This window comes from Hydrogenophaga sp. Root209 (assembly GCF_001428625.1).
Lineage (GTDB): Bacteria > Pseudomonadota > Gammaproteobacteria > Burkholderiales > Burkholderiaceae_C > Hydrogenophaga.
In genome coordinates, this window is record NZ_LMIE01000022.1 from 109833 (window position 1) to 165537 (window position 55705).

At 67.7% G+C, this 55705-nt stretch carries 54 protein-coding genes (2 of these 54 only partly in view); 18 read left to right on the forward strand and 36 right to left on the reverse strand.

Annotation, left to right across the window (positions count from 1 at the left end; genetic code table 11):
* The 16 genes from ASE11_RS12035 to ASE11_RS12105 form a co-directional block, all read right to left on the reverse strand.
* Window positions 1-228 carry the 5' portion of a phage baseplate assembly protein V gene (locus tag ASE11_RS12035; RefSeq protein ID WP_056271318.1) on the reverse strand. It extends 459 nt beyond the left edge of the window, so 228 of the gene's 687 nt are visible here — the first part of the coding sequence; the start codon lies at window positions 226-228; its stop codon lies beyond the left edge, outside the window.
* Entirely contained in the window at window positions 225-1316 is a 1092-nt protein-coding gene (locus tag ASE11_RS12040; RefSeq protein ID WP_056271321.1) for a phage late control D family protein, read from the reverse strand. Before ASE11_RS12040 ends, ASE11_RS12035 begins: the two co-directional genes overlap by 4 nt.
* Window positions 1317-1338: 22 nt before the next feature.
* Window positions 1339-1509 carry a hypothetical protein gene (locus ASE11_RS25855; protein ID WP_156406334.1) on the reverse strand — a complete coding sequence of 57 codons (171 nt, stop codon included), beginning with the start codon at window positions 1507-1509 and terminating at the stop codon, window positions 1339-1341.
* A gap of 19 nt (window positions 1510-1528) precedes the next feature.
* Window positions 1529-2497, reverse strand: a complete 969-nt coding sequence (locus tag ASE11_RS12045; protein WP_056271324.1) for a hypothetical protein — start codon at window positions 2495-2497, stop codon at window positions 1529-1531.
* Window positions 2498-2499: 2 nt separating this feature from the next.
* Window positions 2500-3045 (reverse strand): phage tail protein, encoded by a 546-nt coding sequence (locus ASE11_RS12050; protein ID WP_082585695.1) that lies wholly within the window; start codon window positions 3043-3045, stop codon window positions 2500-2502.
* Window positions 3045-4670: a phage tail protein gene (locus ASE11_RS12055; protein ID WP_056271328.1), complete on the reverse strand. Its 1626-nt coding sequence runs from the start codon at window positions 4668-4670 to the stop codon at window positions 3045-3047. The genes ASE11_RS12050 and ASE11_RS12055 overlap by 1 nt, the downstream gene beginning before the upstream one ends.
* Before the next feature lie 20 nt (window positions 4671-4690).
* Window positions 4691-5134: a phage tail protein gene (locus ASE11_RS12060; RefSeq protein ID WP_056271331.1), complete on the reverse strand. Its 444-nt coding sequence runs from the start codon at window positions 5132-5134 to the stop codon at window positions 4691-4693.
* A gap of 23 nt (window positions 5135-5157) precedes the next feature.
* Window positions 5158-6921 (reverse strand): phage tail sheath family protein, encoded by a 1764-nt coding sequence (locus tag ASE11_RS12065; protein WP_056271334.1) that lies wholly within the window; start codon window positions 6919-6921, stop codon window positions 5158-5160.
* 45 nt (window positions 6922-6966) lie between these two features.
* Window positions 6967-7785, reverse strand: coding sequence for a hypothetical protein (locus tag ASE11_RS12070; protein WP_056271338.1), 819 nt, complete (start codon window positions 7783-7785; stop codon window positions 6967-6969).
* Window positions 7782-8369 (reverse strand): DUF4255 domain-containing protein, encoded by a 588-nt coding sequence (locus ASE11_RS12075; RefSeq protein ID WP_056271341.1) that lies wholly within the window; start codon window positions 8367-8369, stop codon window positions 7782-7784. Before ASE11_RS12075 ends, ASE11_RS12070 begins: the two co-directional genes overlap by 4 nt.
* Before the next feature lie 265 nt (window positions 8370-8634).
* Window positions 8635-9600 (reverse strand): Bug family tripartite tricarboxylate transporter substrate binding protein, encoded by a 966-nt coding sequence (locus ASE11_RS12080; RefSeq protein WP_414842448.1) that lies wholly within the window; start codon window positions 9598-9600, stop codon window positions 8635-8637.
* 21 nt (window positions 9601-9621) lie between these two features.
* On the reverse strand, window positions 9622-10701 hold the full coding sequence (locus ASE11_RS12085; protein ID WP_056271347.1) for a CobW family GTP-binding protein: 1080 nt from the start codon (window positions 10699-10701) through the stop codon (window positions 9622-9624).
* 10 nt (window positions 10702-10711) lie between these two features.
* A complete protein-coding gene (locus tag ASE11_RS12090) occupies window positions 10712-11080 on the reverse strand; it encodes a hypothetical protein (RefSeq protein WP_056271350.1) in 369 nt (122 codons plus the stop codon).
* Complete coding sequence (locus tag ASE11_RS12095; RefSeq protein ID WP_056271353.1) at window positions 11077-12861, reverse strand: hydantoinase B/oxoprolinase family protein; 1785 nt, start codon at window positions 12859-12861, stop codon at window positions 11077-11079. Before ASE11_RS12095 ends, ASE11_RS12090 begins: the two co-directional genes overlap by 4 nt.
* Window positions 12858-14936: a hydantoinase/oxoprolinase family protein gene (locus tag ASE11_RS12100; RefSeq protein ID WP_056271357.1), complete on the reverse strand. Its 2079-nt coding sequence runs from the start codon at window positions 14934-14936 to the stop codon at window positions 12858-12860. The genes ASE11_RS12095 and ASE11_RS12100 overlap by 4 nt, the downstream gene beginning before the upstream one ends.
* Before the next feature lie 27 nt (window positions 14937-14963).
* Window positions 14964-15827 (reverse strand): fumarylacetoacetate hydrolase family protein, encoded by an 864-nt coding sequence (locus tag ASE11_RS12105; RefSeq protein WP_056271360.1) that lies wholly within the window; start codon window positions 15825-15827, stop codon window positions 14964-14966.
* Window positions 15828-15968: 141 nt separating this feature from the next.
* Here ASE11_RS12105 and ASE11_RS12110 point away from each other — a divergent pair, with 141 nt between their 5' ends.
* Window positions 15969-16886: a LysR family transcriptional regulator gene (locus tag ASE11_RS12110; protein WP_056271363.1), complete on the forward strand. Its 918-nt coding sequence runs from the start codon at window positions 15969-15971 to the stop codon at window positions 16884-16886.
* 33 nt (window positions 16887-16919) lie between these two features.
* Here ASE11_RS12110 and ASE11_RS12115 read toward each other — a convergent pair whose 3' ends face one another.
* Entirely contained in the window at window positions 16920-17846 is a 927-nt protein-coding gene (locus tag ASE11_RS12115; protein WP_162258041.1) for an AraC family transcriptional regulator, read from the reverse strand.
* A gap of 218 nt (window positions 17847-18064) precedes the next feature.
* Here ASE11_RS12115 and ASE11_RS12120 point away from each other — a divergent pair, with 218 nt between their 5' ends.
* The 12 genes from ASE11_RS12120 to ASE11_RS12175 are packed head-to-tail and all read left to right on the forward strand — an operon-like array spanning window position 18065 to window position 29915.
* Window positions 18065-19255 carry a lipid-transfer protein gene (locus ASE11_RS12120; protein WP_056271370.1) on the forward strand — a complete coding sequence of 397 codons (1191 nt, stop codon included), beginning with the start codon at window positions 18065-18067 and terminating at the stop codon, window positions 19253-19255.
* Complete coding sequence (locus ASE11_RS12125; protein WP_056271372.1) at window positions 19252-19692, forward strand: MaoC family dehydratase N-terminal domain-containing protein; 441 nt, start codon at window positions 19252-19254, stop codon at window positions 19690-19692. Before ASE11_RS12120 ends, ASE11_RS12125 begins: the two co-directional genes overlap by 4 nt.
* Window positions 19693-19705: 13 nt before the next feature.
* Complete coding sequence (locus ASE11_RS12130) at window positions 19706-20113, forward strand: MaoC family dehydratase (RefSeq protein ID WP_056271375.1); 408 nt, start codon at window positions 19706-19708, stop codon at window positions 20111-20113.
* 33 nt (window positions 20114-20146) lie between these two features.
* Entirely contained in the window at window positions 20147-20977 is an 831-nt protein-coding gene (locus ASE11_RS12135) for an SDR family NAD(P)-dependent oxidoreductase (RefSeq protein WP_056271378.1), read from the forward strand.
* Window positions 20978-20982: 5 nt separating this feature from the next.
* A complete protein-coding gene (locus ASE11_RS12140; RefSeq protein WP_056272186.1) occupies window positions 20983-22134 on the forward strand; it encodes an acyl-CoA dehydrogenase family protein in 1152 nt (383 codons plus the stop codon).
* Window positions 22134-23177, forward strand: a complete 1044-nt coding sequence (locus tag ASE11_RS12145; RefSeq protein ID WP_056271381.1) for a CaiB/BaiF CoA transferase family protein — start codon at window positions 22134-22136, stop codon at window positions 23175-23177. Before ASE11_RS12140 ends, ASE11_RS12145 begins: the two co-directional genes overlap by 1 nt.
* Window positions 23170-23955: an ABC transporter ATP-binding protein gene (locus tag ASE11_RS12150; protein WP_056271384.1), complete on the forward strand. Its 786-nt coding sequence runs from the start codon at window positions 23170-23172 to the stop codon at window positions 23953-23955. Before ASE11_RS12145 ends, ASE11_RS12150 begins: the two co-directional genes overlap by 8 nt.
* Window positions 23952-25898, forward strand: coding sequence for an AMP-dependent synthetase/ligase (locus ASE11_RS12155; RefSeq protein WP_235501275.1), 1947 nt, complete (start codon window positions 23952-23954; stop codon window positions 25896-25898). The genes ASE11_RS12150 and ASE11_RS12155 overlap by 4 nt, the downstream gene beginning before the upstream one ends.
* The gene (locus ASE11_RS12160; protein ID WP_056271389.1) at window positions 25895-26779 is read left to right on the forward strand and encodes a branched-chain amino acid ABC transporter permease; all 885 of its coding nucleotides are present in this window, start codon (window positions 25895-25897) and stop codon (window positions 26777-26779) included. The genes ASE11_RS12155 and ASE11_RS12160 overlap by 4 nt, the downstream gene beginning before the upstream one ends.
* The gene (locus ASE11_RS12165; RefSeq protein ID WP_056271392.1) at window positions 26779-27828 is read left to right on the forward strand and encodes a branched-chain amino acid ABC transporter permease; all 1050 of its coding nucleotides are present in this window, start codon (window positions 26779-26781) and stop codon (window positions 27826-27828) included. Before ASE11_RS12160 ends, ASE11_RS12165 begins: the two co-directional genes overlap by 1 nt.
* A 40-nt stretch (window positions 27829-27868) precedes the next feature.
* Window positions 27869-29101 (forward strand): ABC transporter substrate-binding protein, encoded by a 1233-nt coding sequence (locus ASE11_RS12170; protein WP_082585698.1) that lies wholly within the window; start codon window positions 27869-27871, stop codon window positions 29099-29101.
* A gap of 1 nt (window position 29102) precedes the next feature.
* Complete coding sequence (locus ASE11_RS12175; RefSeq protein WP_156406335.1) at window positions 29103-29915, forward strand: ABC transporter ATP-binding protein; 813 nt, start codon at window positions 29103-29105, stop codon at window positions 29913-29915.
* On the opposite strand, the gene ASE11_RS26885 is transcribed toward ASE11_RS12175, so the two are convergent.
* Window positions 29912-30040 (reverse strand): hypothetical protein, encoded by a 129-nt coding sequence (locus ASE11_RS26885; RefSeq protein ID WP_268766289.1) that lies wholly within the window; start codon window positions 30038-30040, stop codon window positions 29912-29914. The genes ASE11_RS12175 and ASE11_RS26885 overlap by 4 nt on opposite strands.
* Between ASE11_RS26885 and ASE11_RS12180 the strand changes: the two genes are divergently transcribed.
* Genes ASE11_RS12180 through ASE11_RS12190 form a run of 3 tightly spaced genes read left to right on the forward strand, consistent with a single transcriptional unit; the run spans window position 30039 to window position 33297 of the window.
* On the forward strand, window positions 30039-30821 hold the full coding sequence (locus ASE11_RS12180) for an enoyl-CoA hydratase/isomerase family protein (protein ID WP_235501276.1): 783 nt from the start codon (window positions 30039-30041) through the stop codon (window positions 30819-30821). The genes ASE11_RS26885 and ASE11_RS12180 overlap by 2 nt on opposite strands.
* A gap of 12 nt (window positions 30822-30833) precedes the next feature.
* Complete coding sequence (locus tag ASE11_RS12185) at window positions 30834-31814, forward strand: NAD(P)H-dependent flavin oxidoreductase (protein ID WP_056271398.1); 981 nt, start codon at window positions 30834-30836, stop codon at window positions 31812-31814.
* A 4-nt stretch (window positions 31815-31818) separates the two neighbouring features.
* Window positions 31819-33297, forward strand: coding sequence for an AMP-binding protein (locus tag ASE11_RS12190; RefSeq protein ID WP_056271401.1), 1479 nt, complete (start codon window positions 31819-31821; stop codon window positions 33295-33297).
* 7 nt (window positions 33298-33304) lie between these two features.
* Here ASE11_RS12190 and ASE11_RS12195 read toward each other — a convergent pair whose 3' ends face one another.
* The 9 genes from ASE11_RS12195 to ASE11_RS12230 all read right to left on the reverse strand — a co-directional run bounded on the left by ASE11_RS12195 (window position 33305) and on the right by ASE11_RS12230 (window position 43370).
* The gene (locus ASE11_RS12195) at window positions 33305-34297 is read right to left on the reverse strand and encodes a Bug family tripartite tricarboxylate transporter substrate binding protein (protein ID WP_056271403.1); all 993 of its coding nucleotides are present in this window, start codon (window positions 34295-34297) and stop codon (window positions 33305-33307) included.
* On the reverse strand, window positions 34294-35550 hold the full coding sequence (locus ASE11_RS12200) for an FAD-dependent monooxygenase (RefSeq protein WP_056271406.1): 1257 nt from the start codon (window positions 35548-35550) through the stop codon (window positions 34294-34296). Before ASE11_RS12200 ends, ASE11_RS12195 begins: the two co-directional genes overlap by 4 nt.
* Before the next feature lie 34 nt (window positions 35551-35584).
* Window positions 35585-36649 carry a VWA domain-containing protein gene (locus ASE11_RS12205; protein WP_056271409.1) on the reverse strand — a complete coding sequence of 355 codons (1065 nt, stop codon included), beginning with the start codon at window positions 36647-36649 and terminating at the stop codon, window positions 35585-35587.
* On the reverse strand, window positions 36646-37731 hold the full coding sequence (locus tag ASE11_RS12210; RefSeq protein ID WP_082585699.1) for a DUF58 domain-containing protein: 1086 nt from the start codon (window positions 37729-37731) through the stop codon (window positions 36646-36648). Before ASE11_RS12210 ends, ASE11_RS12205 begins: the two co-directional genes overlap by 4 nt.
* A gap of 19 nt (window positions 37732-37750) precedes the next feature.
* Complete coding sequence (locus ASE11_RS12215; RefSeq protein ID WP_056271412.1) at window positions 37751-38752, reverse strand: AAA family ATPase; 1002 nt, start codon at window positions 38750-38752, stop codon at window positions 37751-37753.
* Window positions 38753-38805: 53 nt separating this feature from the next.
* The gene (locus ASE11_RS12220; protein WP_056271415.1) at window positions 38806-39729 is read right to left on the reverse strand and encodes a S1C family serine protease; all 924 of its coding nucleotides are present in this window, start codon (window positions 39727-39729) and stop codon (window positions 38806-38808) included.
* 52 nt (window positions 39730-39781) lie between these two features.
* Complete coding sequence (locus tag ASE11_RS12225) at window positions 39782-42694, reverse strand: aconitate hydratase (RefSeq protein ID WP_056271418.1); 2913 nt, start codon at window positions 42692-42694, stop codon at window positions 39782-39784.
* A gap of 166 nt (window positions 42695-42860) precedes the next feature.
* Complete coding sequence (locus tag ASE11_RS25370; RefSeq protein ID WP_069047099.1) at window positions 42861-43019, reverse strand: DUF3309 family protein; 159 nt, start codon at window positions 43017-43019, stop codon at window positions 42861-42863.
* 30 nt (window positions 43020-43049) lie between these two features.
* Window positions 43050-43370, reverse strand: coding sequence for a hypothetical protein (locus tag ASE11_RS12230; RefSeq protein WP_056271420.1), 321 nt, complete (start codon window positions 43368-43370; stop codon window positions 43050-43052).
* Between the two features lie 354 nt (window positions 43371-43724).
* On the opposite strand from ASE11_RS12230, the gene ASE11_RS26890 reads away from it, so the two are divergent.
* Window positions 43725-44885: an OmpA family protein gene (locus ASE11_RS26890; protein WP_056271424.1), complete on the forward strand. Its 1161-nt coding sequence runs from the start codon at window positions 43725-43727 to the stop codon at window positions 44883-44885.
* A 62-nt stretch (window positions 44886-44947) separates the two neighbouring features.
* Here the strand turns inward: ASE11_RS26890 and ASE11_RS12240 are convergent, their stop codons facing one another.
* Complete coding sequence (locus tag ASE11_RS12240) at window positions 44948-45373, reverse strand: hypothetical protein (protein ID WP_056271427.1); 426 nt, start codon at window positions 45371-45373, stop codon at window positions 44948-44950.
* Window positions 45374-45477: 104 nt separating this feature from the next.
* On the opposite strand from ASE11_RS12240, the gene ASE11_RS12245 reads away from it, so the two are divergent.
* Window positions 45478-46317, forward strand: coding sequence for a helix-turn-helix domain-containing protein (locus ASE11_RS12245; RefSeq protein ID WP_414842449.1), 840 nt, complete (start codon window positions 45478-45480; stop codon window positions 46315-46317).
* A gap of 11 nt (window positions 46318-46328) precedes the next feature.
* On the opposite strand, the gene ASE11_RS12250 is transcribed toward ASE11_RS12245, so the two are convergent.
* The 8 genes from ASE11_RS12250 to ASE11_RS12285 form a co-directional block, all read right to left on the reverse strand.
* The gene (locus ASE11_RS12250) at window positions 46329-46709 is read right to left on the reverse strand and encodes a Na+/H+ antiporter subunit G (protein WP_056271430.1); all 381 of its coding nucleotides are present in this window, start codon (window positions 46707-46709) and stop codon (window positions 46329-46331) included.
* Window positions 46706-46984 (reverse strand): K+/H+ antiporter subunit F, encoded by a 279-nt coding sequence (locus tag ASE11_RS12255; protein ID WP_056271433.1) that lies wholly within the window; start codon window positions 46982-46984, stop codon window positions 46706-46708. The genes ASE11_RS12250 and ASE11_RS12255 overlap by 4 nt, the downstream gene beginning before the upstream one ends.
* Entirely contained in the window at window positions 46981-47472 is a 492-nt protein-coding gene (locus ASE11_RS12260) for a Na+/H+ antiporter subunit E (RefSeq protein WP_082585701.1), read from the reverse strand. The genes ASE11_RS12255 and ASE11_RS12260 overlap by 4 nt, the downstream gene beginning before the upstream one ends.
* Window positions 47469-49172, reverse strand: coding sequence for a monovalent cation/H+ antiporter subunit D (locus ASE11_RS12265; protein ID WP_056271440.1), 1704 nt, complete (start codon window positions 49170-49172; stop codon window positions 47469-47471). The genes ASE11_RS12260 and ASE11_RS12265 overlap by 4 nt, the downstream gene beginning before the upstream one ends.
* Window positions 49169-49513 carry a Na+/H+ antiporter subunit C gene (locus tag ASE11_RS12270; protein WP_056271445.1) on the reverse strand — a complete coding sequence of 115 codons (345 nt, stop codon included), beginning with the start codon at window positions 49511-49513 and terminating at the stop codon, window positions 49169-49171. The genes ASE11_RS12265 and ASE11_RS12270 overlap by 4 nt, the downstream gene beginning before the upstream one ends.
* Window positions 49513-52458, reverse strand: a complete 2946-nt coding sequence (locus tag ASE11_RS12275) for a monovalent cation/H+ antiporter subunit A (protein ID WP_056272199.1) — start codon at window positions 52456-52458, stop codon at window positions 49513-49515. Before ASE11_RS12275 ends, ASE11_RS12270 begins: the two co-directional genes overlap by 1 nt.
* 97 nt (window positions 52459-52555) lie before the next feature.
* The gene (gene acnB, locus ASE11_RS12280; RefSeq protein ID WP_056271448.1) at window positions 52556-55159 is read right to left on the reverse strand and encodes a bifunctional aconitate hydratase 2/2-methylisocitrate dehydratase; all 2604 of its coding nucleotides are present in this window, start codon (window positions 55157-55159) and stop codon (window positions 52556-52558) included.
* A gap of 66 nt (window positions 55160-55225) precedes the next feature.
* Window positions 55226-55705, reverse strand: partial view of an HpcH/HpaI aldolase/citrate lyase family protein gene (locus tag ASE11_RS12285; RefSeq protein ID WP_056271451.1) — the 3' end only. It continues 525 nt past the right edge of the window; only the last 480 of its 1005 coding nucleotides appear in the window; its start codon lies off the right edge, out of view; the stop codon is at window positions 55226-55228.

The window sequence follows — 55705 nt, forward strand, 5'->3', positions numbered from 1 at the left end:
CACCTCGTCGTCCACGTCGGGCAGGAAGAAGAAGCCCCGGTCGTTGCCGGCGAACGGCGCCACCACGCGCGCCCACAGCGGCGCGTCCTGGTCGGTCACGCCGTCGTGCGCGAGCAGGCGCACCTGCACGCGGTTGCGGCGCTCGGGGTCGTCGAGCGAGACCACCAGCGCCAGCGCGCCGGCCTGCAGCCAGCCCGCAGGCCGCTCCAGCAGCGCATCGCGTTTCATGCGCCCTCCCTGAGGAACGCGCACTCGCCGCTGAACTCGGTGCGGTAGCCCGCCGTCTGGTCGTAAAGGTGCGAGGCGGCGCACACGAAGTAGCGGTTGTCGAACTGCGGCGAGAGCCCCGTGACCGACACCGTGGTGCCCACGCGGATGGCCGGGTTGCCTTCGCTCAGGCCTTCGATCCGCACGAAGCGGCGTGCGCGCTGGTCGTATGCGGTCTGGGCCACCGCCTGGGCTTCGGCATCGCTGCTCACCGCCAGGTGGCCGATGTGCTCAGGGCGTGGGCCGAACGCTTCATCGAGCCACGACGACCCGCTGCGTCCACTGCCCGGCCCGCTGTGTGTGATCTGCGTGGCCTCATGGCTCACCGCGCTGCCGTCCACCGGGTTCCACCCTGCCGCGCTGGTGGCGGTGATCTGTTGCGACAGATCGGCGATCACGCGGGCGCGCATGAGCTGGCCGAACAGCGCGAGTTCCACCTCGCCACGCGCCACGTCACCGCGCGGCGCCACCTGCAGCTCGTCGCCCACGATCTGCAGGTCGGCGTCGAAGCGCGCGAGCAGCCGCCGCAGAAAGGCGAGATCGCTCTCGTTGATCTGCGCCCAGGTGTCGGTCGGGCTGGTGAGGCCGGTGATGGTGGGCCGCAGGTTGAGCGCGTCGGCCACCTCGCGCACCACGTCGGCGGGGGACATGTCGGTGTAGGTCTTGCTGCGCCGGGCCAGACGCGCGGCCTGCAGCGCGTCTTCAGCCAGCACCGTGATCTCGGGTGCGCCGCCCATGCTGAACAACAACTCGATGGCACTGACCTTGCCGCGAAACACCTCCACCGGGGCTTGCACGTCCCCCGCGTACACCGCGAGTTCGGCGCCCAGCTTCAGCTCGGACTGCGCACCGAAGGCCTGCTCGGTGCCGCCCGCCGTGGTGCCCACCCAGTTGGACAGGCGCAGCTCCAGTCGGCTCATGCCGCCTTCGCTTTCGTCCATGCGCATGGCGACCAGCAGGTTGGACAAGCGCACATCGGCCTGACCACCCAGCCGCAGCGTGGGACGCGCGCTGTAGAGGGCTTGTCGGCTGAGGGCGGTTTCGCTCATGGTGTTGACGTGTTGGTGGCGCTCAGTCGGTCTGCAGGCGTCGGTCGCGCTCCGTGCGCAGGTCCAGCGCTCGCTGCAGCGCCTCCAACTGGCGCGGGTCCTCGGGTGAGGTGGCTTCGCTCGCCTGCGCGGTGGGTGGGGCGGGCCGATCGGCCGGCACCTCGGCGGTGACTTCTTCGAAGGTGATGGGCATGTGTGTCTCCCCGAGTCGTTCAGTCAAAAGCGATGCGGGCCTGCAGGTCGGCGGCGGCGCCCACGTCGGTCCCCAGACTGCCCGCGCCCGAACCGCGCGCCATGCCGCCCGGTGCGAAACCGGTGGCGCCGGTGCGCGCTTGCGCCGGGGGCAGCAGGGCCTGCGCGTTGGGCAGCGATGCGCCGCCACCCGCGCCGGTGCGCAGGCCGGCAAAGGCGGCGCCGGCCGTGGCGCCGATGCCCACCCCTGCACCCGCACCGACACCGATGCCCACACCGGCCCCAGCGCCCACCGACAGCGACGCCGATGCAAACGCCGCCGGCGCTCCGAGCGACACATTCGCATCGACCAGCAGCGAGGCACTGCCGCCAAAGCGCAAACTGGCCGAGGCGTTGGCGCTCGCCACGGCCCGCGCCGCGCGTGGATCGCCGCCAGCCGCGGCCACGCCCGACGGGCCGGCCCCGCCTGGGACCTCCATGGACGATGCACCGCCTGCGCGATCAGCAGACGATGCTGGCGCGCTGGCGCTTTCAAAATTGGGGGCGTCGCTGGACAGCGTGAGGTTGATGCCCGCGCGCAGCGGCACGCCGTCGTGCGAGAACAGGTCCAGCGTTTCCTTGTACTGCTCCACCGTGCCCACGAAGCGGTAGGCACCCCAGCTGAACTCCACGCGCGGCGGCGTCTTCTCGTTCTCGCCGCCAAAGGGCTTGAGCATCTGCGCCATCTTGTCGGTGGTGCCGCGCACGTCTTCACCGCCCTGCACCTCGCCGCCCAGGTTTTCAGCGGTGGTGTCGAACACCAGGTCCATGGTGAGCTTGGCCACGGTGGCGCTCACGTACTGGCGGCTGCCCGCGCCCTGACCGGCGGGGCCGAGCGTGTTCGACACGGTGTACTGCAGCGAGGCCGGGTTGAAGTGCACCTTCACCACGGTCTCGGGCGCCGGACTCAGCGTCTTGAACTCGGCGACGGCGATGGTGCGTTCGGTCATGCTCAGGCCTTGGGAAAACCGAGGGTGAGGCCCTCGTGCGCCAGGTGCAGCTCTTCCACCGCCACCTCGGTGGCGCGGGCGTTGAGGTCGGCGGCCTTGAACTTCACCGGCATGCAGCGCGCGAGCGACCAGGTCATCACCTTGGTGCCGGCGCCATCGAGCATGTCGATGTCCACGTCCATGCGCGCGGCATAGTCGCCGCCGGAGACCAGGGCGAACCACTTCCAGAGGTGGCGGTTGTCGGTCATGCCGCGCTTGAGGATCACGGTGGCGTGCGTCACCTGGCCCGCGCGCTGGAATGCGCCGTGGTTCACGCCGCCGCTGCGGATCACCTTGGGCTCCATGGTGGCTTCCAGGCCGGTGCATTCGGCAAAGGCGCCCTGGCACATGTCCACATCGTTGCCTTGGCCCGTGCCCGCCCCCGACTGGCGAAACCGCACCTGGAAACGAAACGGAATGAGCGGCGCGGAGGACGGCCGTGCGCCCGCACCGATACCGATCGACACCTGGGCCGAGGCGCTGGCGGAGAACGCTGCGCCGATGGCCATCACGCGGCCTCCCGCACGCTGGCCTGGCCCACGCCGGCCGCGGCCAGGGCCAGCACCACGGTGATGCGCTCGATGCTGTGCGCCGGCAGCACGGTGATCTCGGTCACGAGACGCCCGTTGTCCAGGTCGTGCTGCGTCATGGTGCTGCGGTCGCAGCGCACGCTGAAGGCCTCTTCGGGTGTGGCGCCGGCCAGTGCACCCACGCGCCAGAAGCCCTTGAGCAGTTCTTCAAAGCTGCGCTCCAGCCGCGCCCAGGTCTGGGGGCCGTTGCCGTCGAACAGCACGCTCTGCCCGCGCAGGCGCGCCGCGCGCAGCAGCGTGGCCATGAGGCGGCTCACACCGCCGCTGCGCCAGGCCGCATCGGGCGTGGTGGTCACGTCCGACTGCAGCGCCCAGCCACCGGCCTGCTGGGTGAAGAGACACACGCGCTCGGCCAGCCGCGCGCTGGGCGACTGGGGGCCGGCGCCCCAGCCCGGCAGCGGCTCGGCGCTGTGCAGGTCGCGCAGCGCCGGCATGGAGTGCTCACCCGCCACGCTGGCGTGGGTACCGCGCGCCAGCGCACTGCGGGCGATCAGGCCGGCCAGAGCGCCATCGGGTGGCTCCAGGCCTTCAGGCAGGTCAAGCGCCGCGCGCGTGGCCAGCCACGGGTAGGCCAGTTGCACGAAGGCGCTGGCGATCGACAGGCCACTCGCGTCCACGCTGCCTTCGGCCTCCAGCACGCCGCTGCGCCGCAGAAAAGCCAGCATGTCGTTGTGCGCGTGCACGCCACCGTCGCTCACCGGCCGGCGTGCGTCTTCACGCGGCAAAGGCAGCGCGCCGACGAACAGCATCTCGCGCTGGTGCCGCGCGAGAAACGCCCGCACGCTGGCCACCGCCACGCGCCACGGCCCGTAGCCCGGACCGTCCAGGCGCGGCGCGTACAGGGCGCGCAGGCCCGCGTCCTGGGGCAGCGGCGGTTCGTCGGGGCTGCACTCCACAAAGCCTTCGGGCGGCGGCACCAGCGGCACGGTCACCGAGGGCGCCAGGGGTTCGGTGGCGCACGCGTCGGGCAGATCGGGCAGGCACAACACGCTGGCGTCCGAGAGTCCCACCACATGGCCGATGCCGCGCCAGGTGCGTGGGTCCATGGGCTCGAACACCTCGCCCACCTGATCGCGGTCGCTGAAGCCGGGAATGAGCCGGGCGAGGCGCGCTCGGCGTTTGGCAGCGCGGTTGGAGGCCGACTCCAGAAACGGCCAGGGGTCGCCCACGCGCACGACCACCGCGCGCTGGCCACCGCGCGCAAAGAAACTGCGCACGGCCGCACCGAGGTAGGTGGCGCAGTGCGCCGGTTCACCGCTCACCGCATCGGGCGCGCGGCCCAAAGGCCGCTCGTCCCAGGCAAAGAGGCGGTCGAACAAGGCCCAGCTGTCGATCACCACCGGCACGTTGTCCAGCGCCTCCAGCGCGTCGGCGCCCTTGCGCCACGGCCCGTGCACCCAGCCCGCGTCGATGAGCTGGCGGCGCACCGACATGGGCAGCGGCTGCTCGCGCCGGCGCGCCACAAAGCCCACGAAGCACGCCACGTCGGCGCGCTCGGGCGCGGTGCGCAGGGCGGGTGCGGCGGTTTCGAAAAGGAGGCTCATGGGGGTCTGTCCGGGTTGCTTCAGACGGTGATTTCGAGCGCTTCAGCGGAGAGCGCAATCTCTTCCATGGCCACGTCTCCCCCGCCCTTGCCAGCCAGCGTGGGCCCGGTGTATTTCATCGGGATCACGCCGCGCAGCACCCAGGTCTGCACGGGCGTGTGCGCCTCATCGAGCAGGGTGATGGTCACGTTGCGCTGCGCGGCCGGGCCCTGCGTGCGGGTCTGGCTGATCCAGTCGAACAGCGTCTTGCTGTTGAGGATGCCGCGCTTCAGGGTCACGTCGGACACCTTGTGGATGCCGGCGACCTTGCGCACGTGGTTCTCGCGGTCGTTGCCGTTGCGGTACTCGGCCACGGTGACTTCGGTGCCGATGCCGCTGACATCGGAGAAGCCGCCAAAGACCTCGCCACCGTCGAAGTTGACGAGGTAGTTGAAGGCGCCGTAGGGCGTGGTGCGGTTGGCCATGGTTCAGCTCCTGAAGAGGGGATTCACTCGCGGGCGTCGGCCGTTTTCTGGCCGATGCGGAAGATCACGAACTCGGCCGGCTTGATGATGGCCACGCCGATCAGGCAGATGAGACGGCCGTTGTCCAGGTCGTTCTGCGTCATGGTGCTGCGGTCGCAGCGCACGAAGAAGGCTTCGTCGGGCGTGGTGCCGAGCAGCGCGCCGCTGCGCCACTCGTTGTAGAGAAAGTCGGCCACGGTCTGGCGGATGTTGGCCCACAGGCGCTCGCCGTTGGGCTCGAACACGGCCCACTGGGTGCTGCGGTCGATCGACGCTTCGAGGTAGTTGAAGTAGCGCCGGTCGCTGACGTATTTCCACTCCGGGTCGCTGGAGACCAGGCGCGCGCCCCACACGCGGTTGCCGCGCCCGCTGAAGAAACGCAGGCAGTTGACGCCGGCCGGGTTGAGCATTTCCTGCTGCGCGAAGTTCACGTCGATCTCGAAGCGCAGCGCGCCGCGCACCACCTCGTTGGCCGGCGCCTTGTGCACGCCGCGCTGCACGTCGTTGCGCGCGTAGATGCCGCTCATGAAACCCGAGGGTGGCAGCGCGATCTCTTTCGGAATGTCTTCACGGCCCGGGCGCGCCAGCGGGTTGGACACCACCACCCACGGGAAGTACATGGCCGCGTACTTGGAATCGAAGAGCCCACGGTAGGTGCGTGCCGTGGTGGGCAGCAGTTCGGGCGGTGTGTCGAGCACGGCGATGCGGTAGGCGCGTCGGCCTTCGGCGTGCGCGATCAGCGCGCTGGCGATGGCCTGCGGGTTGTCTTCATCGTCCACGCCGTACGCCGAACTGCCGGGCGCGGCGACGATGGACACATCTTCGAGCGAAGCGATCTCGGAGAGCGCGAGCGCGTAGTCGGCGGGCGTGGGCTCGGCGCCGTCGGCGCCGCCGGTGAGCGTCCAGACCCGCTCGGGTTGGCCGGCGGCGTTGTTGGTGGCGCCATTGAACAAACCGGCGTGCAGCTCCGACGGGGACACCCCCGCGCCCACGTTGACGGCGTAGAAGTTTTGCAGGTGGTCGCTGCGCCGCGAGGGGGTGGCCGACATCACGTGGCCGATCCAGCGCGGGTGCGTGTTGGTCAGGCCCATGTCATCAAAGCTCAGGCTGTTGCCGTCGCCGTCGATGGTCTGCACCGAGACGGTGAGCAATTGCGGTGCGCCCGCGAGCACGTCGGCCTGCGTGACCGCATCACCCGCCAGGTTGGCCGCTGGCCGCCAGGTGTTGCCCACGCGCACCAGCAAGGCTCCGGTGCCTGACACGGTGTCGCGCACCAGGCTGCCGGGCGGCGCGTTGTTGAGCGTGGTTTCCGATGCCGGTGAGGCCGCTTCGCGCACCACGACCTGACCGTTGCCCGCCGCGCCGGGAAAGCGCGCCACGAATCCCACACCCTCGTCAGTGCCGGCCATCACCTCGGCCGCGGCCACCGCCGCATCGGCCCCCACCACGCGCGAGACATACAGCCGGGAGCCACCTTCGTTGAAGAACGCCCGCACGGCATGCGCCAGGTAGTTGGTGCCCGGCACGCCGGTGCCCAGCGACAGGTCGGCAAAGCCCCCGTAGATGCGCTCGAAGTCACCAAAGCTGGTGAGCAGCTCGGGCGACTCGGGGGTGTCGTCATCCACCCGGTAAGGCCCTTTGCGGGTGGGCCCGACAAACGCGGTGGTGCTGGTGCCCACCCCTTCGATGCTCTTGGCGCGGAAACTGGTTTCTTCGACGTAAACGCCTGGCGCGAGGTATTCAGGCATGGTGGTTCTCCTTGTGAAGTGCGGGTGGGAACATCGCGTGGGTCCTCAAGGCAGATCCACCCCGAGGGAAACATGCAGCGGTCGACCGGCCGCCAGGTTGACCAGCACGCTGGCCTGCGGGAGGCCCGCGCGCGCTGCTTCAATGGCCACCGGGTCCACCAGCGGCAGGACGGCGGGCGCACGCCCCAGCTGCAGCACGGCCTGCGGCGTGCGCGTGACGCTCGCCGGATCGACCACGGCCTGCAGTTCGGCCTGGATTTGCGTGACGATCACATCGCCCGGTTCGGTGGACCAGGTGGTCACGGGAACGCCGGCCACCGGCACCAGCGCTTCACCGCGCCAGTCCGACAAACCCATCGCGCGCACGGCACCGGCGGCCACCACACGCAGCAGCACACCACCCAACGCATCGCCACTGCCGGGCTCGAACACGCTCACGCTCACGCACGCCCAGTTGGAGCCGACACGGCCCGTGGCCGAGGGGTACATGGGCACGGTGATCGGGCGGAACACCGAGCCGGGCTGGTCGGCGTTGGCCGGGTTGGCGTCGCGCGGCAGGTCCACCCGCACCAGCCGCGGCAGGTAGTGGCCCAGCGGGTCGGACAGGGTGAGCATGAGCGCCAGCGAGCCCACCGGCACATCGCCCGGCGGGCTGGCAAACGCGGCCGCGTGGTGCGCCAGCGGCCGCCATTCGTGGATGACCAGCAGGCCACTGCGGTTGCGCTGGATGCGCGCGCCCGCGGGCGCCTCGACGCGCAGGGTCTGCTCCAGGGGCGCGCCGGTGGTGGCGTCCACACAGCGCAAGGCACCGAGCACGCGGCGCTCCACGCGTTCGACTTCACGGGCGTGGAGCAGCAGCGTCATGAGGCCAACCCCGCGCTGTAGCTGGTGCGGCTGGACACCACCGCCCGGGCCTCGGGCAACTCGTCGGGGTCCAGGCGCACGGTGCGCGCGATGTAGGACGCCGAGAGCCGGTAGGACGGCTCCAGCGCGTCCCAGATACGCATGATGTCTTCGGTGGAGAGCTCGGCCGGCACGATCTGGATCACCTCGTCGGCGTCCCACGCGGGTTCGGGTGACAGCGACGAAGCGTCGAGCAGCGGATGCAGGTGCAACTGCCGCATGGCCCAGGCCATGGTGATGTGTTCGTCCAGCGCGGTGCTGCCCCAGGCCGAGAGCAGGATGTGCAGATCCAGGCTGAGCGGCACGGGCAGCGCCTGTGGTGCCCGCGAGGGCCGCTGCTGGCGGCTGTGCTCGTTGACCGTGGCGCGGTAGAGGTAGAGGCTGATGCGACTGCCGTCGGGCGGCGGGCTGGCCATCTCTTGCGACGACAGCACTTCGAAGTCGCACGCCGGCATGGGGGTGCCGTTGGTCGAGGCCGGGTAGGTGTTGTTCAGGAAGGTCGCAATGGAACTGCAGACCGAGTGAACCGCCAGCACGTTGGCCATGGATTCACCACCGCAACGCGAACAGACGCAGGCGCAGGAAGCCCCTTGAACGATGCATGCCGCCCCCTCCCGGATGTCGTCAAACCGTTATGTTGATGAACCTTTTATGGTCATCGGCCCGTCAGTTTTTTACAACTAACGTGTGATTTATTTGACGTTTTTATACCGCTTGTTCGTTCAGGAGGCGTGAAGAACTACGTTTTCCGGGAGGCATTTACAAATCCACACAGCCGGGCGCAAAACGCCCGGCGCGTCCCGCATCGGGTCATTCCGGCTTGAAACCGGACTCCTTGAGCAACTCGGCACTGCGAGACACGTCGGCTGCAACGTACTTGCGGAACTGGTCGGCACTTTCGATCACCGGCAGGATGCCCAGCGCCGTGAACGACCCTGACTTGGCCAGCTCGGCCACGGCCTTGTTGATGGCCTTGTTCAGGAGCAGCACCCGGTCTTGCGGCGTGCCCTTGGGCGCCCACACGCCGTACCAGGAGTTGTAGACCATGCCGGGGTAGCCGCTTTCCACGGCCGTGGGCACGTCGGGTGCCACGCTGCTGCGCTGGGCCGAGGTGGTGGCGATGGGTTTGACCTTGCCGCTCTTGGCCATGCCTTGCAGCGAAATGATGGAGTCCATGAGCAACTGCACGTGGCCACCGGCCACATCCGCCAGCGCGGGTGCCGTGCCGCGGTACGGCGTCATGGTGAGCTTGACGTTGCCCTGTTTGGCCAGCAGCAGCGTGGCCAGGTGGCTGGGCGCGCCCAGCGCAGGCAGGGCCGCCGTCCACCTGTCGGGGTTCTGGCGGGCCGCATCCAGCACTTCCTTCAGCGTTTTCTGCGGTGCATTGGGCGGCACCACCAGCAGCAGCGGGGCTTCACCCACACGCGCAACGGGTTCGAAATCTGTCTGCGGGTCGTAAGGCGGGTTGGCCAGCACCTGCTGGGCCAGCACGTGGGTGGCGGCGGAGAACAACAGGGTCATGCCGTCGGCGGGTGCGCTTTGCACCGCCTTGCCGCCGATGGTGCCGCTGGCGCCCCCCTTGTTCTCGACGATGACCGACACGCCCAGGTCGGTCTGCAACTGCCGACCGAGCAGACGGGCCGCCTGGTCCACGCCGCCGCCGGCGGCGAACGGAACGACCAGCTTGAGCATGCCGTCAGGGAATTTGCCTTGGGCGAGCGCGGGCGAGAGGCTGCAGGCACCGAGCACGGCGCAGGCGATCAGTTTCTTCATCATGGTTTTGTCTCCTTGTGACATTCAAACGGGTTGGGCAGGGCGCGGGCCGCGGGTGCGGCGTCTCTCGAAAATGCTCAGGGTCGCCTCGATGTCCTCGGCGTCCATGTTTCGGGTGATGAACACGATGCGGGTGCGCCGGTCGTCGCTCGGCCAGCGCGACAGGGTTTCGGGCGGATGGAAGAGGTGCTGAACGCCGTGGATCACCATCGGGTGCTCCGGATCGTCGGCGAGCTGCACGATGCCTTTGACACGCAGCAGGTCGTCGCCGCGCAGGGCCGCGATCATGTCCAGCCAGGCCATGAAGCCTTCGCGCGAAAGCGCCTGTTCACGCACGATGACGTGTGCACGGATGTGGTCGTCGTGCCGGTTCGGGTCGTGCACACCTGGCGCGCTCAGCGGGAAAAAGTGGGACCGCTCCTTGTTCTGTGACAGCGGTGTCAGGGCCGCAGCGGTGGTGCGGTCCAGCAACCCTTGCAAAGCCTCCAGCGCGTCATCGGGCGCTGTCGTCAGAGCCGCCAGTGGGTTGATGCTACGCAAACGATCCAGGAGCGGCGCCAACTGCTCGGGCGTGACCAGATCGGACTTGGTCAGCAGCAGCCGGTCGGCCACCGCAGCCTGCTTCACCGCTTCGGTGTGCTGGTCCAGCGTGCTCATGCCGTTGAAGGCATCCACCGTGCAGGCCACGCCGGCCAGGCGCCATTGGCGCGCCAATCGAGGGTCGCCCATGAGCGTGTGCAGGATGGGCGCCGGGTCGGCCAGGCCGGTGGTCTCCACCACCACATGGCGCAGCGCACCGCGCTGGGCCTCGCGGCTTTGTGCGAGGCGCTCGAAGGCCTCGACCAGGTCGCCCCGCACGGTGCAGCAGATGCAGCCGTTGGCCAGCAGCACCATGTTTTCCTGCGTGTGATCGACCAGGTCGTGGTCCAGCCCCACCGAGCCGAACTCGTTGATGACCACTGCCGTGCCGTGCATGTCAGGCTGGCGCAGCAGGCGGTTGAGAAGCGTGGTCTTGCCGCTGCCCAGGAAACCGGTGAGCACGGTGATGGGGATGCGGATGCCGGGGTCCGCGTTGTCGCCGGTGCGGGGAAGGATGAAGGCCATGGTCGGACGCTCAGATGCTTGATGGACCGTGCAGCTTGGCGAACGAGTCGAGCGTGCGCGCCAGACGCGTGAGCAGCCAGTCGGCCACGGCTTCATCGGCCTCGCCCTCTTCCAGGCGCGTCAGAAGAGTCATCACCGGTTTGACCTGTTGTTCGACAGGACCTGGCTGCAGCAGCCAGGCCACCACCTCGGTCTGGCCCAGGCGCTCACCCTCGGCCCAGAGGTAATCGGCGATGTCGAGTTCGAAGTCTTCCAGCGACACGCTGACGCCCCCCACCATGCAACCGCAGCCAGCGCCCAGGGTCACGTGCTGGGCCGAGAGCCGGCTCCACAGGTTGGCGAGGCGCTCGGCGCGCGGGTCGGCCACGGCGGTGCTCACTGGCCGTCCCAGGCCACGTCTTCGACCGCGACCGCGGCCTTGCCACTGCGCAGCGCTTGCGTCGCGGGGTGGTCCACCTGGCCGTGGCCATCGAGCGCCACCTTGTAGACCTCGCGGGCCACCTGGGCACTCACATACCCCTCGCGCACGTCTTCCGCCACCTTGTCGAGCTCGCGGTCCAGCGGGCTGCCGAAGCCGCCGCCACCGCCCGAGAGCATCTTGTAGGCGTCGCCGCGCTCCAGCCGCACGTTGAAGATCTTCGCGTTCAGGTGATCGGTCTTCCACTCCCCCTTGTGGCGCACGGCCAGGCCGTTGCCCATGGCGTCGCCACCGCCGTCCAGGCCCCAGGGCTTGCAGTGCACGCGGTCGATGCGGGTGGTCACGGTGAAGGGGCTGAGCGCCTGCACCACCATCTCGGCACCGAGGCCACCGCGGTAGCGGCCGGCACCGGCGCTGTCACGGCGGATCTCGTACTTCTCCACCAGCACCGGGTACTTCGCTTCAAGCTGCTCGGTCGGGCTGTTGTGGGTGTCGCCGTCGTTGATGCAGACCGTGACCGACACACCGTCCTCGGTGCTCTTGGCGCCCCAGCCACCGCCCAGCGGGCCGATGCCCACGATGAACAGGCGGCCGTCCTCCGGCGAGATGCCGTGGATGTTGGGGAACACAAGATCGGCGTGGTGGCCGGCAATCGACCGGTTCGGAATCGCAGGCGCGAGCGCCTTGAAGATGGTGTCGATCACCGTCATCGGGAAGGTCATCCACACGCGCATTGGGTAGGGGCGCTCGGCGCTGATCACCGTGCCCATGGGCATGATCACTTTCAATGACCGGAAGCTGCCGTCGTTGACTGGGTAGTCGGTCGGCGTGGTCAGGCACTTGTAGGCCACCTGCGCGCAGGCGATGCCGGTGGTGAAGCCGGAGTTGTAGAAGCCGCGCACCTGCTTGCTCACGTCCGACAGGTCCACCGTCATCTCGTCGCCGGTCACGGTGACCTTCACGCGGATCGGGATGCGCTTGCCGATGTCCAGGCCGTCGTCGTCCATGTAGGACTCGGCTTCGTAGACGCCGTCGGGAATCGACAGCGTGTTTTTGCGGGCCACGGCCTCGCTGGAATCCATGATCTGGCGGATCGACGCGTTCACCGCGTCGGCGCCGTAGCGCTGCAGCAGTTCCACGTAGCGGCGCTCGCCGGTGGTGATGGCCGTGATCTGCGCGCGCAGGTCGCCCAGCGCGCGTTCGGCCAGCCGCACGTTCATCGCGATGATGTCGATCAGGTCCTGGTTCACCACGCCTTCGCGCTGGTACTTCAGGATCGGGATCTGGATGCCTTCGCTGAAGATGTCGGTCGTCACGTTGCCCAGCGTGCCGCCCACGTCCAGCCAGTGCGCCATGCAGCAGGTGAAGCCTTCGAGCCGGCCCTCGTGGAAGATCGGCATCGTGAACGTGAAGTGGTTCAGGTGGCTGCCGGTGGTGTAGGCGTCGTTGGTGACGAGGATGTCGCCCGGCAGGATGTTGTCAACGCCGAAGTGCTTGATCTTCGCCTTGACGGTCTCGGACATGCCGCGGATGAACATCGGCAGGCCCAGGCCGATGGAGACGGTGTCGCCCTCTTTCGTGAACAGGCCCACCGTGAAGTCCAGCGCCTCGTAAATGATGAGGTTGTAGGCGGTGCGCGTGAGGTTGGTCTTCATCTCTTCCGTCACGGCGTAGAGGCCATTGCGGATGATCTCGACGGTGACCGCATCGACTGCCGGGTTCTGGATGTCTTGTGTTTTCATGACCGGTCGTCTCCGATGTTGATTTGCAGGTTGCCCAGTTCGTCCACGCGCAGCGAGTCGCCGGGCTGCACCACCGTGGTGGAGGCGTGTTCTTCGATCAGCGCAGGGCCGGCGATGGCGTTGCCCGCCAGCAGCAATTCGCGGGTGTAGACGGGGGTGTCGGCCCAGCCGCTGGAGCGGAAATACACCGGCTTGGTGGCCCGCACCGCGCCCGCATCAGGCGTGGCGGTTCCGGTGTCCACGCTGTGTTTGGGCGGTTTCTTCATGGTGCCCAGCACGGTCACGCGCAGGCTCACCAGGTCGGCCGGCTCCTTCGGCGCCGAGGTGCCGTAGCGCACCTTGTGCAGATCGTCGAACTGGCGCTTGATGGCCGAGCGGTCCTTGTCCACGAAGAAGGCGCCGGGCAGGTCCACCGTGACGGCGTGCTCCTGGCCCACGTAACGCATGTCGGCGGCGCGTTCGATCACCACGTCTTCTGCTTTGGTGCCCGATTGCGTCAACGCCGCGCGGCCTTCGTCTTCCATCGACTTGTAGAGCGCCTCGATCTCGTCGAACGAGACTTCATCGAGTTTGCGGAACACGGAGCGCACGTAGTCGTAGCGGCGGTCGGAGAACAACATGCCGTAGGCCGAAAAGTAGCCTGGCGCATACGGAATCAACACCTTGCGGATGCCCAGCTCGCGCGCAATGGCCGACGCGTGCAGCGGGCCGGCACCACCGTAGACCACCATGGTGAAACTGCCGGCGTCGAGGCCGCGCTCGGTGGTCACCGCCTTCACGGCGTGCGACATCTGCGTCACCGCGATGCGCAGGATGCCGTCGGCCGCGGCGGTCGGCTCCAGGCCCAGCGGGCCGGCAATGCGTTCCTGCATCTGGCGCTGGCAGCCGGCCAGATCGAGCTTGAGTTCACCACCGAGAAAGTGGTCGGCGTCGAGGCGACCGAGCAACAGGTTGGCGTCGGTCACGGTGGGTTCGGTGCCGCCACGGCCATAGGCCACCGGGCCGGGGATGGAGCCCGCGCTCTGCGGGCCGACGCGCAGCGCGTTGCCGGTTTCCACGCGAGCGATCGAGCCACCGCCCGTGCCCACTTCGTGGATGTCCATCATGGGAATCTGGATCGGCAGGGCGCGTTCGTAGCCGCCGATGAGCGCCGAGCCCGTCGTCAGCGGCCGGCCTTCGCTGATCACGCCGGCCTTGGCCGTGGTGCCGCCCATGTCGAAGGCGATCGCGTCGCCCATGCCGAGCTGCGCGCAGATCGCCTGGGCACCGATCACACCCGCTGCCGGGCCGGATTCGAGCATGCGCACGCAATCGCGCCGCGCATGGGCGCTGGGGAACAGGCCGCCGGTGGACTGCACGACATAGAAGTCGCCCTTGAATCCCTGGGTGCTCAGGTGCTGCTCCAGCTCGCCGAGGTAGGCCGAGACGCGCGGGCCGACATAGGCGTTGGCCACGGCGGTGGAGACGCGTTCGAACTCGCGGTATTCCTGGCTCAGCTCGTGCGAGGCGCAGACGAATGCGCCGGGCAGTTCTTCCTGCAGGATCTGCTTCACGCGCTGCTCGTGCGCGGGGTTGCGGTACGAATGCAAGAGCAGCACGGCCACAGCCTCGATGCCCTGGCCGCGCAGCTCCTTGGCGAGTTCGCGCACGGCGCCCTCGTCCAGCGGCTTGTGCGTGCTGCCATCGGCGCGCAGGCGCTCGGCCACTTCGAAGCGCAGCGAGCGCTTGACCAGCGGCTGGTGCTTGTTGAAGAAGAGGTTGTAGGCATCGGGGCGGTTGACGCGGCCGATCTCGTAGATGTCGCGGAAGCCTTCGGTGATCAGCAGCGCGGTGTTGGCGCCGTTGCGCTCCAGCAGGGTGTTGATCGCGATGGTGGAACCGTGCAGGAACAGGTTGCCGTCTTTCAGGTCGATGCTCGCGCTGTCCAGCGTGGCCTGGATGCCGTTGACCAGCTGGCCGTGGGTGGACAGGGCTTTGCCGAACAGCAGCTTGCCGGTGGCTTCGTCAAAAGCCGCCATGTCGGTGAAGGTGCCGCCGATGTCGACGGCGACCCGCAGTTGGGGTGGGTTGTTCATGGGGTGTTTCTCTCGGTGTGGGTGCGTTCAGGAGGCGCTGTGGTCGGTGCCGATGCGGTTGCGCAGCACGCCCAGGCCGGTGATCTCGACCTCGGCCACATCGCCTTCCTTCATGTACATCGGCGGCTCGCGGCGGTCGCCCACGCCGCCCGGGGTGCCGGTGGCGATCACGTCACCGGGTGAGAGCGGCGTGAAGCGCGACACATAGGCCACGATGGTCGGAATGTCGAAGATCAGGTCACCCACACTGGCGTGCTGCACCACCTGACCGTTGACGCGCGTCTCCAGCGTGAGCGCGGTCACATCGGGAACGGAAGCGCGGTCCACCATGAAGGGGCCGAACGGCGCGGTGCCGGGGAAGTTCTTGCCGGGCGTGAACTGGTGGGTGTGTTTTTGCCAGTCGCGCACGCTCACGTCGTTGAAGCAGGCGTAGCCGGCGATGTGCTCGAAGGCCTTCTCTTTGGCAATGTGCCGACCGCCCTTGCCGATGACAAAGGCGAGTTCACCTTCCCAGTCAAAACGCTCCGAGAACGCGGGGCGCAGCACCACGTCGTCGTGCGCGGCCAGGCTGTCGTTGAAGCGCAGGAAGAGCGACGGGTATTCGCTGTCGGCGCGCTTGGTCTCCGCCACATGGCTCTTGTAGTTGAGGCCGACGCAGATCAGCTTGCCCGGGTTGGGAATCACCGGCAGCAGGCGCACCTGCGAGGCAGTCAGCGAATCGCCCGAAGCCATGGCGGCCTCGGCCAACCCACCCAGGGCGTCGGCCGCGATCACGGCCTTCAGGTCGGCGAACCGCGCCTGGAAGCTGGCGGGTGCCTGGCGGTAGCGGCCTGAATCGTCCAACAGACCGTAGCTGGCCTGGCCACGGGTCTCAAAGCTTGCGTAACGCATCGGGTGGTTCTCCGGTGGTGTGTCCATCGCGGCGCGGTGGTGATGGGGGTGGAGTCTAGGTAGCCTCCAGCCATCTGCATAGAATGCAATCTGAGATTTCAGACATGCCTTGATTGGCATATCAACATCTGTGGAGACGGCATGAACCCGAACGACTTTCGACTCTTCCTGGAGGTGGCCGAACTGGGCAGCTTCACCAAGGCCGCCGCCCAACGCCAGACCGTGCAATCCCATATCAGCCGCCAGATCAGCGAGCTGGAGTCGGCCTGCGGGGGCGCGTTGTTCCGGCGCACCGGGCGCGGTGTGGTGCTGACGGATCTGGGGCAGCACATCGAGACCCGCGTGCGCGGCTGGGTGCGCGACACCGACCAACTGCTGGCGGACATCCGCACCGATGCCGGTGTGCCGATGGGCGAAGTCAAGCTCGGCATCCTGCCCTCGGCCGCACACCCGCTGATGACCCGGCTCTACCTGCGCCTGCAGGCCGGGTTTCCGAAGATCAAGCTCAACATCCGCGAGGGCCAGGGTGGCGAGCTCGACGCGCTGCTCGACACCGGCAGTGTGGACATGGCCGTGTTGTTCCGCTACCAGAAGCCGGCGGGCCCCGACGAAAAGCTCCTGGCGACGGTGGGCACCTACCTCGTGTCGCGCCCGGGTGACCCACTCACCCGAAACGAGACAGTCGACTTCAGCAAACTGGAAGGCTTGCGCCTGGTGCTGCCGCGCAGACCGGCGCACTGGCGCTCGGTGCTCGACGAAACCGCGCGGGGCAAGGGATTCACCCTGCAGGCCGACGTGGAAGCCGACTCCTTGCGCGTGCAAAAAGAGCTGGTGGCCCACACCGAGCATCTGTACTCGCTGCTCGGCCCGTTCTCCATTGCCGACGAACTGCGCTCCGGCCGCCTGCAGGCGGCACGCGTGGTGAATCCCGACTGCCGGCGCCACGTGACCCTGTCGCTGCCCAAACAAGGGCAGCTCACACCGGCCAGCAAGATCGTCGCCCGCCTGATCGAGGAAACCGTGGAGAGCTGGGGGAACCAGCTGAGCGAGCCGGCCTGAGCCCGGTGGCTCAGATCGGGCGAGAGACCATGGCTACCGCCTCCGGTAGGCCCCACAGTGCTTGCCTGTCCACTTCTTGAATGCCCGCTGAAACGTCGGGCTGTCGCTGAACCCGAGCTCACTCGCCAATTGCACCAGCGATACACGCGATGACGACAGGCGCGAGATGGCGAGATCGCGCCGCAGGTCGTCTTTCAGCCATTGCAGCGACGTGTGCTCGGCTGAAAGGTGCCGCTGCAACGAAGAGGGCGAGGTGTGCAGGTGTTCGGCCACCGCTTCCAGCGACGGCCATTGCGGGTAGCTGCGCATCAGGTGGTTGCGCACTTTTTGCGCCACCGCGCCGAAGTCACGCGGCGGCGAGATGACCTGCGTGTACGCGTCGGTCAGGAACACCCGCAGGGCCGGCTCGTCGCGGCTCACCGGTGTGTCCAGCTCCGATGCACTGAACCAGAAGCCAAACGCGCCTTGCCCGTAGCGCCTGGTTGCGGGGAACACCAGGTGGTAGCCCTCTTCGGTTTCGGGCTGGGCGTAGGTGAAATCGAAGTGCCGGATGGGCAGTGGCTTGTTCAGCAGCCATGCGGCCAGGCGCCACAGCACACGCACCATGGTTTCCTGCGCGAACACCGGCGTGGGGCTGGCCGGGTTGATGGTCTCCATGTGCATGGCGGCCTCGTCGCCGTTCACCTGCAGTGAGAAAAAGATGTCGTCCTGCAGCAGGTTGAGCGCCGCGCTCATGCGCTTGAGCGCTCGCCGCAGGTCGTGGGCCGAGAGGCCCTCGCGCGCCGTCAACGCGAAGCTGCCGGGCTTGAACGGGCGCGAGAACAGCCCGATGCACTCGTCCTTCATGTCGTTGAGCAAGGCATAAAAAAGCGCCACGTATTGCATGGGCGTCACCCCTTGGTGACCGGGTTTTCTCAGGGCATGCGGGTCGATACCGACTTGACGTAGATAGCCATCCATGTTCTCACCCCGACTTTCAGGCCCGGAGAGCATGCCGAACACAAATACCGGGGCAATGAAGGCCCCCGGGTTTTCCCGAGGTTTTCGCTGTTTGAGGTCTTTTGCCATGGGTTCAAGGTTTGCGGCTATCGCTGGAACAGGAGTGCGAGCCTAGCATCCGCCCCGTCTTCAGCACAAATTTTCAGGGCGCGTTTCGCCCGCCGCACAAAGGACCGTTCATGAAGCAAGACGTGTATGTCGTCGGGGTCGGCATGGTGCCGTTCACCAAGCCTGGGGCGAGCGAGCCCTATCCGCAAATGGCCGCCAAGGCCGTCAACGCCGCGCTGCGCGACGCCGGCCTGAACTACGCCCAGGTGCAGCAGGCCTACGTGGGCTATGTTTACGGCGACTCCACCGCCGGCCAGCGCGCGCTCTACGAGGTGGGCATGACGGGCATCCCCGTCGTCAACGTCAACAACAACTGCTCCACCGGCTCGTCCGCGCTGTTCCTCGCGCGGCAGGCGGTGATGAGCGGCGCGGCCGACTGCGTGCTCGCGCTCGGCTTCGAAGAGATGAAGCCCGGCGCGCTGGGCGCGGTGTTCGCCGACCGGGCCAGCCCGTTCCAGCGCTTCGACGAAGCCACGCAGGAGCTGGTCGGCCATGGCGAGATCCCGCTGGCGCTGCGCTACTTCGGTGGCGCGGGCCTGGCGCACATGGAGGAGTTCGGCACGCCGATGAACACCTTCGCCAAGATCCGCGCCAAGGCCAGCCGCCATGCGTCGAACAACCCGCTGGCGCTGTTCCGCACCGTGGTGACGGAAGAAGAGGTGATGAACACGCCGGTGATGTGGCCCGGCGTGATGACGCGCCTGATGGCCTGCCCGCCCACCTGCGGCTCGGCCGCGGCCATCGTGTGCTCGGAAGCCTTCGCGAAGAAACATGGCCTGAACACCGCGGTGCGCATCCGCGCCCAGGCCATGACGACCGATGGCCCGCAGACCTTCGGCGCCAAGGACATGCGCGAGGTGGTGGGCTACAGCATGGCCAAGGCCTGCGCCGAGCAGGTGTACGCCGAAGCCGGCCTCGGCCCTCGGGACGTGCAGGTCGTCGAGCTGCACGACTGCTTCGCGCACAACGAACTGCTGAGCTACGAGGCGCTGGGCCTGTGCGAGCGCGGCGGCGCGCAGAAATTCGTGGAAGACGGCGACAACACCTACGGTGGCCAGGTCGTCACCAACCCCTCGGGCGGCCTGCTCTCCAAAGGCCACCCGCTGGGCGCCACGGGCCTGGCGCAATGCACCGAGCTGGTCCAGCAACTGCGCGGGCAGGCGGACAAGCGCCAGGTGGAAGGCGCGCGCATCGCGCTGCAGCACAACCTGGGCCTGGGCGGCGCATGCGTCATCACCATGTACGAAAAGGTGGCCGCATGATCGACAAGAAGTTCATCGGCTACCAGCTCAAGCCTTCGGTGCTCACGGTGGACCGCACGCGCCTGCAGTTCTTTGCCAAGGCCATCGGCGAGAAGGACCCGGTCTACCTGGACCCGGCCGCCGCCAAAGCAGCCGGCTACGCCGACGTGCCGGCACCGCCCACCTTCCTGTTCGCGGCCGAGCTCGACAGCGGCGCCAACGACCAGTTGCTCACCGACCTGGACATCCCGCTGGCCAAGCTGCTGCACGGCGAGCAGTCGTTCCGTTACCTCAAGCCGGTGTGCGCGGGCGACACGGTCACCGTGCAATCGACCATCACCGACATCTACGACAAGAAGGGCGGCAAGCTGGAATTCGCCGTCAAGGGCTCGAAGGTGACCAACCAGCGCAGCGAGCTGGTGGCCGAGCTGCGCACCGTGCTTGTCGTGCGCCACTGAGAAAGAGACATCCATGACCGCTTCGATCAAAGTGGGCGACCGCCTGCCTACCCTGCAACTTCCCCCGGTGGACCGCACCACGCTGGCGCTGTTCGGTGGCGCCTCGGGCGACCACAACCCGATCCACATCGACATCGATTTCGCGCGCCGCTCCGGCATGCCCGACGTGTTCGCGCAGGGCATGCTGGGCATGGCCTGGCTGGGCCGCCTGCTCACGCAGTGGGTGCCGCAGTCGCGCATCCGCCAGTACGACGCGCGCTTCGCCGGCATCACCCACCTGGGCAACGCCATGAGCTGCAGCGGCGAGGTGGTCGAGCTGATGGCGCTCGACGGCGAGGCCTGCGCCCGCGTGGCCCTGACCTCGGCCAACCAGTACGGCCAGAACAAGATCGTGGGCGAGGCCATCGTCGCGCTGGCCTGACCCCATTGAACACATAAAGAGGACACACAAACAATGAGCAAGAAACTCGACGGCAAGGTCGCCCTGATCACGGGCTCGGGCCGTGGCATCGGCCGCTCCATCGCCATGAAGCTCGCCGCCGATGGCGCGCGACTGGTGATCAACGACCTCGACGCCGACCCCGCGCAGGAAACCGTGGAGGCCATCAAGGCCATGGGCGGCGAGGCCGTGGCCTGCGTGGGCAGCGTGACCGCGCCCGATTTCTCCGAGCGCTTCATCGGTGCGGCGGTGGAGAACTTCAAGGGCATCGACATCATCGTCAACAACGCCGGCTACACCTGGGACAACGTGATCCAGAAGATGACCGACGAGCAGTGGTACGCCATCATGGACTGCCACCTCACCGCGCCCTTCCGCATCCTGCGCGCGGCCCAGCCGGTGATCCGAGCACTGTCCAAGTCCGAGATGGACGGCGGCGTGCGCAAGGTGCGCAAGGTGGTCAACATCTCCTCCATGGCCGGTGTGTTCGGCAACGTCGGGCAGAGCAACTATTCGGCCGCCAAGGCCGGCATCATGGGCCTCACGCAGGCGCTGGCCAAGGAATGGGGTCGCATGAACGTCACGGTGAACTGCGTGGCCTTCGGCCTGATCAAGACGCGCCTGACCGGCAGCGCCGCCGAGGGCGCCACGACGAACATCGACGGCCGCGACATCAAGGTGGGCGTGAACCCGGGCCTGCTGTCGCTGATGGAGCAGACCATTCCGCTGGGCCGGGGCGGCACACCCGAAGAGGCCGCGGGCTCGGTGTACCTGTTCTGCATCCCCGAATCGGACTACGTCAGCGGCCAGACGCTGATCTGCTCCGGTGGCCTGACGGGCATGTGATGAGCATGTTGCCCCGCCTGTTGCAGCATCCCTGGATGGATGCCGAGATCGAGAGCTTCCGCGAGCAGGTCCGCCGTTGCGTGGCCGACAAGCTCGTGCCGCACCTCGACACCTGGCGCCGCCAGGGCTTCATTCCCCGCGAGACCTGGCGCGCCCTGGGCGATCTTGGCTTCCTGTTGCCCGAAATGCCCGAGGCCTATGGTGGCCCGGGCGCCACGCTGGCCTACCAGCTGGTGGTGCAGGACGAACTCGCCAAGGTGGAGGTGCCGGCCAACACGGCCGTGCATTCCATCGCCGCGCACTACATCCTGGACTACGGCACCGAAGAACAGAAGCTGCGCTGGCTGCCGAAGCTGGCCAGCGGCGAGATGCTCGCCGGCATCGCGATGACCGAGCCCGGCGCGGGCTCCGACCTCAAGGCGATCCGCACGCGGGCGCGGCTGGACGGCGATCACTATGTGGTGGACGGCGCCAAGACCTTCATCACCAACGGCTTCACCGCGAACCTGCTGGTGGTCGTGGTGCGCACCGGCGAGGCTGGCGCCAAGGGCGTCTCGCTGCTCGTGCTGGAAACCGAAAACCTGCCGGGCTTCAGCGTCGGCCGGCGGCTGGAAAAACTGGGGCAGCACGCCTCGGACACGGCCGAGCTGTCGTTCGACGGTGTGCGCGTGCCCGCGTCGCACCTGGTGGGCGGCGTGGAAGGCCAGGGCTTCGTGCAGCTCATGAGCCAGCTCACCTACGAACGCCTGCTGCTCGCCGTGCCGGCGGCGGCGGTGATCGAGCGCGCGGTCGAACTCACGGTGGAATACACGAAAAACCGGAAGGCCTTCGGCCAGGCCCTGTCCGACTTCCAGAACACGCGCTTCAAGCTGGCCGAATGCGCCACGCTGGCTCACGTGGTGCGCAGCTTCGTGAACGACTGCATCCAGCGCCAGCTCGACGGCACGCTGGACAACGAGGCCGCCTACATGGCCAAGTGGTGGTGCTCGGAGCAGCAGTGCAAGGTGACCGACGAATGCCTGCAGCTGTTCGGTGGCTACGGCTACATGGCCGAATACCCCATCGCCCGGATGTACGCCGACTCGCGCGTGCAGCGCATCTACGGCGGTGCCAACGAGATCATGAAAGACCTGATCGCGCGCAAGGTGGTGGCCTGATGAAGCCCTTGAACCATGTGAACGTGATCGAGTTCGAAGGCATCGGCCCCGGGCCGCTGTGCGGCCGCATCCTGGCCGACCTGGGGGCGAGCGTCACCGTCATCGCGCGGCCCGGCGCCTCGGCCGTGGTGGACCGCCTATCCGGCGGCGGGCAACCGCCGTTGCGCGAGGGCAAGCAGGTCGTCGAACTCAACCTCAAGCAGCCCGACGACGTGGCGCGGGCGCTCGCGCTGGTGGCGCAGAGTGATGCGCTCATCGAAGGCAACCGCCCCGGCGTGATGGAGCGCCTCGGCCTGGGTCCCGCCGCCTGCGCTGCCGTGAACCCGAAGCTCGTCTACGGCCGCATGACGGGCTGGGGCCAGCAAGGCCCATTGGCCCACGCGGCCGGGCACGACATCAACTACGTCGCGCTCAGCGGCATGCTTTCGCTGTCGGCCGTGCACGGCCAGCTGCCGGTCACACCGCCGACCGTGCTCGGTGACGCCGGTGGCGCGCTCGGCCTTGCGCTGGGCATCGTGAGCGGCGTGCTGCAGGCCCGGCAAAGCGGCCAGGGCTGCGTGGTCGATGCCGCCATTGTGGACATGGTCGCCATGCTCGGTGGCCTCGCGCAGTGGATCGCGGCCAGCGGCGGCCTCGGCGGCCCGGCGCCCAGCGTGTTCCACGACTCACCGTTCTACGACGTGTACCGCTGCGCGGACGGCGGCTGCGTGACGCTGGGTGCGATCGAGCCGCAGTTCTACGCGCTGCTGTTGAAGAAGCTGGGCTTCACCGATGTGGACCCGGCTACGCAATTCGACACCGCCGCCTGGCCCGCGTTGAAGGAGCGCGTGCGCGCCCTCTTCCTCACGCAGCCGCGCCAGCATTGGTGCGAACTGCTCGAAGGCACTGACGCCTGCTTCGCGCCGGTGCTCACGCTCGATGAAGCCGCGAACCACCCCCACAACGCCGCGCGCGGCCTGTACGCACAGACGCCTTCGGGCGAACGGCGCACCCGCGCCGCGCCCCGCTTCACCACCTTGCAAGGGGCCCACACCCATGACTGAAACCCCGCGCCCACCCGCGATGCTGGAAGCGCGCGACCTGACGCTGAAGTTTGGTGGCGTCACCGCCCTGTCCGAGATCTCGGTGGACATCGGTCACCAGGAACTGGTGGCCCTCATCGGCCCCAACGGCGCGGGCAAGAGCTCGCTGCTCAACGTGCTCTCGGGCTTCTACCGCCCGAGCAAGGGCTCGGTGCGTTTCGAAGGCCAGGACCTCGGCGGCTGGCCGGTGCACCGCGTGGCGCGCGCCGGCCTGGCGCGCACCTTCCAGGGCACCCACCTGCTGCCGCACATGAGCGTGCTCGACAACATCCTGGCCGGCCGTTTCATGCACATGAAGAGCACGCTGACCCAGGCCTTCTTCTACTACCCCTTCACCCACCGCGAAGAGGTGGCGCACCGCACCGTAGCCGAAGAGATCCTGAACTTCCTCGAACTCGAACACCTGCGCCACCACCCCGTGGGCACGCTGGGCTACGGCATGCGCAAGCGGGTCGATCTGGGCCGCGCGCTGGCCATGGAGCCGCGCATGCTGCTGCTGGACGAACCGATGGCGGGCATGAACAGCGAGGAGAAGGAAGACCTCGCGCGCTTCATCCTGGACATCCGCGAATCGCGGCAGATCCCGGTGGTGCTGGTGGAACACGACATGGGCGTGGTGATGGACATCGCCGACCGCGTGATCGTGCTGAACTTCGGCCGCAAGATCGCCGACGCCTCGCCCACCGCCGTGCAGCAGGACGAGAACGTGATCTCGGCCTACCTGGGAGGAAACGCATGAGCCCCCACGCTCCATCGCTGCGCGCGTCGCTGCCCCCCGAGGGGGTTGATCCGGCTTGGGGCGGCCCGGCGCCGGCTCGCATGAGCGCGGCGCCCAACAAGAAGCCGCAGACGTTGCCGCAATGGCTGCTGCACAACGCCGCCACGCGCGGCAGCGAGGTGGCGCAACGGCACAAACGCGAAGGCGTGTGGAAGGAATTCAGCTGGGCCGACGTGCGCGACGAAGTTCGCGCCCTCGCCATCGGCCTGCGCGCACGAGGCGTGCAACGCGGACAGACCGTGGTGCTGCTGAGCGAGAACCGGCCCGAACTCTACTGGGCCGAATGGGCCGCGATGGCCGTAGGCGCCAAGGTTGTCGCGCTCTACCCCGACGCGGCCGAGACCGAGGTGAACTACGTGGTCGAAGACGCGCAGGCGGTCTGCGTGTTCGCGGAAGACCAGGAACAGGTCGACAAGGTGCTGCCGCTGATGGCCCGGCACGACGCCCTGCACACCGTGGTCTGGTGGGAGTCGGGTGGTCTCTGGTCGTACCAGCACGCCGGCTTGCTGGGCTGGGACGCGCTCAAGGCCTCGGCCCATCCCGTGGGGCCGGCGGACGACCAGTGGTTCGAACACGAGGTGGCGCAAGGGCAGAGCAGCGACATCGCCGTGCTGTCCTACACCTCGGGCACCACGGGCGCACCCAAAGGCGTGATCACCACGCACGCCTCGCTGATGCACAACGCCGAGCTGATCGGGCACACGATGCAGGTGCCCGAGGGCTGCGAGTACCTGTCCTACATCCCGCTGTCCTGGGCGACCGAACAATGGGTGGGCGTGACCATGGGCCTGATGCGGCCTCTGCGCGTGAACTTCGCCGAGCGCCCGGACCAGATCCAGGAAGCGATTCGCGAGCTGGCCTGCGAGATGGTGTTCTTCGGTCCGCGCCAGTGGGAAAGCCTGGCCGCGCGCGTGCACGCCCGCATGCTGGACGCACCGCCCTGGCGGCAGAAGGTGGTGGACTGGGGCGTGCGCATCGGCCGCCTGGCCCGCGCCGACCAGCTCGACACGCGCGCCCGCGCCTGGTGGGTGCGCGCCCTGCTGCCGGTGGCCGATGCCCTGGTGCTGCGCCCGCTGCGCGAGCAACTGGGCTTGAAGCGCGCCCACATCGCCTTCACCGGTGGCGCGGCCGTGGCGCCCGACATCTTCCGCCTGTTCGCGGCCATGGGTGTGATGCTGCGCAACATCTACGGCTGCAGCGAGTTCGGCCTGATCACGGTGCACCAGGGTGCGCGCGTCAATGCCGAAACCATCGGCGAGACCAAGCCCGGGAAGAGCGCGGAGAAGATGAACGAGGGCTGGTTCCAGACCGGCGACGCGGTGGGCCAGGGCCCCAGCGGCAACGAGCTCATCTACTACGACCGCGTGGAGCACATGAACCGCCTGCGGGGCGGGCACCTGTTCTCCAAGCAGTTCATCGAGGTGCGCCTGCGCTTCTCGCCCTACATCCGCGAGGTGATGGTGGTGGGCGACCCGACGCGCGAACACGTCACCGCGCTGGTCAACATCGACGGCGACGTGTTCGGCCGCTGGGCCGAGCGCAACGGCGTGTCGTTCACCACCTTCACCGACCTGTCGCAGCGCCCCGAGGTGCTGGCCCAGGTGGCGAAGGAAATCGCCAGCGTCAACCAGGCCCTGCCCGAACCCGCGCGCCTGCGGCATTTCGTGAACCTGCCCAAGGAGCTCGATGCCGACGAAGGCGAGCTGACGCGCACCCGCAAGCTCAAGCGCGACTTCATCGAGCAGCGCTACGGCGCGCTCATCGAAGCCATGTACGCCGATCGGCCGAGCACGGCGATCGAAATCCCCGTGCGCTATCAGGACGGCCGCGCCGGCCTGCTGCGCGCCGACGTGACCACGGGACGCGTGCCCTCTTGCGCGCGGAACGGAGACCAGAACCCATGACCGACTTCTTCAACTACCTGCTCAACGGCTTTCTGCAAGGCCAGATCTACGCCCTGCTGGCGCTGGGCTTCATGGTCATCTACCGCGCCAGCAAGGTGTTCAACTTCGCGCAGGGCGAGCTGATGATGCTGGGCGCCTACGCCGTGTGGACGCTCACGCTCGGCGCCAACCTCTCGCCCTGGCTGGCGATCCCGCTGGCCTTCGTCTGCGCCCTCGTCTACGGCTGGCTCATCGAGCGCCTGTTCTTCGAGCGGCTGGTGGGCGAGTCGGTGTTCTCGATGGTGATGGTGACCATCGGCCTGGTGATCCTGATCCGCGGCATCGTGCTGGTGGTGTGGGGCGCGGCGGACCGCCAGTTCCCCGTGCTGCTGCCACCGGCGCCGCTGATCGTGGGCGAGATGATCTTCCCCTCGTCGCTGGTGATCGGCGCGGTGCTCACGCTGTTTGCCACGCTGGGCCTGTCGTGGTTTTTCAACCGCACCCGTGCCGGGCTCACGCTCACCGCGGTGGCGGAAGAGCCCACCACGGCCATCTCGCTCGGCATCTCGGTCAAGCGCGCGGTCACGCTGGCCTGGATGATGGGTTCGGTCATTGCCACCGCCGGCGCCATCGTGCTGCTCAGCGGCCGCTCGCTCACGGTGCAGACCGCCGACGTCGCGCTCGCGGCGTTGCCGGTGGCGCTGCTCGCGGGCCTCGAATCGATCGGTGGCCTGATCCTCGCGGGCGCCATCGTCGGCATCGTGCAAGCCCTGGTGGCGGCCTACGTCGATCCCGCGATCGGCGGCTCGGCCTCGTCCATCGTGCCCTTTGTTTTCATGCTGTTGATCCTGCTGGTGCGTCCCACTGGCCTGTTCGGCTGGCGCCATGTGGAGCGTGTGTGATGGACCCGTCCGGCATTTTCTTCACCAGCCACGCTGGCGACCGTTCCCTGGTGCGCACGCGCGCGCAATGGGTCTGCCTGCTGGCGCTGCTGCTCGTGCTGGCCACGCTGCCCTGGTGGGCCTCGGAGCGCTGGGTCAGCATCGGCTACGCCACCTTCATCACCGCCGTGGCCGTGATCGGCCTGCAGATCTGCACCGGCTACGCGGGCCAGATCAACCTGGGGCAATCGGCCTTCATGGGCGTGGGTGCGTACGGCGCGGCCCTGGCCATGGCGGCTGGCTGGAACGCGGTCGCGGCCCTGCTCATCGGCGGTGCCGGCGCGGCCCTCTTCGGCGTGATGTTCGGCCTCACGGCGGCGCGCATCAAAGGCTTCTACCTGGCGCTCACCACCATCGCCGCGCAGGCGCTGTTCCACTTCCTGGTGCTCAACCTGCCCTCGTCGTGGCTGGGCGGCGCCGGTGGCCTGCACGTCGAATCGGTGTCGGTGTTCGGCATCTCGCTGCACAACGACCGCGCGATCTACTGGTTCTCGCTGCTGGTGCTGGTGGTCATGACCATCGGCGCCTTCGGCATCGTGCGCTCGCGCCACGGCCGCAGTTTCGAGGCGGTGCGCGACGACGACGTGGCCGCCGGGATGATGGGCATTCCCGTGGCCGCCACCAAGGCGCGCGCCTTCCTGGTGAGCGCCTTCTACGCCGGCGTGGCCGGTGGCCTGTGGGTGGTGGCGCTGCGGCACGTGTCGGTGGAGCAGTTCACGCTGTTCAACGCCATCTGGATGATCGCCATGATGATCGTCGGCGGCCTCGGCTCCATCGTCGGCGCGCTGATCGGCACCGTGATGATCCAGCTCGCCCGCGAAGGCGTGACCAGCCTGGGTCCGAGCTTCATCCAGTGGGTGCCCGCCGTGGGGCAGGACTTCGTCTTCGCCGCCATGAACGTGCTGCTGGGCACCGTGATCATCCTCTTCCTCCTCTTCGAGCCCAAGGGCGTGATGCACCGCATCGAGATTTCCAAGAAGACCTATCGACTCTGGCCGTTCCCGTACTGACCACCATGGGGCGCAAGCCCATTCAACCCTAGGAGACAACATGAAGACATTGACAACCTGGGCGGCCCGCGCCGCCATCGTGGCGGGCATCGCTGCGCCGTTCACCGCACCGGTCACCGCGCAAACGGTGTACCAGGTCCCTGCCCTGTCGGACTACTCCGGCCCGTTCGCGGCGATCATGCCGATGCTGGGCGCCGGGCGCGAGGGCGTGGTGAACTGGTGGAACGTCGAACACGGTGCCAAGCTCGGCGTCAAGCTCGAGCTCAAGACCTACGACACGCGCTACGACACGGCACAGACCGCCAGCCTCTGGCCCGGCGTGCTGGCCACCAAGCCGGTGATCGGCTTGGCGCTCGGTGGCCCCGACACCTCGGCGCTGCAGCAGCGCCTGCCCACCGACAAGGTGCCCATGGTCCTGGGTTCCGCGGCCAACGGCTTTGGCTGGCGCCCCAACCAGTGGGTGATGGCCACGCGGCCCACCTTCGTGCACGAGCTGACCGGTTTCATCGAGTGGTTCCAGAAGAACAAGGCCGGTGGCACGCGCCCGGTCAAGATCGCGATGTTCACAACCGAGGCCTCGCCCACGTTTGCCGACATGGGCAAGGGCGTCATCGCGTACACCAAGGCCAATCCGACCGTGGCGACGCTGGTCGAGATGGTCTACGTCGAGCCTCAGCCGGCCGACGTGACACTGCAACTGCGCCGCGTGCTCAACGCGGGTGCCGAAGTGGTGCTGGTGCCCACCAACATCCAGCAGGCGGTGGCGGTCAAGCGCGCCATGCAGGCGCTGGGCAAGAACGTGCCGATCGCCTACAGCCTGCAGAACTCGCCCGCGATGCTGCAGAAGCTGGTGGGCAGCATGTCGGCCATGGAGGGCGACTACGAGGTGCACGGCAGCGTGATCGCCACCGACGAAGACACCGAAGCCAAGCGCTTCTACGACATGCTGGTCGCCAAGCACGGCCTGAAGGGCCCCTGGCACTCGCTCACCACCATCGGCATCAACCAGGCGCTGGTGATGGTGCGCGTCGTGGAGGCCGCTGCGAAGAAGAACGGCGGCGACAAGCTCACCGGCGAGATGCTCTACAACACGTTGATCGACACGACCTTTCCCGCCAAGGACTTCTACGGCTTCACCGGCGGCGACATCGACTTCTCGGTCGAAGCACCGTTCCCGACCAAGGACCCGCGCGTCAACATCGGCCAGGTGGTGGGCGGCAAGCTGACCACGGTGGCCAAGGGTGTGCCGGTGCCCAAACTGGCCAAGTGGTGAGATGCCGGCCGTGTCAGAACCGCTGATCGCTCTCAACAACGTCGAGGTGCTCTACGCCGACGTGATCCTTTCGCTGAAAGGCATCGCGCTGGAAGTGGCCGCAGGGGGGTGCACGGTGCTGCTCGGCCCCAACGGGGCCGGCAAGAGCACCACCCTGAAGACCATCTCCGGCATGCTCGACGTGGAAGAAGGCCGCGTGTCGTCGGGCCAGGTGCGCATGCTGGGCAAGGACGTCACCGGCGTCTCTGCCGAGCAGATGGTGGCCGATGGTGTGGTGCACGTGGTCGAAGGGCGCAAGGTACTGCGCCACATGACGGCGGAGCAGAACCTCGTCGTGGGCGGGCACCGGCTCACGCGCATGGCCGACGTGAAGCAGGGCCTGGAGCGGGTCTACGGTTTCATTCCGCGCCTGGCCGAGCTGCGCACACGCACCGCCGGTTACCTCTCGGGCGGTGAACAGCAACTGCTGCTGATCGGCCGCGCCATGATGGCCCGGCCCCGCCTGCTGATGATCGACGAACCCTCGCTGGGCCTGGCGCCCATGATGGTGCAGGAGATCTTCGAGCTGCTCAAGAAGCTGCGCTCCGAAGGTGTGTCGCTGCTGATCGTGGAGCAGCACGCCCAGGCCGCACTGGAGATCGCCGACCACGGCTACATCCTGGAGAACGGCCGCGTGGTGCTCGAAGGCACGGCCGCGGAGTTGCGTGCCAACGAAGACATCCAGGAGTTCTACCTGGGCCGCCAGGCCAGCGGTGAGCGGCGCAACTACCGCGAAGTCAAACACTACCGCCGGCGCAAGCGCTGGCTTGGCTAGAGCTCCCCCCGCGCCGCCTTCGGCGTCACCCCCCAGGGGGCGATGCCTGCCGACTGGCAGAGCCAGATCGGCGGCATCACTGGATGGGTCACTTCATGCAACGGGAACAGCACGATGAACAACATGAACGGCATTGAATGGCATGTGGACAGCCACGGCGTGGGGCGCATCGTGCTGAACCGGCCCGAGCACCACAACGCGCTGGGCCGCGAGGCCGCGCCGGCGCTGGTGCGCGCCATCGACGAGGTGCTCGCGGACCCACCGCGCGTGATCGTGATCGAAGCGCGTGGCCCCATCTTCTGCGCGGGCGGCGACATCCGCGAATTCGTGAAGGCCGGTGACGGGCTCGACGAGCTGGTCGGCGAGATCCTGGACCAGTTGCTGCCCGCCTACCTGAAGCTGGCGCAGGCCACCTGCCCCATCGTCACGGTGGTGAATGGCCCGGTGGGGGGCGCCGGCGTGGGGCTGGCCCTGTGCGGCGACTTCGTGCTCGCCAGCGACACCATGAAGCTGCGCACCGGCTACGCGGCCATCGGCCTCTCGCCCGACGTGGGTGCCTCCTGGTTCCTCGCGCGGCGCGTGGGCGCGGTGCGAGCGCAGCAGTGGCTGATGCTCAGCGACGCGATCGATGCCCAGCGCTGTCTGGCCGCCGGCGCGGTGGACCAGGTGTTTCCCGTCGCCGGACTGAACGCCGCCGCGCAGGCGCTGGTGCAGCGGCTGTGCGCCTCGGCGCCGGCGTCGCTGGCCGCCATGAAGCGGCTCTCGCTCGAAGGCCCTTCGCTCTCGCTGCAGGCTTACCTCTCGCTCGAACAGCAATTGCTCAAGGCGTGTGCCCGCTCGGTCGACGCGCGCGAAGGCACTTCGGCCTTCGTGGCCAAGCGCGCTCCGCAGTTCACGGGCCGCTGAGCCCGCCGCGCCATGGCCTTGCCCGCTGACTGGCAGCACCGCCTGCGCCTGCCGCTGATCGCCGCACCCATGCTGCATGTCAGCGGGCCGGCGCTGGTGGCCGCCGCGTGCCGCGCCGGGGTGATCGGCGCCTTCCCCGCCGCCAACTGCCGCCAGCACGGTGAGCTGTCCGCCTGGATCGCCGCCATCCGCCAGACCATCGGCGACACCGCGAACGCCGCACCCTTCGCCGTCAACCTCATCGTGCGCAGCGCCACGCTCGCGGACGACCTCGCCTGCGCGATCCGCGAGAAGGTGGAACTGGTCATCACCAGCGTCGGTTCGCCGGCCGCGCTGGTGGGTCCGCTGCACGACGCGGGCTGCCGCGTCTTCGCCGACGTGGCCACGCTCGCGCACGCCGAGAAGGCACTCGCGGCCGGCGTGGACGGCCTGGTGCTGCTGTGCGCGGGGGCCGGCGGGCAGAGCGGCTGGGTCAGCCCTTTTGCCGGCGTGCGCTCGCTGCGCGCGCTGTTCGACGGCCCGCTGGTGGTGGCCGGTGGCCTGTCCGACGGCCATGCGCTGTGGGCGGCGCAGGCCCTGGGTGCCGACCTCGGCTACATGGGCACGCGCTTCATCGCCACGCCCGAAAGCCTGGCGAGCGACGCGCATCGGCGCATGCTGGTGAACGCGAGCTGGGACGACATCGTGTCGTCCAGCGCGTTCAGCGGCTTGCCGGCCAACTGGCTGCGCCCTTCCCTGCTCGCCGCCGGGCTTGATCCCGATGCGCTCGACACCGCCGGCCTGAAGGCCAGCGCCGCCGAACTCTTCGGCACGCGCGATGCCCGCTCCCCCCGGCGCTGGACCGAACTCTTCAGCGCCGGCCATTCGGTGGCCGGCGTGCACGGCGTGCAACCTGTCGCCACCCTGGTGGACGATCTCGCCGCCGAATACGACGCCGCGCGGCGGCTCAGCCGCGGGCTCGCGCCCGCTGGCCCTTCACGTTTTCAAGGATGACCCCATGCCCTCCGCCTTCGCCACATTGATCGACCTGCTCGCGCACAACGCCGAGGCATACACCGACCGTGCGGCGGTGGTCATCGATGGCAACACGCACACGCATGCCATGCTGTACGAGGCCGTGCAAGACCAGGCAGGAGCACTGGCCGCGATGGGTGTGAAACGAGGCGACCGCGTGCTGCTGCTGGCCGGCAACCGCACCGAGGTGCTGGTGCTGCTGGGCGCGGCCGCATGGCTCGGTGCCATGCTGGTTCCGCTCAACCTGCGGCTCTCGCCGGCGGAAACGGCGCAGCAGTCGCGCGACGCCGCGCCCGCGCTCGCGGTGGTCGATGCGGGCTGCGCGGCCTTGTGGCAGGCCGCGTGGCCCGAGGGCATGCCCAGCGTGCAGACGGTTGTGCTGGAAGCCGCGCCCCAGCCGTCGCTGGCGTGCGTCGGTGCACCCACCGCGGCCCCGGTACCCCGACAAGACGCACCCGGACTCGGCGTGCTCATGCTCTACACCGCCGCGGTGGAAGGACACGCACGAGGCGCGGTGCTGGCACAGTCGCAGCTCACCGCATCGGCGCAGCAGATCGGGCGAGTGTGGTCACTGGGCGTGGACGACCGCTGGCTCGGCGTGCTGCCGCTGTTCCACGCAGCCGGCATCGGCCTGTCGCTGGCGCTGCTGGCTGCGGGCGGCGCCTGCGTGCTGCTGCCGCGTTTCGACCCCGCTGCGGCGGTGGCCGCGATCGACGAACACCGCGTCACCGTCTGCGCCACCTTCGCGCCCATGCTGGGCGCGATGCTCGACGCCGCTCAAGCCGGTGGCGCATCGCTTGCCAGCCTGCGCATCGGCATGGGCCTGGAACCCGCGAGCGTGCTCGAACGCCTGGCCGAGATGTGTCCGGGGGCCGGCTTCTGGTCCGCCTACGGTCAGGCCGAGGTGTCGAGCATGGTGTGCCTGGGCCTGCAGCGGGAGCGTCCCGGCGCGGCAGGTCGCGCCGCCGCGCCGTCGGAAGTGCGCGTGCAGGATGCGGCAGGGCAGCCGGTGGCGACAGGTACGGAAGGCGAGATTGCCGTGCGCGGCCCCACCGTGTTCCTGGGCTACTGGGACGTGACCCTGCAACGCCCCTTCAAGCCGGCCGACCCGTGGCACCGCACCGGCGACCTGGGCCACCTCGACGAAGACGGCTGGTTGTGGTTTGCGGGTCGCGCGGCCCACAAGCAGCTCATCAAGACCGGCGGTGAAAACGTCTACCCTGCCGAGGTGGAGCAGGTGCTGCTCGAACACCCCGCAGTGGCCGAGGCCTTCGTCTTCGGCTTGCCCGACGAGCGATGGGGCGAGGCCGTGCACGCGGCCTGCGCGCTCAAGGCCGGTTCGGCGGCCTCTGAAATCGAGTTGATCGGTTTCGTGGAACAGCGGCTGGCACGCTACAAGCGCCCCCAGAGGGTGCACTTCCTGCCGGCGCCGCTCGACCGCACAGCCCGGGTCGCCGGCTAGAGCCGGTTCAGCCCGGGCGGATATTGTTGCGCTGGATCACCTCTGACATCGCAGCCGTGTCGCTCTTGATGCGGCGCGCCAGGCCCTCGGGTCCCGTGCCCGCCACCTGCCAGCCCTGGCTGAAGATCTTCTGGCGGATGTCGTCGCGGCGCACGATTTCGGTGAGCAGGCTGGCGAGCTTGTTCACGTGCGCCTTGGGCATGCTGTTGGGCGCGGCCACGGCGTTCCAGATCTCCAGCTGGAAATCGCGCACGCCGGCTTCGGTCAGGCTGGGCACCTCGGGCACCAGGCTGCTGCGGCCGGCCGAGGTGACGCCGATGGCCTTGAGCTTGCCGCCGCGCACCTGCGGCATGGCCAGGCCCGGCGGCAACAGCGACATCTGCACCTGACCACCCAGCATGGCGGCGATCACCTGCGGATTGCCCGGGTACGGCACGTGCACCGGCGCGATGCCGGCACGGCTCTTGAGCAGCTCCATGCCCAGGTGGGCCACGGTGCCCACGCCGGGCGTGCCGTAGTTCCACTTGTCACCGGCCGCGCGCGCGGCGGCGATGTAGGCCGCGCCGCTTTCGGCGACCGTGGCCGGCACGCTGAGCACCAGCGGGGCCACGGCGATGAGCGAGACCGGTGTGAGGTCCTTGATCGGGTCGTAGGTGGTGTCGGGGTTGAGGATCTTCGCGATCGTCATGTTGCCGTTGATCATCAGGCCGATGGTGTGGTCATCGTCGGCGCGCGCCACCTGCGCCGCGGCGATGTTGCCGCCGGCGCCGGGACGGTTCTCGATCACCACCGGCTGGCCCAGGGCCCGGGACAGCGGCTCGGCCAGCAGGCGCGCCGTGAGGTCGGGCGAGGAACCACCGGGAAAACCCACCACGATCTTGAGCGGCCGGTTGGGCCAGGTGGCCTGCGCCTGCGCGGTGGGCAACACGGTGGCGGCCACCAGGGCTGCGGCGGTGGCCAGGGCGTGGCGGCGGGTGGGTGTTGTGGATGTCGGGGTCATGTCTTCCTCTTGGAGTGGGGTGAAGGGGTCGGATCCTGCAACGGCTCGGGCGGCCCGTCGTAGAGCCATGGATTGTCCAGCAAACGTTCACCCAGCAGGCGCATTGCCGTGTCGCGCCCCCAGCGCACCATGCCCATGGCGTGAAAGATGCGGCCATTGCGTTGCGACTGCTGCTGTACGCGCGCGTTGCGTTGCCAGCGGGTGTCCGCGAATCGGGCCAGCACCTGCGGCCAGTCGTCTCGGGCGCGCACGGGTTTGAGAATGCGGCCGAGCGTCCACGCATCTTCGATCGCCATCGCAGCGCCCTGCGCCAGGTAGGGGCGCAGCGGATGGGCTGCGTCGCCCACCAGCGCCACCCTGCCCTGCGCGTGCTCGTGGGCACCAGTCATGGCCGGGCGGTCATTCAAGGCCCACAGCGACCAGGCGGGCACGGCATGGATCATGGACAGCAGGTCGGCGCAGGCCGGGCCGAGCGCGCGCGCGAGATCGGTGGCCCGGGCCTGGTGGGTCCAGCTTTGCGGATCGGAGCCAGCCTCGCCGCCGTGGCCCTGGCCCAGCACGCCGTCCACCACCGCCACCACGTTGATCCACTCGCCACCGCGCACCGGGTAATGCACCACATGCATCCGCGGCCCGAGCCAGGCCGTGACCACGCTGGCTCGCAGCGGCACGGGCAGATCGGCCGAGCGCACCATGCCGCGGTAGGCCAGGTGGCCGCTGGAGCGCACGGGCCGATGACCCAGCAACTGCATGCGCACACGGCTCCACAGGCCGTCGCAGCCGAGCAGCGCATCGCCGTCCACCACGGCCCCATCCTCGAGCGAGGCGCTCACACCGGCCGGTGTTTGCGCGAATGACGCCAGCCGCGCGTTCAAACGCAATTCGGTGAGCCCTTGCTCCTGCACCGCCGCCAGCAGCAGCGCATGCAGGTCGGCCCGGTGCACGGTCGCGTAGGGCTGGCCGTAGCGCGCCAGGGCCATGGCGCCCAGGCGCAGCTGCCCGAGATCGGTGCCTCGGTGGGCATCGCGCACATGCAGTGCTTCGGGGAATGCGGCGCAGGCTTGAAGCGCATCGGTCAAGCCCCAGTCGGCCAGCACGCGCGTGGCATTGGGGCCGAGCTGCAGACCGGCGCCGACCTCGCCAAAAACCGCTGCCTGCTCCAGCAGCACGGTCGGCACGCCCGAACGGGCCAGGGCCAGAGCGCAGGCCATGCCGCCGATGCCACCGCCGGCGACGATCACTTGTTGGTTCATGCGGGGATTGTGCCGGTGGCGACCGGCCGCGCCCTCACAGGATCCGGTTGAACCACAACACCGACAGCCCGGCCGAGAACAGCGCCAGGATGGACGCCACCAGCGCGAGCAGGCCGGCGATCTCGGTTTCCTTCTTCTCCACGGTCAGGCGTGAGCTCAAGGTCTCGTACACCTTCTTCAGGTTGTCGGCGGTGCCGGCGTAGTAGTACTCGGCCTGCGTGGTCCGGGCCACTTCCTTCAGGCTGTCTTCGTCCAGGCGCACGCGCATGGACCAGCCTTCGAACCCGATGATCTCGCCATCGACCGTGCCCACGCCCACGGTGTACACGCGCACGCCCCGGTCGGCCGCCATCTTGGCGGCTTCGGCGGTGTCCACGCCGGTGGTGCGCTGCCCATCGGTGAGCAGGATGATGGCGGCCGAGCTGTAGGAGCCCGGGGCCACGGGTACGAAAGCCTTGGTTTCGGTCTTGGGCTGGTCGATGGCGCGGCCCTGCGGAGCGAACGGATCGCTGTTGCGGTTGTAGGTCATGGCGCCGATGTCGAAGCCCTGGCCAGGGAACAGCTCGGAGAGCGAAACCACAATGGCGCTGCCGATGGCGGTGGCGCGCTGCAACTGGAACTTGTCGATCGCCGTCACCAGGTCTTCACGGCTGAGCGTGATGGGTTGCACCACCTGGGCCGAGCCGGCAAAGGCCACGATGCCCACCTTCACATGGCGCGGCAGTTCGGCCAGAAAGGCCTTGGCGGCGTTCTGCGAGGCCACCAGCCGGTTGGGCTGCACGTCTTCGGCGCGCATGCTGCCCGACACGTCCATGGCCAGGATGATGGTCTGCTCTTGCGATGGCAGCATGATGCTGGCCATGGGGCGCGCCGCGGCCAGCAGCATGGTGGCAATGGCCAGCAGCAGCAACACGGGCGGCACATGGCGTCGCCAGCCCGGGCCCTTGCCCATGGCTTCGCGCACTATTGCCAGACTGGCAAAGCGCAGCGCGGCCTGCTTGCGTCGGCGCAGCAACCACACATACAGAAGCACCAGCAGCGGCAGGGCCAGCAACAGCCAGAGCAACTGCGGCCACAGGAAGGTGACAGGGATGTTCATGGACGTGTTCCTTCACGTGAGACGCCGAAGCTGCCGCGGTCACGGGCGGGCATTTGAGACGGCATGCTGCGACCCGCCTGCGCGTGTTTGCCGGCGCGCAGGCGGCGCTTGCGCAGGTCGACAAAGCGCACCACGGCTTCGGCGAGATCGTCGTCGGTGGAGAGTTCCAGCGTGTCCACGCCCGCGCGCGCCAGGCTTTCGCGCAGCTGCGCCTCGCGCTGCGCGGCGATGCGCGCAAAACGCTGGCGAAAACCGGCGTCGTGCGTGTCCACCATGAGCTGCTCACCGGTTTCGGCATCGCGGATGGGGATCAGCCCGAGGTCGGGCAAATCGAGCTCCAGCGGGTCGAGCAGGCGCACAGCCACCACGTCATGCCGGCGCGCGAGTTCACCCAGTGGTTTTTCCCAGCCGGGTTCGCTGATGAAGTCGGACACCACGAACACGGTGGCGCGCTGGCGCACCGTGTACACGGCGGCCTTGAGCAGATCGGAGAGTTGCGTCACGCCGTCCTTGACCGATGCATTCTTCACCGGCGGCTGCAGCACCATCTGCATCAGGCGAAGCACCTGGGTGCGGCCACCGCGCGCGGGCAGCACGGCATCGACCACCGGTTGCCCGCGTGATCCGTAGAGCACCGCGCCCACGCGGTTGCCGTGCCGCCCGATCAGGCGTGCCAGCACCGCGGTGAAATCGAGCAGCACCTGGCTCTTGCGCTGGTTGCCCGAACCAAAGTCCACCGATGGACTGAGATCGAGCAGAAACCACGCGGCCATCTCGCGGTCTTCGGTGAACACGCGCACATGGGGCTGCTGCAGCCGCGCGGTGACGTTCCAGTCGATGTGGCGCACGTCGTCGTGCAGCTGGTATTCGCGCAGGTCGGCGAGGTCGAGGCCGGAGCCGCGCATGAGGGTCTTGTAGTCGCCCTGCAGCAGGCCGTCGAGCTTGCGCAGCACGGTCCATTCGAGCCGGCGCAGCAAGGCGTCTGCGCGCTGGGTCACGGGCGTGGCCAGCGCGATGCCTGCGGCCGTCGCTGTCGCATCCGCCGGGGTGCGATCGGATCCGAACAGGCGTTTGAGGAACATGGCGTGTGTCCTGTTCTGCTCAGGCGACGCGCTGCTCGTGCTCCAGCGGACGGGCCGGCGGCGCGATCTGCTTCATGATCTTTGCAATCAAGGACTCGGCGGTGAGCCCCTCGGACAAGGCTTCGTACGACAGCACCACGCGGTGCCGCAACACGTCGGGCACCAGATCACTCATGTCTTCGGGCAGCGCGTAGCCGCGCCCACGCAGCATGGCCAGCGCGCGCGCGCCTTCCACCAGGCCGATGGTGGCGCGCGGGCTGGCACCAAACGTGATGAAGCGCGTCAGGTCCTTCAGGCCGTGCTTCTCGGGCGTGCGCGTGGCCGACACGAGCTTCACGGCGTACTGCACCAGCGACGGGTCCACATACACCTGGCGGCACTGCGCCTGCAACGCCGCGAGCTGGTCGGTGGTGGCCACGGCATTGACCTGCACCGCCGGGCCGGTGACGCGCTCGACGATCACGAACTCTTCTTCGTCCGAGGGGTAGTCCACCATCACCTTCATCATGAAGCGGTCGACCTGCGCCTCGGGCAGCGGGTAGGTGCCTTCGGTCTCGATCGGGTTCTGCGTGGCCATCACGAGGAACGGGCTGGGCACCTTGTGCGACTCGCCGGCAATCGTCACTTGCCGCTCCTGCATCACCTCCAGCAGCGCGCTCTGCACCTTGGCCGGCGCGCGGTTGATCTCGTCGGCCAGCAGCAGGTTGGCGAACACGGGGCCGAGCGAGGTGCTGAAGTCACCGGTCTTCTGGTTGTAGATGCGCGTGCCCACCAGGTCGGCGGGCACCAGATCGGGCGTGAACTGGATGCGCTTGAACTGGCCCTGCACCACATTGGCCAGGGTCTTGACGGTGAGCGTCTTGGCCAGGCCCGGCACGCCTTCCACCAGCAGGTGGCCCTGGGCCAGCATGGCCACCATCACGCGTTCAAGAAACCGGTCCTGCCCGACCACCACACGTTTCACTTCATACAGGATCTGCTCCATGAGCTGGGCGGTGTCGGGGGCGGCGTTCTGGTCCATGGAGACTCCTGTTGCGAAAAAAGAGCGAGGTATGAAGGTTCAGAAAAACGGGTTCAGAAAGGGGGCAGGCCGGCGGCGGAGGCAGCGCTCTCGATGGGCACGGCAAAACCGATGCCAACAAAGGTGCGGTGGCTGGTGGGGTTGAGGATGCCGGTGACGATGCCGATGACTTCCCCGTCCATGGTGACCAGCGGGCCACCCGAGTTGCCGGGGTTGGCCGCCGCGTCGAACTGGATCAGGTTGCCGATTTCCTGCACGCCCTCGGGCGACTTGAAGGCGCGGTCAAAGCCCGAGATGACGCCCGAGGAGACCGAGGGTCCGATGCCGAAGGGAAAGCCCACCGCCACCACCTCTTCGCCGGGCACGAGGTCGTTGGTCGAACGCATGGTGGCCGCGATGAGGTCGTCGGGAATGATCTGTGCCTGCAACACGGCCAGGTCGTTGTGAGGCTGCGCGCCGGTCACGGTGGCGGGTGATTCGGAGCCATCGGCGTACACCACCTTGACGCTCAGGGCGGTCTGCACCACGTGCAGGTTGGTCAGGATGATGCCTTTGTCGGTGATCACGACCCCGGTGCCCACGCCCTGCTCCACTTCCTTGCCCTCGCTGTTCTTGGCGTAGGACATCACACGCACCACGGCGGGACGGATCTTCTCGGCCGCGCGCGCCGCGCGCGAAGGCAGGTTTTGTGTGGTGAGGGTGCGCAGCACAGCTGCGTCGATGTCTTTCTGCGTGAGGGCCTTGGGGCCGCCCACGCCGGCCTGCCACACGCTGGCGCTCAACAGCGCGGCCAGCAGCGCCATGGCCGACCACATCACGCGCGGGCTGGACGCCGCGCGCGCGCTGGCCTGGCGAAAGCGGCGCACGCGGCCCGCTGGCGCGGGTGTGGGTTCGGGCTCGGCCGCCTGGGCTGCGCGCTCATCCGTTTGCGAAGACCCCGCTCGGTGGGACGGGCTGTACAAGGCAGGCTTTCGCATGGCGGCTCCTGGTGCGACGGACAACACATCATGCCGCTTTGCGGCATCGGGCTCAAGCGCTCAACAATTGCCTGAGAACGTAGGGGAGGATTCCGCCCTCTCGGTAATAGTTCACCTCCACCGGTGTATCGATGCGCAAGGTCACCGTGACGGTTTTGCTCGACCCATCGGCGCGCGTGATCACCAGCCGTGCATCACTTTGGGGCGTGAGATCGGGGTGCGGCAGCACATCGACGGTTTCATCGCCGCGCAGCCCCAGGCCCTCCCACGAATCGCCGGCCTTGAACTGCAGCGGCAGCACACCCATGCCCACCAGGTTGGAGCGGTGGATGCGCTCGAAGCTGCGCGCCACCACGGCCTTGATGCCGAGCAACTGCGTGCCCTTGGCGGCCCAGTCGCGGCTGGAGCCGGTGCCGTACTCCTCTCCGGCAAAGATCACGGTCGGAATTTTCGCGCCCTGGTAGCGCATGGCGGCGTCGAAGATGCTCATCTTCTGGCCGTGGCCCACACCTTCCTGCTGGTAGATCGTCCAGCCGCCCTCCTCGCGCGAGCCGTCGGCACCGGCGGCCAGCATGAGGTTCTTGATGCGCACGTTGGCAAACGTGCCGCGCATCATCACCTCGTGGTGGCCGCGGCGCGCGCCGTAGCTGTTGAAGTCGGCCTTGAGCACGCCGCGCGCCAGCAGCCACCGGCCGGCCGGCGAGTTCTCGGCGATGTTGCCCGCGGGCGAGATGTGGTCGGTGGTGATGGAGTCGCCAAACAGGGCCATGACACGCGCGCCGCGCACCGTGGGTGGCTCGGTTGCGGCCGGCAACGCCATTTCGAAAGACGCAAAGAACGGCGGCTCGGCGATGTAGGAACTGGTGGGCCATGTGTAGGCGTTGCCGCTCACGCCCTTGATGCGCTCCCACAGCTTGCCGGGCTCGGACTTCACGAGGGCGTAGTTCTCGCGGTAGGCCCGTCCGTTCATGGCGAACTTCATCAACTGGTAGATCTCGTCGCTGGAGGGCCAGATGTCGCCCAGGTACACCGGTTTGCCGCCTTTACCTTTGCCCAACGGCTCGGTCATCAGATCTTTCATCACGGTGCCGGCAATCGCGTACGCCACCACCAGCGGCGGGCTGGCCAGGAAGTTGGCCTTGAGGTTGGGATGGATGCGCGCCTCGAAGTTGCGGTTGCCCGAGAGCACGGCCGCGCAGATCAGGTCGTTGCTGGTGATGACCTCGTTGAGCTCGGGCGTGAGGTCGCCCGCGTTGCCGATGCAGGTGGTGCAACCGTAACCCGCGAGCGAGAAGCCCAGCTTTTCCAGGTAGGGCAGCAGACCGGTCTGCGTGAGGTACTCGGTGACGATGCGCGAGCCGGGGGCCAGCGAGGTCTTGATGTGCGGCTTGACCTTCAGGCCCGCCTCGACCGCCTTCTTCGCCAGCAATCCCGCCGCGAGCAGCACGCCGGGGTTGGAGGTGTTGGTGCAGCTGGTGATGGCGGCGATCAGCACGTCACCGTTGCCGATGGCCAGCTTGCTCCCTTTGTTGACCGTCACCGTGGTGGGCGCTGCCAGCGCGGCGGCGGAGGCCAGCGTGGGCTTGTTGGCCTCCATCTCGGCCACGAAGCGCGGCGCGCCAGGCGGCGTGGTGCGCTCCTTGCCGGGCGCGATCGTGTCCACCTCGTCGCTGCTGCCGGGCTGGTAGCGCGTGTGCAGCAGGGCCGCGGGGCGGTTGAAACCGTTCTGTGCATTGGGTTTGCTGAAGAGCTCGGCAAACTGGCTGGCCACCTGGCCCAGCTCGATGCGGTCTTGCGGGCGCTTGGGGCCGGCCAGGCTGGGGGTGACCTGGCCCAGGTCGAGCTTGACCACCTGCGAATAGTCGATCTCGCCGGCCTTGATGGAGGCGCCGGGCGCACCCGGCACGCCAAAGAGGCCCTGCGCGCGGAAGTAGGCTTCAAACGCCTCGATCTCGGCCTTGCTGCGGCCGGTGCCGCGGAAGTAGTCGAGCGTCTTGCTGTCCACCGGGAAGAAGCCCATGGTGGCGCCGTACTCGGGCGCCATGTTGGCGATGGTGGCGCGATCGGGCAGGGCCAGCGAGGCGGTGCCTTCGCCGAAGAATTCAACGAACTTGCCCACCACCTTGTGCTGCCTGAGGATCTCGGTGACGGTGAGCACCAGGTCGGTGGCGGTCACGCCCTCGCGCAGCCGCCCGGTGAGCTCGAAGCCCACCACGTCGGGCATGAGGAAATACACCGGCTGGCCCAGCATGGCGGCCTCGGCCTCGATGCCGCCCACGCCCCAGCCCACCACACCGATGCCGTTGATCATGGTGGTGTGGCTGTCGGTGCCCACCAGCGTGTCGGGGTAGTACAGGCCGCCCTTCAGGTGCACGCCGCGCGCCAGGTACTCCAGGTTCACCTGGTGCACGATGCCGAAGCCCGGTGGCACCACGCCGAAGGTGTCAAAGGCCTGCATGCCCCACTTCATGAACTCGTAGCGCTCGCGGTTGCGCTGGAACTCCAGCTTCATGTTGAGGTCGAGCGCGCTCTTGGTGCCGTAGTGGTCCACCATCACGGAGTGGTCGACCACCAGGTCCACCGGCACCAGCGGCTCGATCTTCTTGGGGTCTTTGCCCAGGCGCTCGGCCACGCTGCGCATGGCGGCCAGGTCGGCCAGCAGGGGCACGCCGGTGAAATCCTGCAGCACCACGCGCGCCACGGTGAAAGGGATTTCCTGGGTGCGCTCACCCTGCGGCTTCCACTGCGCGAGCTGGGCCACGTGTTCGGGCATCACGCGCTCGCCGTCGCAGTGGCGCAGCACGCTCTCCAGAACGATGCGCAGCGACACCGGCAGTCGCTTGATTTCGGGGAACTGCTTGGTCAGCGCGGGCAGAGAGTAGAAGCGCCCGTTCTTGCCCGAAGCGGTCTTGAAGGTCTTGACGGTGCTGGCAAACGGGTGCGCGAAACGGGCGGGTGTGGCCATGAAAACTCCAGGTGAAGGCAAGGGCTGACAAATCCATTCTGTCAGCAGGGACGGTGTCCGCGCTGACAGTAGTGATTTGCGGCGCATCCATGCAAGAAGCCCCCGCGGGCGAACCCGCGGAGGCTTCTTGGAGAGACGGCTCACCCGATGCGGGTGACGCAGCGTGTCAGAGCCTGCCCGTGAGCAGCAACACCACCACGATGATCAACACCACGCCGAGCACGCCACTGGGACCGTAGCCCCAGCTGCGGCTGTGGTTCCAGCTGGGAATCACGCCCAGCAACAGCAAGACCAGAACGATCAACAGAATGGTTCCAATGCTCATGGCTATCTCCTTGTTTTGAACAGAAACCGATTATTTGGCCGGTTCTGCAGGTGGCACAACGATCACGGTACCGCCGCCGGTCTTGCCGGTGTCGCCGGTGGCGCCCGTGCTGCCGGTTGCACCAGTGCCGCCGGTGTCACCCGTTGCTCCGGTGGAACCCGTGGAGCCCATCGAGCCGGTCGAACCTGTGGAACCCGTGGAGCCCGTGGAGCCGGTATCACCCGTTGCGCCTGCAGGACCTGCGGGGCCGGGCACGGTGGAAGCCGGTGCATTGACGATCACGGGTTCGCGATCGCAAGCGGCCAGGGCGAAGGTGGTGGCAACAACGGCCAGCAAAAGTACTTTGTTCATGTGTGTTCCTTGTGGAATCTGTGACCGGGGCTTGAGCGGTTGCTTGAGTTGCACGGTCGGACCGAAGAAACACATGCGCTTTGCATGAACTCCGTCGGTGTGAGTGCAGCCTAGGGGTTCGTTGACGTGCCATCTGTTCGCTGGCGAACACCCGATGAACGATTCATGCAGAAATCTGCGGGCACGTGTGTCCACAAAACAACCCTCGCCAGGCTGTGTCTGCAAACGCACAGACCCACTGGGGGCGCCCAACTAAAAACGCGTCAGACAACGAAACGCCCTTCGCTCACAAGTGCGTCGCCGCTGCAAATTCCCTTCGTGCAAACGAAGCTCACAGTCTCTCGAAAGCCCCACATGAAATCCCGTCACGCCTTCAGTGCACTGACACTCGCCATCCTTTCGGTCGCCGCCACATCGGCTTCGGCCCAATCGTCGGGTCAATACCAGGAACCCGGTTTCTTCTACGGTGGCGTGTCCGCCGGTGAAGCCCGTGCCAAGGTGGACGAGCCCGGTGTTGCGAACAGCCTGCTGGGCGCCAACGGCCCGGCCAGCGGTTTCAGCAGCGACGAAAAAGACACCGGCTACAAGCTCTTCGGTGGTTACCAGTTCAACCGCAACATCGCGCTTGAAGGTGGTTACTACGATCTGGGCAAAACCAGCTTCTCGTCGACCACGCCCGCTGGCGCCTTCAACAACAGCACCCGCCGCCATGGCTTGAACCTGGATCTGGTGGGCACGCTGCCGATCACCGAGCGCTTCTCCGTGCTGGGTCGCGTGGGCGCTGCCTATGGCCGCACCCAGAGCAACTATTCGGGCGCTGGTGCCACCGCCGCCGGTGTGCAGGGCAGCCGCGACAGCAAAACCGACGTGAAGGTCGGCCTGGGCGTTCAGTACGAACTGAACCGTTCCATGTGGCTGCGCGCTGAAATCGAACGCTACCGGGTCAAGACCGCCAGCGCCGGCCGCACCAACGTCGACATGGTCACCGTGGGCCTGGTGTTCCCGTTCAACCGCGCTCCTGCCTACGTGGCCGCAGCCCCTGCGCCTTATGTGGCACCGGCACCGGCGCCCGCACCGATCGTGCAGGCACCGGCACCGGCACCGGCCCCCATGCCCGCACCGGCACCCGTGCCCCAGCGCGTGAGCATGTCGGCCGAGTCGCTGTTCGGCTTTGACGCCTCCACGGTGAAGCCCGAAGGCCGCGCCGACCTCGACAAGTTCGCCCGTGACCTCTCCAGCGCCAACTACCAGACCGTGACCGTCGAAGGCCACACCGACCGTCTGGGGTCCGATTCGTACAACCAGAAGCTGTCGGAAGAGCGCGCCACGGCCGTCAAGAACTACCTTGTGACCTCGGGCAAGCTCGATGGTTCGAAGATTTCCGCCGTTGGCAAGGGCGAAACCATGCCCGTGACCAAACCGGGTGACTGCAAAGGCACTAAGCGCACCGCCGCACTCGTGGCCTGCCTGCAGCCCGATCGCCGCGTTGACGTGGAAGTGACCGGCACCCGCTGATCGCTGTCTTCGCACGCAAAAAAAGCGGCCTTCGGGCCGCTTTTTTTCTTTGCGGCAAGGGATCAGGCAGCGAACGGCATGCGCTCGCCGGTGGCGAGCTGGCGCCATCCCATCCATTGCAGTTCGGCCAGCACGAACACCACCACCGTCTGCACCAGCAGGTAGGCCATGCCCAGTGGGGTGGGATTGAGCGCAGCGCCGAACGCCAGCCACAGGCAGCCGAGTGCCCAGGCGAAATTGAGCAACACGATCAACATCAGCGGCCCGCGCGGGGGCGCAGCGTGCAGCGCCAGCCAGCCGGCCAGCGCCACGAACGCGAAGATCGCCACACCCGAGGTTTGCAACAGCGCCTCAGGCAGGCCGAACCAGGTCGAGAGCGTGGACGCCAGAAGCAGGTGCAGCACGCCGGTGCCGGCGCCCGACAAGGCATCGAATGCGAGCACGCGGCGCAGCACAGTGGGCGAAGAGAGTTGAGAGGTGATGGACATGGAAGCACTCCTTGCGGGGTTGAAGAGGCCTTCATCGTGGACATGGTCGCGCACCGCGTCGATGACCTCACAGGTCATGGAAGCGGCAACTGGAGCGGCCTAACATGGCGGCCATGGAAACCTCTGCCCTCCCCCACCGCAGCGCCCCTCCCTCCACATTCGGTGAACACCTGCGCCACTGGCGCCAGCGCCGACGCTTCAGCCAGATGGACCTGGCGCACGTGGCGGAGGTCTCCACGCGCCACCTGAGCTGCGTGGAAACCGGTCGTGCCAGCCCGAGCCGCGAGATGGTGCTGCGCCTGGTGGAGCGGCTGGACGTGCCGCTGCGCGAGCGCAACGCGTGGCTGGTGGCGGCGGGCTTTGCGCCCATGTACCGCGCGCGCCCACTGGACGACCCCGAGATGGCCTCGGCCCGCGCAGCGGTTCAGCGCATCCTCGAATGCCACGAGCCCTGCCCCGCGCTGGCCATGGACCGCCACTGGAATCTGCTGATGCACAACCGCCTTGTGCCGATGCTCATGGCGGGGGCCGCGCCCGAGTTGCTGCAAGGCCCGGTGAATGTGCTGCGACTGAGCCTGCACCCGCAGGGCCTGGCACCGCGCATCGCCAACCTGCGGCAGTGGCGCGAGCACCTGTTCGAGCGTTTGCGCCAGCAGATCCGGGCCACCGGCGACGCGGTGCTGGCCGCGCTGCTGGAAGAACTCAAGGGCTACCCCGATGCCTTGGGCACGGAACACGTGGCCTTGCCTGGCGAACACCCGGGTGTGCTGATGCCGTTCCAGTTCCACACCGCGCACGGCGTGCTGCAGCTGGTGAGCACCACCACCGTGTTCGGCTCGCCGGTGGACATCACCTTGCAGGAGCTCGCGCTCGAGACGTTTTTCCCGGCGGACGAAGCCACGGCAGCCGTGCTGCGCGGGCTGCTGGCTTCAACGACGGCCTGATCGGTGCCAGATCAGCGTTGGGGGTCGGCGGGCGCGGCCGATTCGTGGTTCAGCGGGGGTGGAATCTCGCCACTGCCACCGGTGGACGTGCGGCGGCGGAACAGCTCGGTGCGCGCCAGCAGGATGGTGGTCACCGGCACGGTGAGCGCCAGAAAGATGATGATGAGCCAGCTGCGCAGTGCGAGCCTGTCGTCCTGCGCCGAGAAGTAGACGATGCTCGCGAGCGTGACGCACCAGGCGGCGAAGGTGAACGCGAGCGCCGGGGGGTGCATGCGCTGGAAAAAGGTCTTGAAGCGCAACACGCCCACCGCCGCCGCCAGGGTGAACACGCCGCTGAGCACCAGCAGGAGCGCCACCAGAACATCGATCCACCAGGACAGGTTGCCGCTCATTCGATCACCTCGCCGCGCAACAGGAACTTGGCCATGGCCGCCGAACCGATGAAGCCGAAGATGGAGATCAGCAGCGCCGCTTCGAAATACATCGAGCTGCGGTAGCGGATGGCCAGCACCATCATCATCAACATGGCGATGGTGCAGATCAGGTCCATGGCCAGCACACGGTCCTGCGCCGAGGGACCAAGGTACAGCCGCAACAGCGACAGGCCCATGGCCAGCGCGTAGCAGGACAGCGCAAAAACGATGGCGGCAAACAGCACCGGGGTCATTCGAATATCTCCATCAGCGGCTGCTCGTAGCGGTGTTTGATCAGGTCGATCTCGGCCTGCGCGTCGTCCAGGTCGAACATGTGAACCAGCAGCGCGCTGCGGTCCAGCGCGAGTTCGGACCAGATGGTGCCGGGGATCACGCACATGATGGCCGCGAGCACCGCCAGGCCGTTGGGATCGCGCAGGTCCAGCGGCACCACCACGAAGCCGCCCTGGGGCACCTTGTGCGCGGGTGCCAGCGTGCCCAACAGAACGCGCCAGTTCCAGACGATCACGTCGCGCCCGACCCGGAAGAACAAACGCAGCGCCACCAGCGGGTGGCTGAAGCGCACGGGCGTGGGACGCAATGAATGCGTGAGCCAGGGCACCAGCCAGCCCAGCAGCAGGGCCAGCAACCACTGACCCAGGCCGAGCGAGTTGTTGAGCAGCAGCCACAGGGCCACCAGCGCCAGGGACAACAGCGGTGCGGGGAACAGGCGCCGCATCATCGCGCCACCCCCGGCACAGGCAGGCCCAGCCGATCGGCGTTGGTGGGCGTGGGCAAGGGCCGCGAGCTCATCACGGCGTCGATGTAGAGGCGGGGCTGGTAGAGCGCGGCGGCCGTGGCGCTGGTGTAGCGCATCACCGCTTCGGCACGCACGGTGAACACCACGCACAACGCGATCAACAAGGCGATCGGCAGGTACTCCACGACGCGCAGCACCGGGGGTGGGCGATCCACCGGCGCCCAGAAGAAGCGGATGCCGGTGCGCGACAACGCCAGCAGCGCCAACAGACCCGAGACGATGATGCAGGCCATGAACAACCAGCTCACGGGCGCCACCGCCGCGCCGGGCGCGTCCAGCAAGGCGGAGAGCATGGCGAACTTGCCGATGAAGCCGGAGAACGGGGGCAGGCCAGCCAGCAGGAGCGTGCAGACGATGAAGGCCAGACCGAGCAGCGCGGTGGACGCGGGGATGGCGCGCCCGACCAGCGGCACCTCGTCTTCGTCCAGATTGGCGCCGCGGGGAAGCTCCAGCTCGGCCAGGGAAAACGGCAGGTGGTCTTCTTCGTCCTCCGGCGCCTTCTCGCGTGCCGGATCGGACTGGCGCGAGCGCTCCATGAGCTCGGTCAGCAGAAAAAACGCCGCCACCGCGAAGGTGGACACCGGCAGGTAGTACAGCGCACCGGCCGTGACCGCGGGCTGTGCCAGCCCCAGCACGGCCATGAGCGTGCCGCAGGAGATGATGACCGCAAACCCCGCCATGCGCGCCGGTCGCTGCGCGGACATCATGCCGATGGCGCCACAGGCCAGGGTGGTCAGGCCGCCCCACAGCAGCCATTCACTGCCGAAGCCGGCCGACTCACCCGCATGGTCGGAAAACAGCAGCGTCGACAGCCGCAGCAGCACATAGATGCCGACCTTGGTGAGCAAGGCGAACACCGCGGCCGACGGCGCGCTGGCACTCGCGTACGCGGGCACGAGCCAGAAGTTCATCGGCCACATCGCCGCCTTGGCCAGAAAGGCCGCGGCGAGGATGGCACAGCCCGCGTGCAGCAAGGCCCGGTCGGCGTCGGGCACCTCGGGAATTCGCGCGGCCAGGTCGGCCATGTTGAGCGTGCCCGACACGCCGTAGATCAGGGCGGCACCCACGAGGAACAGCGAAGACGCGGCCAGGTTGATGGCGATGTAGTGCAGTCCGGCCTTCACGCGAGCCGGCCCGGAGCCGTGCAGCAGCAGACCGTAGGAGGCGGCGAGCATGACCTCGAAGAACACGAACAGGTTGAAAAGATCGCCGGTGAGGAAGGCACCGTTGAGGCCCATGATCTGGATCTGGAACAGCGGGTGGAAATGCGCACCCGCCTTGTGCCAGCGCGCCAGCGAGAACAGCAGGGCCATCAGGGCCACCAGCGCCGTCATCACCAGCATCAGGGCCGAGAGCCGGTCCAGCACGAGCACGATGCCGTAGGGCACGTCCCAGTTGGACGGCAGGTAGATGCCGAAGGCGCTGGGCTCGTCGCCGGCCTTGACCCAGAAGACCAGCAGCACCGCCACGCAGAGGTTGGCGGCGGTGGCCAGCAGGCCCAGCGTGGCCTTGGTGCGGTGCCGGCGCTCGCTCACGAACATGAGCAGACAGGCCGCCAGCAGCGGCAGCAGTATGGGAGCCACCATCAGGTGCGGCATGAGGGCCTGGGCCAAAGCCGTCATTCGCCATCCTCCTGACCGTCCACATGGTCATTGCCGGAGAAGCCCCGCTGGGCCAGCATCACCACCAGGAACAGCGCGGTCATGGCAAAGCCGATCACGATGGCGGTGAGCACCAGGGCCTGCGGCATGGGGTCGTCGTAGAACTCGAACGTGGGCGGAAACCCGGCCACCAGGATCGGCTCGCTGTCCACCGAGAGCCGCCCCATGCTGAAGATGAACAGGTTCACGCCATAGCCCAGCAGCGCCAGGCCCATGATCACCTGGAAGGTGCGGGGGCGCAGCATGAGCCACACGCCGCAGGTGGTTAGCACACCAATGGCCAGCGCCAGCACGATTTCCATCAGAGGTCTCCCTGGATTTGTCCACCGGCACCCCGGGCGTCGGTGCTCACGCGGCGGTGGCCGCGCACCGACTGGTGGCCCAGCGCCGTGAGGATGAGCAGCGTGGCGCCCACCACCAGGGTGAACACGCCGATGTCATAAAAGAGCGCACTGGCCACGTGGATCTCGCCCAGCAGCGGGAGATCGAGGTGGGCGGTGTGCGTGGTGAGGAAGGGATAGCCGAAGAAGAGCGAGCCCAGGCCGGTGGCGGTGGCCAGCAGCAGGCCGGCCGCAATCCAGCGCACGGGCCGCAGGCTGATGTTGGCCTCGACCCACTGGGTGCCCGAGACGATGTACTGCAGGATGAACGCGGTCGAGAGCACCAGCCCGGCCACGAAGCCACCCCCCGGCTCGTTGTGCCCGCGCATGAAAAGGTACACACCGATGACGGCTGCGATCGGCAGGATCAGCCGCACCAGCACGGCGGGCACCAACAGGTAACCGCGTGCGGTGTCGGTGGCGGTCTGTGCATTCACGAGATCGGTCATCAGGTCGGGGGGCAGGGCCCGCTGCTGCGGCGGCAGGTCCATGCTCTCGGGCGCGGGCCGGAAGCGCCTGAGCAGCGCATACACCGTGAGCGCCACGGTGCCCAGCACAGCGATTTCGCCCAGCGTGTCGAAGCCGCGGAAGTCCACCAGCATCACGTTGACCACGTTGGTGCCGCCGCCCTCGGGCATGGCGCGTTCCAGGAAGAACGGAGAGATGCTCTGCGGGAAGTCGCGCATCATCAACGCATACGACAGCGCCGCCATGCCGCTGCCGGCGGTCAGCGCCACGGCCAGATCACGCCCGCGCCGCGCACTGGTGCGCAAGCGCTTGTGCAGCGGTTGCCTGCGATCGACTTCTTCGAACCGTTTGGGCAGCCAGCGAAGACCCAGCAGGATCAGCACCGTGGTCACGGCCTCCACGGAGAGCTGCGTCAAGGCCAGGTCGGGCGCGGAGAACCAGGCGAAGGTGACCACCGTGACCAGACCGGCCACGCTCATGAGGGCCAGCGCCGTCAGCCGGTGGTACTTGGCCTGCCACGACGCACCGATGGCGCTGCCGATGCCCACCAGCCAGAGCAGCGCAAACATGGGCGAGAACGGCAACACACGCCGCTCACCCGCGAGCCAGGTCGACCCGCCGACGCCACGCAAGGTCGCGAACGCAGCCAGCAAGGTGACCAGCACCAACAGCAGCAGCTGGGTCTGCAGGCGCCGTGTGCCCAGCACGCGCTGCAGGTAGCGGCTGGCACCGGTGATGAACGCCAGGGTGCTTTCAAACACGCGTTTGCCACTGACCCAGCTGAGCACCGGCGTGCGCTTGATGCGCCCCGTCTGCAGCGGCCGGCGCAGCAACACGAAGAGCACGATGCCTCCGGCCAGCGCAAGGAAACTCATCCACAGCGGCAGGTTGAAGCCGTGCCACACCGCCAGATCGAAGGGGGGCAATTCCCCACCCACCACCGGCGTGGCCGCGGTGGAGAGGATGTCCTGGATGGACCACTGCGGCAGCACGCCCACCACCAGGCAAGCGAGCACCAGCAGTTCGACCGGCACGCGCATCCAGTGCGGCGGCTCGTGTGGCGTGCGCGGCAGCGCGTGGCAGGTGTCGGGGCCAAAAAACACGTTGACGGTGAAGCGCAGCGAATACGCCACGCTGAAGGCACCGGCCACCACCGCGGCCACCGGCAGCAGGCTGTCGAACCAGGGTGCGGCGTTGACGAACACCGCTTCGGTGAAGAACATTTCCTTGGAGATGAAGCCGTTGAGCAAGGGCACGCCCGCCATCGCCGCTCCGGCCACCATGGTGAGCGTGGCGGTGATGGGCATGTAGCGCCAGAGGCCACTCAGGCGGCGCATGTCGCGTGTGCCGGTCTCGTGGTCGATGATGCCGACCGCCATGAACAGCGAGGCCTTGAAGGTGGCGTGGTTGATGATGTGGAACACCGCCGCCACGGCGGCCAGCGGACTGTTGAGTCCCAGCAGCGTGGTGATGAGCCCCAGGTGCGAAATGGTCGAGTAGGCGAGCAGGCTCTTGAGGTCGTTCTGGAAGATGGCCGCGAAACCACCGATGAGCAGGGTGATGAGGCCTGAGCCGGTCACGATCCAGAACCACTCGTCGGTGCCGGCCAGCACCGGCCACAACCGCGCCAGCAGGAACACCCCGGCCTTGACCATGGTGGCCGAGTGCAGGTAGGCCGACACCGGCGTGGGTGCGGCCATGGCATGAGGCAACCAGAAATGAAACGGGAACTGCGCGCTCTTGGTCAGCGCCCCCAGCAGGATCAGCACCAGCGATGTGCTGTAGAGCGGATGGGCACGGATCACATCGCCCGCGCGCAGCACCACGTCCAGGTCGTAGCTGCCCACGATGTCGCCGAGCACCAGCACGCCGGCCAGCAGGCACAGGCCGCCGGTGCCGGTGACGGTCAGCGCCATGCGGGCGCCGCGCCGCGCGTCGCTGCGGTGGTGCCAGTAGCCGATGAGCAGAAACGAGAACAGGCTGGTCAGCTCCCAGAACGCCACCAACTGGATCAGGTTGCCCGAAAGCACCACGCCGCTCATGGAGCCCATGAACGCCAACAGCAGCGAGAAGAAGCGCGGCACCGGGTCGGTGGGCGACATGTAGTAACGCGCGTACAGCACCACCAGCGCGCCAATGCCCAGCACGAGCATGGAGAACATCCACGCGAACCCGTCCACGCGAAACACGAGATTCAAGCCCAGCGAAGGCAGCCAGATGATCTCTTCGCGAATCACCGCACCGGACGAGACCTCGGGAAACAGCAAAGCGACCTGCACCGCGCAGAACAGCGCGATGACACCGGCCAACGTGGACTCGGTGTTTCGAGCGTTCGAGGGCAGCAGAGCGGCAACGAGACTGCCCACGAAAGGCAGGAGGACGAGGCTGTAGAGCGGCAGGGTCATGTGGCTTTGAGTCTATCGGCTGCTCAAGGCAAGACGTGGCGCAAAAAAAAGCGGCCCGCAGGCCGCCTTTTCTTCATGCCGTTGCAGCGGCTCAGGCGGTGACACCTTTGGCCGTGTCGGCGTACTCCGAGATCTGGTCGAAGTTCAGGTACTTGTAGATCTGGCTGCCGTCCTTGTTGATCACGCCCATGTCGGCCTGGTACTCGGCCACGGTGGGGATGCGACCCAGCTTGGACGCAATGGCCGCCAGCTCGGCCGAGGCCAGGTACACGTTGGTGTTCTTGCCCAGGCGGTTGGGGAAGTTGCGGGTGGAGGTGGAGACCACAGTGGCGCCTTCGCGCACCTGCGCCTGGTTGCCCATGCACAGCGAGCAGCCCGGCATTTCGGTGCGCGCACCGGCGGTGCCGAACACGCCGTAATGGCCTTCCTTGGTCAGCTCGGCCGCGTCCATCTTGGTGGGCGGCGCAATCCACAGCTTCACCGGGATGTCGCGCTTGCCTTCGAGCAGCTTGGACGCGGCACGGAAGTGACCGATGTTGGTCATGCACGAACCGATGAACACCTCGTCGATCTTCACACCGGCCACATCGCTCAGCAGCTTGGCGTCGTCCGGATCGTTCGGGCAGCACAGCACGGGCTCGTTGAGATCGGCCAGGTCGATCTCGATCACGGCGGCGTACTCGGCGTCCTTGTCGGCTTCGAGCAGGCTCGGGTTGGCCAGCCAGGCTTCGACTTTCTCGATGCGGCGCGCCAGCGTGCGGGCATCGGCATAACCGTCGGCGATCATGTTTTTCATCAGCACCACGTTGCTGGTGAGGTATTCCTTGATCGGCTCGGGGTTGAGCTTGACCGTGCAGCCAGCGGCGGAACGCTCGGCCGAGGCGTCGGAGAGTTCAAACGCCTGCTCCACCTTCAGATCAGGCAAGCCTTCAATTTCGAGGATGCGGCCGGAGAACACGTTCTTCTTGCCGGCCTTGGCCACGGTCAGCAGACCGGCCCGGATGGCGTACAGCGGGATCGCGTGCACCAGATCGCGCAGCGTGATGCCGGGCTGCATCTGGCCCTTGAAGCGCACCAGCACGGATTCAGGCATGTCCAGCGGCATCACGCCGGTAGCCGCACCAAACGCCACCAGGCCGGAGCCGGCGGGGAAGCTGATGCCGATGGGGAAACGGGTGTGCGAGTCGCCGCCGGTGCCCACGGTGTCGGGCAGCAGCAGGCGGTTGAGCCAGCTGTGGATCACGCCGTCACCGGGGCGCAGGGACACGCCGCCGCGGTTGCTGATGAAGGCGGGCAGTTCGCGGTGGGTCTTCACGTCCACCGGCTTGGGATACGCCGCGGTGTGGCAGAAGGACTGCATCACCAGATCGGCGCTGAAGCCCAGGCAGGCCAGGTCCTTCAGCTCGTCGCGCGTCATGGGGCCGGTGGTGTCCTGGCTGCCCACGGTGGTCATCTTCGGCTCGCAGTAGGTGCCCGGGCGCACGCCCTGGCCTTCGGGCAAACCGACCGCGCGGCCCACCATCTTTTGCGCCAGCGTGAAGCCGGCCTTGGTCGCCACGGGGGTGGTCGGCAGACGGAACAGCGTGGAGGCCGGCAGGCCCAGGAACTCACGCGCCTTGGCGGTGAGCGAGCGACCGATGATCAGGTTGATGCGGCCGCCGGCGCGCACTTCGTCGAACAACACGTCGCTGCGCAGCTGGAACTCCACCACCGTGGCGCCCCCCTTGGTGATCTTGCCGTCGTAGGGGTGGATGTCGATCACGTCGCCCATCTCGAGCTTGCTCACATCGACCTCGATCGGCAGCGCGCCCGAGTCTTCCTGCGTGTTGAAGAAGATCGGCGCGATCTTGCCGCCGAGCGTGACGCCACCGAAACGCTTGTTCGGCACGAAGGGAATGTCCTGGCCGGTGGCCCAGATCACGCTGTTGGTGGCCGATTTGCGCGAAGAGCCGGTACCGACCACATCGCCCACGTAGGCGACGAGGTGGCCGTTCTTCTTGAGGTTTTCGATGAACTGCATCGGGCCGCGCTTGCCGTCTTCCTCGGGCTTGAAGGCAGCGTCAGGCCGTGTGTTCTTGAGCATCGCCAGTGTGTGCAGCGGGATGTCCGGGCGGCTCCAGGCGTCGGGGGCGGGCGAGAGGTCGTCGGTGTTGGTCTCGCCGGGCACCTTGAACACGGTCACGGTGATCAACTTCGGCACTTCGGGGCGCGTGGTGAACCACTCGGCGTTGGCCCAGCTCTCGATCACTTCCTTCGCCTTGGCGTTGCCGGCCTTGGCCTTCTCGGCCACGTCGTTGAAGAAGTCGAACATCAGCAGCGTCTTCTTCAGGCCTTCTGCCGCCACCGCGGCCACATCGGCCTGGTCAAGCAGGTCGATCAGCGGGTGCACGTTGTAGCCACCCACCATGGTGCCCAGCAACTCGGTGGCCTTGGCCTTGGAGACCAGTCCCACGGCGATGTCGCCGTGCGCCACGGCGGCCAGGAAGCTGGCCTTGACCTTGGCGGCGTCGTCCACACCAGGAGGCACACGGTGCGTGAGCAGGTCCAGCAGGAAGGCATCTTCCCCCGCGGGCGGCGCCTTGACCAGTTCGATCAGGTCAGCGACCTGCTTCGCATCCAGCGGCAATGGTGGAATGCCCAGTGCCGCGCGTTCGGCGGTGTGGGCGCGGTAGTCGGTGAGGAAGGTGGTGGACATGGCGATCTCCAGAGGGAAGTGGTGTGCGTGGGGGTCGGAAAACAGATGAAAACAGGGCAAGCAAGCTCAGTGCCTCGGTGCGACCGGCTCGTTGAAACAGGTCTGCACGGTGTCGGGCAGTGACAGGCCGGTGTGGTGCGCGCGCTCCAGCACCTGCCAGAAATAGCGGTAACTCGCCCGATCGTGCAGACGACCTTCAAATTGCACTGGCGCCCAGTCGGCGGCCATGGCGCATTCAATGAGGGCCGCAGCGGTGTCGACCTCGCGCTCCGAAGGTGCGAACGCGGCCAGGATGGGGCGGATCTGGTCGGGGTGGATGCTCCACATGCGGGTGTAGCCAAGTTCAATGGCGGCCGTCTTCGCGGCGTTCTGCAGCGCGGCCAGGTCCTTGAACTCGGTGACCACGCAGTGCGAGGGCACCTTGCCGTGCGCATGGCAGGCCGAAGCGATGTCCAGCTTGGCACGCAGCACCAGCGGGTGGCTGAACTGGCCGGCCACGCTCATGCCGTCGGCGGGGATGGCGCCGCCATGCGCCGAGACAAAATC

What these genes read in the sequence shown, in the direction of transcription:
- ASE11_RS12050 (WP_082585695.1), bottom strand. Translation starts at nt 3,045, where the DNA reads ATGGCCATCGGCGCAGCGTTCTCCGCCAGCGCCTCGGCCCAGGTGTCG.
- ASE11_RS12155 (WP_235501275.1), top strand. Translation starts at nt 23,952, where the DNA reads ATGAGCCCCCACGCTCCATCGCTGCGCGCGTCGCTGCCCCCCGAGGGG.
- ASE11_RS12060 (WP_056271331.1), bottom strand. Translation starts at nt 5,134, where the DNA reads ATGGCCAACCGCACCACGCCCTACGGCGCCTTCAACTACCTCGTCAAC.
- ASE11_RS12190 (WP_056271401.1), top strand. Translation starts at nt 31,819, where the DNA reads ATGCCCTCCGCCTTCGCCACATTGATCGACCTGCTCGCGCACAACGCC.
- ASE11_RS12085 (WP_056271347.1), bottom strand. Translation starts at nt 10,701, where the DNA reads ATGGCCTTCATCCTTCCCCGCACCGGCGACAACGCGGACCCCGGCATC.
- ASE11_RS12080 (WP_414842448.1), bottom strand. Translation starts at nt 9,600, where the DNA reads ATGATGAAGAAACTGATCGCCTGCGCCGTGCTCGGTGCCTGCAGCCTC.
- ASE11_RS12075 (WP_056271341.1), bottom strand. Translation starts at nt 8,369, where the DNA reads ATGGCCAACGTGCTGGCGGTTCACTCGGTCTGCAGTTCCATTGCGACC.
- ASE11_RS12055 (WP_056271328.1), bottom strand. Translation starts at nt 4,670, where the DNA reads ATGAGCCTCCTTTTCGAAACCGCCGCACCCGCCCTGCGCACCGCGCCC.
- ASE11_RS12100 (WP_056271357.1), bottom strand. Translation starts at nt 14,936, where the DNA reads ATGAACAACCCACCCCAACTGCGGGTCGCCGTCGACATCGGCGGCACC.
- ASE11_RS12040 (WP_056271321.1), bottom strand. Translation starts at nt 1,316, where the DNA reads ATGAGCGAAACCGCCCTCAGCCGACAAGCCCTCTACAGCGCGCGTCCC.
- ASE11_RS12225 (WP_056271418.1), bottom strand. Translation starts at nt 42,694, where the DNA reads ATGGCCACACCCGCCCGTTTCGCGCACCCGTTTGCCAGCACCGTCAAG.
- ASE11_RS12165 (WP_056271392.1), top strand. Translation starts at nt 26,779, where the DNA reads ATGGACCCGTCCGGCATTTTCTTCACCAGCCACGCTGGCGACCGTTCC.
- ASE11_RS12230 (WP_056271420.1), bottom strand. Translation starts at nt 43,370, where the DNA reads ATGAACAAAGTACTTTTGCTGGCCGTTGTTGCCACCACCTTCGCCCTG.
- ASE11_RS26890 (WP_056271424.1), top strand. Translation starts at nt 43,725, where the DNA reads ATGAAATCCCGTCACGCCTTCAGTGCACTGACACTCGCCATCCTTTCG.
- ASE11_RS12110 (WP_056271363.1), top strand. Translation starts at nt 15,969, where the DNA reads ATGAACCCGAACGACTTTCGACTCTTCCTGGAGGTGGCCGAACTGGGC.
- ASE11_RS12170 (WP_082585698.1), top strand. Translation starts at nt 27,869, where the DNA reads ATGAAGACATTGACAACCTGGGCGGCCCGCGCCGCCATCGTGGCGGGC.
- ASE11_RS12145 (WP_056271381.1), top strand. Translation starts at nt 22,134, where the DNA reads ATGAAGCCCTTGAACCATGTGAACGTGATCGAGTTCGAAGGCATCGGC.
- ASE11_RS12045 (WP_056271324.1), bottom strand. Translation starts at nt 2,497, where the DNA reads ATGACCGAACGCACCATCGCCGTCGCCGAGTTCAAGACGCTGAGTCCG.
- acnB (WP_056271448.1), bottom strand. Translation starts at nt 55,159, where the DNA reads ATGTCCACCACCTTCCTCACCGACTACCGCGCCCACACCGCCGAACGC.
- ASE11_RS12220 (WP_056271415.1), bottom strand. Translation starts at nt 39,729, where the DNA reads ATGCGAAAGCCTGCCTTGTACAGCCCGTCCCACCGAGCGGGGTCTTCG.
- ASE11_RS12135 (WP_056271378.1), top strand. Translation starts at nt 20,147, where the DNA reads ATGAGCAAGAAACTCGACGGCAAGGTCGCCCTGATCACGGGCTCGGGC.
- ASE11_RS26885 (WP_268766289.1), bottom strand. Translation starts at nt 30,040, where the DNA reads ATGTTGTTCATCGTGCTGTTCCCGTTGCATGAAGTGACCCATCCAGTG.
- ASE11_RS12255 (WP_056271433.1), bottom strand. Translation starts at nt 46,984, where the DNA reads ATGACCCCGGTGCTGTTTGCCGCCATCGTTTTTGCGCTGTCCTGCTAC.
- ASE11_RS12180 (WP_235501276.1), top strand. Translation starts at nt 30,039, where the DNA reads ATGAACGGCATTGAATGGCATGTGGACAGCCACGGCGTGGGGCGCATC.
- ASE11_RS12240 (WP_056271427.1), bottom strand. Translation starts at nt 45,373, where the DNA reads ATGTCCATCACCTCTCAACTCTCTTCGCCCACTGTGCTGCGCCGCGTG.
- ASE11_RS25855 (WP_156406334.1), bottom strand. Translation starts at nt 1,509, where the DNA reads ATGCCCATCACCTTCGAAGAAGTCACCGCCGAGGTGCCGGCCGATCGG.
- ASE11_RS12130 (WP_056271375.1), top strand. Translation starts at nt 19,706, where the DNA reads ATGACCGCTTCGATCAAAGTGGGCGACCGCCTGCCTACCCTGCAACTT.
- ASE11_RS12175 (WP_156406335.1), top strand. Translation starts at nt 29,103, where the DNA reads ATGCCGGCCGTGTCAGAACCGCTGATCGCTCTCAACAACGTCGAGGTG.
- ASE11_RS25370 (WP_069047099.1), bottom strand. Translation starts at nt 43,019, where the DNA reads ATGAGCATTGGAACCATTCTGTTGATCGTTCTGGTCTTGCTGTTGCTG.
- ASE11_RS12195 (WP_056271403.1), bottom strand. Translation starts at nt 34,297, where the DNA reads ATGACCCCGACATCCACAACACCCACCCGCCGCCACGCCCTGGCCACC.
- ASE11_RS12070 (WP_056271338.1), bottom strand. Translation starts at nt 7,785, where the DNA reads ATGACGCTGCTGCTCCACGCCCGTGAAGTCGAACGCGTGGAGCGCCGC.
- ASE11_RS12125 (WP_056271372.1), top strand. Translation starts at nt 19,252, where the DNA reads ATGATCGACAAGAAGTTCATCGGCTACCAGCTCAAGCCTTCGGTGCTC.
- ASE11_RS12095 (WP_056271353.1), bottom strand. Translation starts at nt 12,861, where the DNA reads ATGAAAACACAAGACATCCAGAACCCGGCAGTCGATGCGGTCACCGTC.
- ASE11_RS12250 (WP_056271430.1), bottom strand. Translation starts at nt 46,709, where the DNA reads ATGAGCGGCAACCTGTCCTGGTGGATCGATGTTCTGGTGGCGCTCCTG.
- ASE11_RS12265 (WP_056271440.1), bottom strand. Translation starts at nt 49,172, where the DNA reads ATGACGGCTTTGGCCCAGGCCCTCATGCCGCACCTGATGGTGGCTCCC.
- ASE11_RS12260 (WP_082585701.1), bottom strand. Translation starts at nt 47,472, where the DNA reads ATGATGCGGCGCCTGTTCCCCGCACCGCTGTTGTCCCTGGCGCTGGTG.
- ASE11_RS12115 (WP_162258041.1), bottom strand. Translation starts at nt 17,846, where the DNA reads ATGGATGGCTATCTACGTCAAGTCGGTATCGACCCGCATGCCCTGAGA.
- ASE11_RS12065 (WP_056271334.1), bottom strand. Translation starts at nt 6,921, where the DNA reads ATGCCTGAATACCTCGCGCCAGGCGTTTACGTCGAAGAAACCAGTTTC.
- ASE11_RS12120 (WP_056271370.1), top strand. Translation starts at nt 18,065, where the DNA reads ATGAAGCAAGACGTGTATGTCGTCGGGGTCGGCATGGTGCCGTTCACC.
- ASE11_RS12215 (WP_056271412.1), bottom strand. Translation starts at nt 38,752, where the DNA reads ATGGACCAGAACGCCGCCCCCGACACCGCCCAGCTCATGGAGCAGATC.
- ASE11_RS12210 (WP_082585699.1), bottom strand. Translation starts at nt 37,731, where the DNA reads ATGTTCCTCAAACGCCTGTTCGGATCCGATCGCACCCCGGCGGATGCG.
- ASE11_RS12185 (WP_056271398.1), top strand. Translation starts at nt 30,834, where the DNA reads ATGGCCTTGCCCGCTGACTGGCAGCACCGCCTGCGCCTGCCGCTGATC.
- ASE11_RS12245 (WP_414842449.1), top strand. Translation starts at nt 45,478, where the DNA reads ATGGCGGCCATGGAAACCTCTGCCCTCCCCCACCGCAGCGCCCCTCCC.
- ASE11_RS12150 (WP_056271384.1), top strand. Translation starts at nt 23,170, where the DNA reads ATGACTGAAACCCCGCGCCCACCCGCGATGCTGGAAGCGCGCGACCTG.
- ASE11_RS12200 (WP_056271406.1), bottom strand. Translation starts at nt 35,550, where the DNA reads ATGAACCAACAAGTGATCGTCGCCGGCGGTGGCATCGGCGGCATGGCC.
- ASE11_RS12105 (WP_056271360.1), bottom strand. Translation starts at nt 15,827, where the DNA reads ATGCGTTACGCAAGCTTTGAGACCCGTGGCCAGGCCAGCTACGGTCTG.
- ASE11_RS12205 (WP_056271409.1), bottom strand. Translation starts at nt 36,649, where the DNA reads ATGAACATCCCTGTCACCTTCCTGTGGCCGCAGTTGCTCTGGCTGTTG.
- ASE11_RS12160 (WP_056271389.1), top strand. Translation starts at nt 25,895, where the DNA reads ATGACCGACTTCTTCAACTACCTGCTCAACGGCTTTCTGCAAGGCCAG.
- ASE11_RS12270 (WP_056271445.1), bottom strand. Translation starts at nt 49,513, where the DNA reads ATGGAAATCGTGCTGGCGCTGGCCATTGGTGTGCTAACCACCTGCGGC.
- ASE11_RS12140 (WP_056272186.1), top strand. Translation starts at nt 20,983, where the DNA reads ATGTTGCCCCGCCTGTTGCAGCATCCCTGGATGGATGCCGAGATCGAG.